58 protein-coding genes, 1 tRNA gene and 1 other RNA gene (2 of these 60 running past the window's edge) are annotated in these 55712 nt (G+C 60.1%); 42 read left to right on the forward strand and 18 right to left on the reverse strand.

What is annotated here, in order from left to right; genetic code table 11:
* Both pyk and BM174_RS14140 read left to right on the forward strand, forming a co-directional pair.
* Positions 1-1060, forward strand: partial view of a pyruvate kinase gene (gene pyk / locus BM174_RS14135; RefSeq protein WP_093924505.1) — the 3' portion only. It extends 386 nt beyond the left edge of the window; only the last 1060 of its 1446 coding nucleotides appear in the window; the start codon falls outside the window, past its left edge; the stop codon is at positions 1058-1060.
* 30 nt (positions 1061-1090) lie between these two features.
* On the forward strand, positions 1091-1315 hold the full coding sequence (locus BM174_RS14140; RefSeq protein ID WP_093924506.1) for a hypothetical protein: 225 nt from the start codon (positions 1091-1093) through the stop codon (positions 1313-1315).
* A 3-nt stretch (positions 1316-1318) separates the two neighbouring features.
* On the opposite strand, the gene BM174_RS14145 is transcribed toward BM174_RS14140, so the two are convergent.
* Positions 1319-1690: a nuclear transport factor 2 family protein gene (locus BM174_RS14145; RefSeq protein WP_093924507.1), complete on the reverse strand. Its 372-nt coding sequence runs from the start codon at positions 1688-1690 to the stop codon at positions 1319-1321.
* Positions 1691-1873: 183 nt separating this feature from the next.
* Between BM174_RS14145 and rpmI the strand changes: the two genes are divergently transcribed.
* The 6 genes from rpmI to BM174_RS14175 all read left to right on the forward strand — a co-directional run bounded on the left by rpmI (position 1874) and on the right by BM174_RS14175 (position 7128).
* Complete coding sequence (rpmI, locus tag BM174_RS14150; protein ID WP_093924508.1) at positions 1874-2074, forward strand: 50S ribosomal protein L35; 201 nt, start codon at positions 1874-1876, stop codon at positions 2072-2074.
* Between the two features lie 15 nt (positions 2075-2089).
* The gene (gene rplT / locus BM174_RS14155) at positions 2090-2455 is read left to right on the forward strand and encodes a 50S ribosomal protein L20 (protein ID WP_093924509.1); all 366 of its coding nucleotides are present in this window, start codon (positions 2090-2092) and stop codon (positions 2453-2455) included.
* 201 nt (positions 2456-2656) lie between these two features.
* Entirely contained in the window at positions 2657-3730 is a 1074-nt protein-coding gene (gene pheS / locus BM174_RS14160; RefSeq protein ID WP_093924510.1) for a phenylalanine--tRNA ligase subunit alpha, read from the forward strand.
* A complete protein-coding gene (locus tag BM174_RS14165; protein ID WP_093924511.1) occupies positions 3731-4261 on the forward strand; it encodes a hypothetical protein in 531 nt (176 codons plus the stop codon). It begins immediately after the preceding gene.
* Positions 4258-6657 (forward strand): phenylalanine--tRNA ligase subunit beta, encoded by a 2400-nt coding sequence (pheT, locus tag BM174_RS14170; RefSeq protein WP_093924512.1) that lies wholly within the window; start codon positions 4258-4260, stop codon positions 6655-6657. The genes BM174_RS14165 and pheT overlap by 4 nt, the downstream gene beginning before the upstream one ends.
* Positions 6658-6678: 21 nt before the next feature.
* A complete protein-coding gene (locus tag BM174_RS14175) occupies positions 6679-7128 on the forward strand; it encodes a YtoQ family protein (RefSeq protein WP_093924513.1) in 450 nt (149 codons plus the stop codon).
* 21 nt (positions 7129-7149) lie between these two features.
* Here the strand turns inward: BM174_RS14175 and BM174_RS14180 are convergent, their stop codons facing one another.
* Entirely contained in the window at positions 7150-7848 is a 699-nt protein-coding gene (locus BM174_RS14180) for a glutathione S-transferase family protein (protein ID WP_093924514.1), read from the reverse strand.
* A 150-nt stretch (positions 7849-7998) separates the two neighbouring features.
* On the opposite strand from BM174_RS14180, the gene mscL reads away from it, so the two are divergent.
* On the forward strand, positions 7999-8430 hold the full coding sequence (mscL, locus tag BM174_RS14185) for a large conductance mechanosensitive channel protein MscL (protein WP_093924515.1): 432 nt from the start codon (positions 7999-8001) through the stop codon (positions 8428-8430).
* Positions 8431-8504: 74 nt separating this feature from the next.
* On the opposite strand, the gene ald is transcribed toward mscL, so the two are convergent.
* Positions 8505-9623, reverse strand: a complete 1119-nt coding sequence (ald, locus tag BM174_RS14190) for an alanine dehydrogenase (RefSeq protein ID WP_093924516.1) — start codon at positions 9621-9623, stop codon at positions 8505-8507.
* A 138-nt stretch (positions 9624-9761) separates the two neighbouring features.
* Between ald and BM174_RS14195 the strand changes: the two genes are divergently transcribed.
* From BM174_RS14195 to BM174_RS14215, 5 genes are all read left to right on the forward strand, one after another.
* On the forward strand, positions 9762-10223 hold the full coding sequence (locus BM174_RS14195; RefSeq protein WP_093924517.1) for an Lrp/AsnC family transcriptional regulator: 462 nt from the start codon (positions 9762-9764) through the stop codon (positions 10221-10223).
* A gap of 172 nt (positions 10224-10395) precedes the next feature.
* Positions 10396-11094 (forward strand): COQ9 family protein, encoded by a 699-nt coding sequence (locus BM174_RS14200; protein WP_093924518.1) that lies wholly within the window; start codon positions 10396-10398, stop codon positions 11092-11094.
* An 82-nt stretch (positions 11095-11176) separates the two neighbouring features.
* Positions 11177-11899: an energy-coupling factor ABC transporter ATP-binding protein gene (locus BM174_RS14205; RefSeq protein ID WP_093924642.1), complete on the forward strand. Its 723-nt coding sequence runs from the start codon at positions 11177-11179 to the stop codon at positions 11897-11899.
* Entirely contained in the window at positions 11874-12473 is a 600-nt protein-coding gene (locus BM174_RS14210; RefSeq protein WP_093924643.1) for an energy-coupling factor transporter transmembrane component T family protein, read from the forward strand. The genes BM174_RS14205 and BM174_RS14210 overlap by 26 nt, the downstream gene beginning before the upstream one ends.
* A gap of 82 nt (positions 12474-12555) precedes the next feature.
* Positions 12556-13101 (forward strand): biotin transporter BioY, encoded by a 546-nt coding sequence (locus tag BM174_RS14215; RefSeq protein WP_093924519.1) that lies wholly within the window; start codon positions 12556-12558, stop codon positions 13099-13101.
* Here BM174_RS14215 and BM174_RS14220 read toward each other — a convergent pair.
* Together BM174_RS14220 and BM174_RS14225 are read right to left on the reverse strand one after the other, a co-directional pair.
* On the reverse strand, positions 13090-14190 hold the full coding sequence (locus BM174_RS14220) for a thiolase family protein (RefSeq protein ID WP_093924520.1): 1101 nt from the start codon (positions 14188-14190) through the stop codon (positions 13090-13092). The two genes, BM174_RS14215 and BM174_RS14220, sit on opposite strands and share 12 nt — an antisense overlap.
* Entirely contained in the window at positions 14187-15425 is a 1239-nt protein-coding gene (locus BM174_RS14225) for an AMP-binding protein (protein ID WP_093924521.1), read from the reverse strand. The genes BM174_RS14220 and BM174_RS14225 overlap by 4 nt, the downstream gene beginning before the upstream one ends.
* A gap of 135 nt (positions 15426-15560) precedes the next feature.
* Between BM174_RS14225 and BM174_RS14230 the strand changes: the two genes are divergently transcribed.
* A complete protein-coding gene (locus BM174_RS14230) occupies positions 15561-16547 on the forward strand; it encodes an NAD(P)H-quinone oxidoreductase (protein ID WP_093924522.1) in 987 nt (328 codons plus the stop codon).
* A gap of 160 nt (positions 16548-16707) precedes the next feature.
* On the opposite strand, the gene BM174_RS14235 is transcribed toward BM174_RS14230, so the two are convergent.
* The 3 genes from BM174_RS14235 to BM174_RS14245 form a co-directional block, all read right to left on the reverse strand.
* Positions 16708-17961, reverse strand: coding sequence for a multidrug effflux MFS transporter (locus BM174_RS14235; RefSeq protein ID WP_093924523.1), 1254 nt, complete (start codon positions 17959-17961; stop codon positions 16708-16710).
* Positions 17958-18425 (reverse strand): MarR family winged helix-turn-helix transcriptional regulator, encoded by a 468-nt coding sequence (locus BM174_RS14240; RefSeq protein ID WP_093924524.1) that lies wholly within the window; start codon positions 18423-18425, stop codon positions 17958-17960. The genes BM174_RS14235 and BM174_RS14240 overlap by 4 nt, the downstream gene beginning before the upstream one ends.
* Before the next feature lie 114 nt (positions 18426-18539).
* Positions 18540-19184, reverse strand: coding sequence for a ribonuclease T2 family protein (locus BM174_RS14245; protein ID WP_093924525.1), 645 nt, complete (start codon positions 19182-19184; stop codon positions 18540-18542).
* A gap of 125 nt (positions 19185-19309) precedes the next feature.
* Between BM174_RS14245 and BM174_RS14250 the strand changes: the two genes are divergently transcribed.
* Positions 19310-20086, forward strand: a complete 777-nt coding sequence (locus tag BM174_RS14250) for a DUF1013 domain-containing protein (RefSeq protein WP_093924526.1) — start codon at positions 19310-19312, stop codon at positions 20084-20086.
* Positions 20087-20222: 136 nt separating this feature from the next.
* Here the strand turns inward: BM174_RS14250 and recR are convergent, their stop codons facing one another.
* From recR to BM174_RS14270, 4 genes are all read right to left on the reverse strand, one after another.
* The gene (recR, locus tag BM174_RS14255; protein WP_093924527.1) at positions 20223-20816 is read right to left on the reverse strand and encodes a recombination mediator RecR; all 594 of its coding nucleotides are present in this window, start codon (positions 20814-20816) and stop codon (positions 20223-20225) included.
* 75 nt (positions 20817-20891) lie between these two features.
* Positions 20892-21236: a YbaB/EbfC family nucleoid-associated protein gene (locus BM174_RS14260; protein ID WP_093924528.1), complete on the reverse strand. Its 345-nt coding sequence runs from the start codon at positions 21234-21236 to the stop codon at positions 20892-20894.
* A gap of 54 nt (positions 21237-21290) precedes the next feature.
* Complete coding sequence (locus BM174_RS14265) at positions 21291-23039, reverse strand: DNA polymerase III subunit gamma/tau (RefSeq protein WP_093924529.1); 1749 nt, start codon at positions 23037-23039, stop codon at positions 21291-21293.
* A 123-nt stretch (positions 23040-23162) separates the two neighbouring features.
* Positions 23163-23468, reverse strand: coding sequence for a DUF202 domain-containing protein (locus BM174_RS14270; RefSeq protein WP_245766386.1), 306 nt, complete (start codon positions 23466-23468; stop codon positions 23163-23165).
* Positions 23469-23588: 120 nt separating this feature from the next.
* Between BM174_RS14270 and ypfJ the strand changes: the two genes are divergently transcribed.
* A complete protein-coding gene (ypfJ, locus tag BM174_RS14275) occupies positions 23589-24431 on the forward strand; it encodes a KPN_02809 family neutral zinc metallopeptidase (protein ID WP_093924530.1) in 843 nt (280 codons plus the stop codon).
* Positions 24432-24519: 88 nt separating this feature from the next.
* Here the strand turns inward: ypfJ and ffs are convergent.
* Positions 24520-24617: signal recognition particle sRNA small type (gene ffs, locus BM174_RS14280), an RNA gene on the reverse strand.
* Between the two features lie 229 nt (positions 24618-24846).
* Here ffs and nudC point away from each other — a divergent pair.
* Both nudC and BM174_RS14290 read left to right on the forward strand, forming a co-directional pair.
* Entirely contained in the window at positions 24847-25815 is a 969-nt protein-coding gene (nudC, locus tag BM174_RS14285; protein WP_093924531.1) for an NAD(+) diphosphatase, read from the forward strand.
* 63 nt (positions 25816-25878) lie between these two features.
* Positions 25879-26346 (forward strand): SRPBCC family protein, encoded by a 468-nt coding sequence (locus BM174_RS14290; protein WP_093924532.1) that lies wholly within the window; start codon positions 25879-25881, stop codon positions 26344-26346.
* A 41-nt stretch (positions 26347-26387) separates the two neighbouring features.
* Here the strand turns inward: BM174_RS14290 and BM174_RS14295 are convergent, their stop codons facing one another.
* The gene (locus BM174_RS14295; RefSeq protein WP_093924533.1) at positions 26388-27230 is read right to left on the reverse strand and encodes a prephenate dehydratase; all 843 of its coding nucleotides are present in this window, start codon (positions 27228-27230) and stop codon (positions 26388-26390) included.
* Between the two features lie 144 nt (positions 27231-27374).
* On the opposite strand from BM174_RS14295, the gene BM174_RS14300 reads away from it, so the two are divergent.
* The 5 genes from BM174_RS14300 to BM174_RS14320 all read left to right on the forward strand — a co-directional run bounded on the left by BM174_RS14300 (position 27375) and on the right by BM174_RS14320 (position 33849).
* Entirely contained in the window at positions 27375-27878 is a 504-nt protein-coding gene (locus BM174_RS14300; protein ID WP_093924534.1) for a c-type cytochrome, read from the forward strand.
* A 174-nt stretch (positions 27879-28052) separates the two neighbouring features.
* Complete coding sequence (locus tag BM174_RS14305; protein WP_093924535.1) at positions 28053-30005, forward strand: extracellular solute-binding protein; 1953 nt, start codon at positions 28053-28055, stop codon at positions 30003-30005.
* Between the two features lie 9 nt (positions 30006-30014).
* The gene (locus BM174_RS14310) at positions 30015-31097 is read left to right on the forward strand and encodes a microcin C ABC transporter permease YejB (RefSeq protein WP_093924536.1); all 1083 of its coding nucleotides are present in this window, start codon (positions 30015-30017) and stop codon (positions 31095-31097) included.
* Positions 31097-32275, forward strand: coding sequence for an ABC transporter permease (locus BM174_RS14315; RefSeq protein WP_245766380.1), 1179 nt, complete (start codon positions 31097-31099; stop codon positions 32273-32275). The genes BM174_RS14310 and BM174_RS14315 overlap by 1 nt, the downstream gene beginning before the upstream one ends.
* Entirely contained in the window at positions 32272-33849 is a 1578-nt protein-coding gene (locus BM174_RS14320) for an ABC transporter ATP-binding protein (RefSeq protein ID WP_093924537.1), read from the forward strand. The genes BM174_RS14315 and BM174_RS14320 overlap by 4 nt, the downstream gene beginning before the upstream one ends.
* Positions 33850-33983: 134 nt before the next feature.
* On the opposite strand, the gene BM174_RS14325 is transcribed toward BM174_RS14320, so the two are convergent.
* Entirely contained in the window at positions 33984-35486 is a 1503-nt protein-coding gene (locus BM174_RS14325) for a D-alanyl-D-alanine carboxypeptidase family protein (protein WP_093924538.1), read from the reverse strand.
* Between the two features lie 285 nt (positions 35487-35771).
* Complete coding sequence (locus tag BM174_RS14330; RefSeq protein ID WP_093924539.1) at positions 35772-36476, reverse strand: HAD family hydrolase; 705 nt, start codon at positions 36474-36476, stop codon at positions 35772-35774.
* 89 nt (positions 36477-36565) lie between these two features.
* Here BM174_RS14330 and clpS point away from each other — a divergent pair, with 89 nt between their 5' ends.
* Genes clpS through BM174_RS14345 form a run of 3 tightly spaced genes read left to right on the forward strand, consistent with a single transcriptional unit; the run spans position 36566 to position 38728 of the window.
* Positions 36566-36907, forward strand: a complete 342-nt coding sequence (clpS, locus tag BM174_RS14335; RefSeq protein WP_093924540.1) for an ATP-dependent Clp protease adapter ClpS — start codon at positions 36566-36568, stop codon at positions 36905-36907.
* Between the two features lie 3 nt (positions 36908-36910).
* A complete protein-coding gene (locus BM174_RS14340; RefSeq protein ID WP_093924541.1) occupies positions 36911-37906 on the forward strand; it encodes a class I SAM-dependent methyltransferase in 996 nt (331 codons plus the stop codon).
* Positions 37907-37927: 21 nt separating this feature from the next.
* Positions 37928-38728 carry an SDR family NAD(P)-dependent oxidoreductase gene (locus BM174_RS14345; protein ID WP_093924542.1) on the forward strand — a complete coding sequence of 267 codons (801 nt, stop codon included), beginning with the start codon at positions 37928-37930 and terminating at the stop codon, positions 38726-38728.
* A gap of 162 nt (positions 38729-38890) precedes the next feature.
* Here the strand turns inward: BM174_RS14345 and BM174_RS14350 are convergent, their stop codons facing one another.
* The gene (locus tag BM174_RS14350; RefSeq protein ID WP_245766381.1) at positions 38891-39448 is read right to left on the reverse strand and encodes a fasciclin domain-containing protein; all 558 of its coding nucleotides are present in this window, start codon (positions 39446-39448) and stop codon (positions 38891-38893) included.
* A 218-nt stretch (positions 39449-39666) separates the two neighbouring features.
* Here BM174_RS14350 and BM174_RS14355 point away from each other — a divergent pair.
* From BM174_RS14355 to BM174_RS14425, 15 genes are all read left to right on the forward strand, one after another.
* Positions 39667-39743: transfer RNA gene (locus BM174_RS14355), tRNA-Met, on the forward strand.
* A 321-nt stretch (positions 39744-40064) separates the two neighbouring features.
* Entirely contained in the window at positions 40065-41099 is a 1035-nt protein-coding gene (locus BM174_RS14360; protein ID WP_093924543.1) for a TRAP transporter substrate-binding protein, read from the forward strand.
* Between the two features lie 57 nt (positions 41100-41156).
* Positions 41157-42182: a TRAP transporter substrate-binding protein gene (locus BM174_RS14365; protein WP_093924544.1), complete on the forward strand. Its 1026-nt coding sequence runs from the start codon at positions 41157-41159 to the stop codon at positions 42180-42182.
* 79 nt (positions 42183-42261) lie between these two features.
* Positions 42262-42843, forward strand: a complete 582-nt coding sequence (locus BM174_RS14370) for a TRAP transporter small permease (protein WP_093924545.1) — start codon at positions 42262-42264, stop codon at positions 42841-42843.
* Position 42844: 1 nt separating this feature from the next.
* Positions 42845-44164, forward strand: coding sequence for a TRAP transporter large permease (locus BM174_RS14375; RefSeq protein WP_093924546.1), 1320 nt, complete (start codon positions 42845-42847; stop codon positions 44162-44164).
* Between the two features lie 21 nt (positions 44165-44185).
* Positions 44186-46006 carry a feruloyl-CoA synthase gene (locus BM174_RS14380; protein WP_143092461.1) on the forward strand — a complete coding sequence of 607 codons (1821 nt, stop codon included), beginning with the start codon at positions 44186-44188 and terminating at the stop codon, positions 46004-46006.
* Between the two features lie 75 nt (positions 46007-46081).
* A complete protein-coding gene (locus BM174_RS14385) occupies positions 46082-47620 on the forward strand; it encodes a benzoate-CoA ligase family protein (RefSeq protein WP_093924547.1) in 1539 nt (512 codons plus the stop codon).
* Positions 47620-48435: an alpha/beta fold hydrolase gene (locus BM174_RS14390; protein ID WP_093924548.1), complete on the forward strand. Its 816-nt coding sequence runs from the start codon at positions 47620-47622 to the stop codon at positions 48433-48435. Before BM174_RS14385 ends, BM174_RS14390 begins: the two co-directional genes overlap by 1 nt.
* Positions 48428-48892 (forward strand): DUF309 domain-containing protein, encoded by a 465-nt coding sequence (locus BM174_RS14395; RefSeq protein WP_245766382.1) that lies wholly within the window; start codon positions 48428-48430, stop codon positions 48890-48892. Before BM174_RS14390 ends, BM174_RS14395 begins: the two co-directional genes overlap by 8 nt.
* A 114-nt stretch (positions 48893-49006) precedes the next feature.
* Positions 49007-50665: a 2,3-epoxybenzoyl-CoA dihydrolase gene (gene boxC / locus BM174_RS14400; protein ID WP_093924549.1), complete on the forward strand. Its 1659-nt coding sequence runs from the start codon at positions 49007-49009 to the stop codon at positions 50663-50665.
* A 78-nt stretch (positions 50666-50743) separates the two neighbouring features.
* Complete coding sequence (gene boxB, locus BM174_RS14405) at positions 50744-52195, forward strand: benzoyl-CoA 2,3-epoxidase subunit BoxB (RefSeq protein WP_093924550.1); 1452 nt, start codon at positions 50744-50746, stop codon at positions 52193-52195.
* A gap of 104 nt (positions 52196-52299) precedes the next feature.
* Positions 52300-53472, forward strand: a complete 1173-nt coding sequence (boxA, locus tag BM174_RS14410; protein ID WP_093924551.1) for a benzoyl-CoA 2,3-epoxidase subunit BoxA — start codon at positions 52300-52302, stop codon at positions 53470-53472.
* A complete protein-coding gene (locus BM174_RS14415) occupies positions 53473-53898 on the forward strand; it encodes an acyl-CoA thioesterase (protein ID WP_093924552.1) in 426 nt (141 codons plus the stop codon). It abuts the gene before it with no gap.
* A 78-nt stretch (positions 53899-53976) separates the two neighbouring features.
* Positions 53977-54879 carry a helix-turn-helix transcriptional regulator gene (locus BM174_RS14420; RefSeq protein ID WP_093924553.1) on the forward strand — a complete coding sequence of 301 codons (903 nt, stop codon included), beginning with the start codon at positions 53977-53979 and terminating at the stop codon, positions 54877-54879.
* Positions 54876-55379 (forward strand): 3-hydroxyacyl-CoA dehydrogenase family protein, encoded by a 504-nt coding sequence (locus BM174_RS14425; RefSeq protein WP_093924554.1) that lies wholly within the window; start codon positions 54876-54878, stop codon positions 55377-55379. Before BM174_RS14420 ends, BM174_RS14425 begins: the two co-directional genes overlap by 4 nt.
* Positions 55380-55449: 70 nt before the next feature.
* Here the strand turns inward: BM174_RS14425 and BM174_RS14430 are convergent, their stop codons facing one another.
* Positions 55450-55712 carry the final stretch of an ABC transporter substrate-binding protein gene (locus BM174_RS14430; protein WP_093924555.1) on the reverse strand. It continues 1411 nt past the right edge of the window, so only the last 263 of its 1674 coding nucleotides appear in the window; the start codon falls outside the window, past its right edge; the stop codon is at positions 55450-55452.

Raw genomic sequence — 55712 nt, forward strand, 5'->3', positions numbered from 1 at the left:
CAAGATCAGGCTTAAAGTCAAGGAATGTGGTTCCGATTTCGCCAATTGTGAGGTAATCACTGGCGGCACTATCTCCAACCGCAAGGGCGTGAACGTACCGGATGTCGAGCTGCCTTTGGCCGCGCTGTCGGAAAAGGACCGCGCCGATCTGGAGTTTGCCTGTGAGCTGGGTGTCGATTGGCTGGCCCTGTCTTTCGTCCAGCGCCCCGCAGATGTGTTGGAAGCGCGTGATCTGGTCCGCGGGCGTGCGGCGATCATGTCCAAAATTGAAAAACCAAATGCCGTTGAGCGGTTCGAGGAGATCCTCGCTGTGAGTGATGGCATCATGGTCGCGCGTGGCGATCTGGGGGTGGAACTGCCGGTGCAGAATGTGCCGCCGATCCAGAAGCGTCTGGTGCGCCGCTGCCGTGCCGCTGCCAAGCCGGTGATCGTCGCGACACAGATGCTCGAATCGATGATCGAAAGCCCGATGCCGACCCGCGCTGAGGTCAGCGATGTGGCCACAGCGATCTATGAAGGGGCTGATGCAGTGATGCTCAGCGCCGAGTCCGCTGCGGGCGATTACCCGATCGAGGCCGTGACCACGATGGACAAGGTCGCCACCGAGGTCGAGCTGGACCCGACCTATACGGAAATTATTGAATCCTCCCGTAAGGCCGACCGTGAAACCGTGGCCGATGGCATCGTCGCCGCCGCGCGAGAAATTGCGGAAACCACCGACATCAAGGCGATCTGTTGTTTCACCCAAAGTGGCACAACCGCCCTTTTAACCGCGCGGGAGCGGCCTCGTGTGCCGATCATTGCGCTGACCCCGCTGGTGGGCACCGCGCGGCGTCTCGCGCTGAGCTGGGGCTGCAACTGCGTGATCACCGATCCACATGATCGCTTCAAGCTCGCCGTGGTCAGCGCCGTGCTCGCCGCCCGCTCCGAAGGCTTCGCAAGCGAGGACGATCATATTGTTGTCACCGCAGGCGTGCCCTTCAATGTGCCGGGCAGTACCAATATTTTGCGGGTTGCCCCCTGCGACGAACGTTTGATTTACGCTTCTGATCCAGAGTAGGCTGCACTTGCACCTACGAAGGAGGGCCCTATGGACCCTGATCTGGCATTGGTACTCGGGGTCGTGATCGCGGCTTTCTCGATCCCGTCCATCATGTCCGCCCTGTCGGACAAACGCGCGCCACGGGCGTCGGCCCTGACAGTTTTGATCGCTGGCGGGCTGATCCTATACGCTGCGCAGTCCAAGCCGGGCGGCATTCAACTTGATGAGGTGCCTGACGTGTTTGTCAGTGTGGTCGCACGGTATATGCCTTGAGGGTCAGTCCTTGGGCGAGTCCTGGCTAAAGATATTGAGCCACCCCGTCGCGGTCTGCTCCCAGATCGAGCTGACGTACATGGTCTCGGTGCCGGTCTCGTCGGGGCGCCGGAAATCGGCACGGTAGCTGATCAACGCATGATCCGTGCCGAGGCGGCGCACCTGAACGCTTTCAAATTCATACCACGCGACCGAGGGGCCATCAGCCAACTGGCTGGTGTGATCTTGCTTGGTGGCAAAACCATCTGAATGCACGCCAAGAAAATCCGAGGCCAGCAGGGCATGATCGGCTTTTGTATTGGCCTCAACCAGCGCATTCCAAACGGCGCGCTCAAGGGCGGTGATGGTTTCTTTGGTATCGTTGGTGTCATTCATGGTGTAGATCCTTGGCAAAGGCAGTGTCACATTAGCGCTTAACCAGACAGATAGCACGGCACCGCGTATTTCACCCCCTTGTCAAACCACCATAACACCCATATACGGCGCATCTTAACCGCGCGTCCGGCCAATGTGGCATGCCGAGTCGCGCGTAAACCGAACCAAAAGTAGGAGACGGAAATGCCCAAGATGAAGACGAAATCGAGCGCCAAAAAGCGCTTCAAGATCTCGGCGACCGGCAAAGTCATCGGCAGCCAGGCTGGCAAACAGCACGGCATGATCAAGCGGAGCAACAAATTCATCCGTAACGCACGCGGCACGACAACACTGTCAGCGCCCGATGCAAAGATCATCAAGGGCTTTATGCCCTACGACCGCTGATAGAGGAGAGCTGATATGTCCCGAGTAAAAGGTGGTACAGTCACCCACGCCCGCCACAAGAAGATCATCAAAGCCGCAAAAGGCTATTATGGTCGTCGTTCCAATGTATTCAAGGTCGCCACTCAGGCGGTCGACAAGGCCAACCAGTACGCCACGCGCGACCGGAAGAACCGCAAGCGGAATTTCCGCGCTCTGTGGATCCAGCGGATCAACGCGGCTGTGCGTAGCCACGATGCCGAGCTGACATACAGCCGTTTCATCAATGGTCTGTCGCTGGCTGGCATCGAAGTGGACCGTAAGGTTCTGGCCGATCTCGCCGTACACGAGCCCGATGCTTTCGGTGCGATCGTGAAGCAGGCACAGGACGCGCTGGCCGCGTAAACCGCGCCACGACGTTTGACATTCGATCAAGCCGCTCCGGTCTCGGGGCGGCTTTTTCTTTGGGCGGGGCGGATCGCAGGCACGGCCCCCCGTGCAGGGCGCAAACGACCCCCCGCGCAGGGCGCAAACGACCCCCTGTGCCCTTGTATTTAACAAGTTTTCTGGTAGCACCGCAGCGACACCAGCAAGGACGACGTGACTATGGATGATCTCAAGCAAAAATACCTCAGCCAGATTGCCGATGCGCGTGACGAATCCGCGCTGGAGGACATCCGCCTCGCTGCTGTTGGCAAAAAGGGTGAGGTGGCGCTGAAAATGCGTGAGTTGGGCAAGATGAGCCCCGAGGAACGGCAGACTGCTGGCCCCGCGCTCAATGCCCTCAAGGACGAAATCAACTCGGCGTTGGGCGCGAAAAAGGCCGCCCTTGGCGATGCCGCACTCGACGAGCGTCTGCGTACCGAATGGCTCGACGTGACCCTGCCCAATCGCAGCCGCCGCCAAGGCACCATTCATCCGGTAAGCCAGGTCACCGAAGAGCTGACCGCGATCTTTGCCGAAATGGGTTTTTCGGTTGCCGAAGGCCCGCGCATCGACACCGATTGGTATAACTTCGACGCGCTTAACATCCCCGGCCACCACCCCGCCCGCGCCGAGATGGACACCTTCTATATGGCCCGCGCCGAGGGCGACGAGCGCCCGCCGCATGTGCTGCGCACCCATACGTCACCAGTGCAGATCCGCACGATGGAGGCCGAAGGCGCGCCGCTGCGCATCATCTGCCCCGGCGGTGTGTACCGCGCCGACTACGACCAGACGCACACGCCGATGTTCCATCAGGTCGAAGGGCTGGCGATCGACAAGGATATCTCCATGGCGAACCTCAAGTGGACGCTTGAGGAATTCTTCGCCGCGTTCTTCGAGATCGACGGAATCAAAACCCGTTTCCGCGCGTCGCACTTTCCCTTCACCGAGCCTTCGGCTGAGGTCGATATCCAGTGTTCATGGGTCGACGGCCAGCTGCGCATCGGCGAGGGCGACGGCTGGATGGAAGTGCTCGGCTCCGGCATGGTGCACCCCAAGGTGTTGCAGGCAGGCGGCGTGGACCCCGACAAATGGCAGGGCTTCGCCTTTGGCATGGGCATCGACCGCATCGCGATGTTGAAATACGGCATCCCTGATTTGCGGGCGTTCTTTGATTCAGACCTGCGTTGGTTGCGGCACTACGGGTTCGCGAGCTTGGATCAGCCGAATTTGCATGGTGGGTTGAGTAGGTAGATGTGGTGGACACTTGCTGCTGCGTCAATCGCATCCGCGACGGCGCTGCTCGTTGCTTTTGTGGCCTATCCGTATCAAAAAAAGAAAGATCGGAATTTAAAGGAGCACAGTGAAAAGCTAGCCGCTTATCAGCGGTTCGTGACATCCATTACCGCTCACCACTCTTTACTCGCCAGCAGCCTCTATGAAGGAGAGGACGCCGGTATTTTGGATGCATACCCGAAAGTAGTAGCGTCAAGTTACGAGGTCATCTTCTACGGACCGCCATATGTTATTTCTGCATGCCAACAATACCTTAAATCGTTGTTGGAATATCAGAACTTCGTATTGGGCAAACTTGGTTCCAAGAAACACGCATCGGCAAGTGTAGGCCACCCAGAAGGTCGCGACGCTTTCAAACCCTCTCAAAAGGCAAGACGTGCAGCCATTCTGTCTATACGCAAAGATATTACTAATGAGACTGAACAGGCGGCTCAAGAAGCGATAAACGCCTTTTTCACAATGACTCCAGTGGAGGAGAAACCACAATGAAATTCACTCTCTCCTGGCTCAAGGACCATCTCGACACCACGGCGTCGATTGATGAAATCACCTATGCCCTCACCGACCTCGGTCTCGAAGTCGAAGGCGTCGAGAACCCCGGCGCCAAGCTGGCGGATTTTACCCTCGGCTATGTCAAATCGGCGGAAAAGCACCCCGACGCCGACCGTCTGCGCGTCTGCCAAGTGGACACCGACGAAGGCGTGCAGCAGATCATCTGTGGCGCACCAAATGCCCGCGAAGGCATCACCGTCGTGGTCGCCAAGCCGGGCGTTTACGTGCCGGGGATCGACACCACCATTGGCGTCGGAACTATCCGTGGCATCGAAAGCTTCGGCATGATGGCCTCTGAGCGCGAGTTGGAGCTTTCCGAAGAGCACGACGGCATCATCGAACTGCCCTCGGGCGAGGTTGGCGAGCGCTTCATCGACTGGCTGGCCAAGAACGACCCTGCCAAGGTCGATCCGGTGATCGAGATCGCCATCACCCCCAACCGCCCCGATGCGCTTGGCGTGCGCGGCATTGCCCGCGATCTGGCGGCACGCGGTTTGGGCAAGCTGAAAAACCGCGATACGGCAGCGGTGGAGGGGGCCTTTGCCTCTCCGATCAAGGTCACCATCGACGACGACACACTTGAGCAGTGTCCGGTGTTTTATGGCCGTCTGATCCGAGGCGTGAAAAACGCCCCGTCGCCGGTGTGGTTGCAGGATGTGCTGCGCGCCATCGGGCTGCGTCCGATCTCCTTCCTCGTCGATGTAACCAACTTCTTCACCTATGACCGCAACCGCCCGCTGCATGTGTTCGACGCGGATAAAATCGCGGGTGATACCTTGCGCGTGCACCGCGCCAAGGGTGGCGAGGAAATGATGGGTCTCGACGACAAGAGCTATACGTTTCAGGCCGACATGACCGTAATCTCTGACGCGAATGGCGTGCAGAGTATTGGCGGCGTGATGGGCGGGCTGGAGACTGGCGTGACCGAAGAGACCACCAACGTCTTCATCGAGGCGGCTTATTTCGACACGATCCGCACCGCCTATACCGGCCGCGCGCTCAAGATCAACTCCGACGCGCGTTACCGTTTCGAGCGCGGGATTGACCCTGAGTGGACGCCTTACGGCATCGAGCACGCGACGCGGATGATCCTTGATCACGCGGGCGGCGAGGCTTCCGAGGTGGTGATCGCGGGCAAGGTGCCGGATACGTCGCGGGCCTATAAACTTGACGTCGCGCGGGTGCAGTCGCTGGTCGGCATGACCATCCCCGAGAATGAACAACGCCAGACGCTGACCGCGCTCGGCTTCCGGCTGGAGGGCAATATGGCCCATGTGCCCAGCTGGCGCCCCGATGTTCAGGGCGAGGCCGATCTGGTCGAAGAAGTCGCACGGATTGCGTCCCTCACCAAGCTTGAGGGGCGTCCTTTGCCGCGTCTGTCGGCAGGCGTGCCGCGCCCCGTGCTGTCGCAAATGCAGCGCCGTGAGGTAAATGCACGGCGGACCTGTGCCGCACTCGGCTATAACGAATGCGTTAGCTATAGCTTCATTGATCAAGCCTCGGCAGCGCTGTTCGGGGGGGGCACCGATGCGACGCGGCTGGAAAACCCGATCAGCAGCGACATGAGCCATATGCGGCCCGCCTTGTTGCCCGGTCTGTTGCAGGCAGCGGCCCGCAATCAGGCACGCGGCATCGCCGATATGGCGCTGTTTGAGGTCGGCCCCGCGTTCCACGGCGGTGAGCCGGGGGAGCAGGTGGCGATGGTCAGCGGTTTGCTGGTTGGTCGCACAGGGCCCAAGGATGTGCACGGTGCTGCGCGGGCTGTCGATGTCTATGACGTTAAGGCCGACGCCGAGGCGGTGCTTGCCGCGATGGGTGCGCCTGCCAAGGTGCAGATCCTGCGCGGCGGCGATGCGTGGTGGCATCCGGGCCGTCACGGGCTGATTTGCTTGGGCCCGAAGAAGGTCTTGGGCGTCTTTGGCGAAATTCACCCCAAGGTGCTGGCCGCGATGGATGTCAAAGGTCCGGCAATGGGCTTTACCCTGTGGCCTGCCGAGGTGCCATTGCCGCGCAGCAAGGGCGCAACCCGTCCGGCGCTGAACGTCAGTGATTTACAGGCGGTAGAGCGTGACTTTGCCTTTGTCGTAGATGAAGCTGTCGAGGCGCTGACGCTGGTGAATGCCGCGATGGGGGCCGACAAGGCACTGATCGAAGACGTCCGCGTGTTTGATGAATTTATCGGCGGCAGCCTTGGCGAGGGCAAGAAATCCCTCGCGATCACGGTGCGGATGCAACCTGTCGACAAGACGCTCAAGGATGCCGATATCGAAGCCGTAGGTGCCAAGGTTGTCGAGAAAGTCACCAAGGCGACAGGCGGCGTACTGCGCGGCTGAAACGAAGGCGAAAGGACCGTTATGACCCTCAAGGTATATCTCTCCGGCGAAATCCACACCGATTGGCGCGAACAGATCACGCAAGGCGCGACTGGGCTGGATGTGGTGTTTAGCGGCCCTGTCACCGACCACGCCGCCAGCGATGATTGCGGCGTGGCGATCCTCGGGGCCGAGGACAACAAGTTCTGGCATGACCGCAAAGGCGCGCAGATCAACGCAATCCGTACCCGCAAGGGTATTGCGGAAGCCGATGTGGTCGTGGTGCGCTTTGGCGAGCAGTACAAGCAGTGGAACGCGGCCTTTGACGCGGGCTATGCGGCTGCTCTGGGCAAGTCGTTGATCATTCTGCACGGGGCTGAGCATGCCCATGCTTTGAAAGAGGTGGATGCCGCCGCTCTCGCCGTGGCGACGGAGCCGCGTCAGGTCGTAGAAATCCTGCGCTATGTGCTGTCAGGCAGCCTGCCTGCGTAATGCGGGCTGCCTGTTTGGCGATCAGTCGCGCGACGGTGTGACCAGACCCTTTTGCACTGCTGGGCGCGCCTCGAACCGCTGCACGTAGTCCACCAGATTATTGTGGTCGTCCCAGCCGACTGCTTCTTTCGCGCCATAAAAGTCGAGCCCGCGCAGCCATGGCACGATGGCGATATCGGCGATGGAATAATCGCCCGCGACCCAATCCTTGCCCGCCAGTTCAAGGTTCAGCACCGCCAGCAGGCGCTTGGCTTCGTCGATGTAGCGTTGCTGGGGGCGTTTGTCCTCCCACTGCGATCCAGCGAATTTATAGAAGAAACCAAGCTGCCCCAGCATCGGGCCAAGGCCCCCCATCTGGAACATAAGCCACTGGATCACATGCGCTTTTTCGGTGGCGTTGGTCCCCATCAGCTTGCCTGACTTCTCCGCCAGATAGATCAGGATCGCACCAGATTCGAACAACCCGATGGGCGCGCCGTCCGGCCCGTCGGGGTCAATGATCGCGGGGATTTTGTTGTTGGGATTCAGCGACAGAAACTCGGGGCTTTTCACATCGGCGTCTGACAGGGTGACGCGGTGCGCCTCATAAGGTAGCCCCATTTCCTCCAGCGCGATCGAGGCCTTGACCCCATTCGGGGTAGGAAAGGAATAAAGCTGGATCACGTCCGAATTTTGCGGCGGCCATTTCTTGGTAATCGGAAAGGCGGAAAGGTCTGTCATCTGCGGGCTCCTGTGTTTCAACCCATTATATATAGGATTTCTTCCCTACGGAGACAGTGGCCGATTTGTGCAATCTTGTGCTAATGCCTGTGCAGGCGCGAACCGAGCGGGCCAAATACAACCAGAATAATCGGAACGAGGGACAACCAAATGCTTCAAGAATTTAAGGACTTCATCGCCAAGGGCAATGTCATGGACCTGGCGGTCGGTATCATCATCGGTGCGGCGTTTACCGCCATCGTCAACAGCCTTGTTAGCGACCTGATCAACCCGATCATCGGTCTGGTATTGGGCGGCGTTGATTTTACCAGCATGTATGTCGTGTTGTCGGGCGACGTGCCTTCAGGCGCGGGGCTTGATGCTGCCCGTGAGAGCGGTGCCGCGATCTTTGCTTATGGCGCTTTCATCACCGCCTGTATCAACTTCCTGATCATCGCCTTTGTGGTGTTCATGCTGGTGAAGTTCGTAAATCGGATCAAATCGGCAGCGGAGCGGCCCGATGACGTGGCGCCGGAGGTCCACACCGGACCAAGCCAGCTCGACGTGTTGCTGCAAATCCGCGATCAACTCGCGAAGAGCTGACCTAATCGGCGCTCAATCAAAAGGCCCGCTGGGATCCGCGGGCCTTTTGTCGTTTTACCATTTAGCTTGCGGCTTCAGCCCGCTATCGCCTCGTCTGCGGTAATGCTTTCCATGCCCAGCGCTTCGCCCACGGCGGCATAGGTCAGCTTGCCCGCATGGACGTTCAGACCCGCCTTCAGGTGCGCATCATCCGCGCAGGCCTGACGCCAGCCCTTGTTTGCCAGCGCCAGCATGAACGGCATGGTGGCATTGCCCAGCGCAATGGTTGAGGTGCGCGCAACCGCGCCCGGCATGTTGGCCACGCAGTAATGCATGATGCCGTCGACCTCATAAATCGGGTCTTGGTGGGTGGTGGCCTTGGAGGTCTCGAAACAACCGCCTTGGTCAATCGCCACGTCTACCAGCACCGCACCGGGCTTCAATTCGCTCAACTGTGCGCGGCTGATCAGCTTGGGCGCTGCTGCACCGGGGATCAGCACCGCGCCGATGATCATATCGGCCTCGCGGGCCAGCTCGATGGTATTGGCAGCCGAGGCATAGGAGGTTTTGAAGGTGCCGCCATAAACGTCATCAAGATAGCGCATGCGGGGCAGGGAGCGGTCGAGCACGGTTACATCCGCGCCCATACCGGCCGCGATCCGCGCCGCGTGGGTGCCGACAACACCGCCGCCGATGACCATAACTTTCGCAGGGCCAACACCGGGCACGCCGCCCATCAGCACACCACGCCCGCCATTGGCTTTTTGCAGCGTCCATGCGCCGACTTGCGGTGCCAGACGACCCGCAACTTCGGACATCGGGGCCAGCAGGGGCAACCCGCCCATACGGTCGGTCACGGTTTCATAGGCGATGGCAGTACAGCCCGACGCCAGCAGGTCTTTGGTCTGCTCTGGGTCGGGGGCAAGGTGCAGATAAGTAAACAGCAACTGGCCTTCGCGCAGCATCTTGCGCTCGCCTGCCTGTGGCTCTTTCACTTTGACGATCATATCGGCACTGGCGAAAATCTCTGCGGCGGTGTCGATGATGGTGGCACCTGCCGCCTCATAGTCGGCGTCAGCAAATCCTGCGCCAATACCCGCGCCGGCCTGCACGATCACACCGTGGCCCGCCTGCACTGCTTCCATCGCAGCGCTCGGTGTCATACCAACGCGAAATTCCTGTGGTTTAATCTCTGTCGGGCAACCGATTTTCATAGTGACAACTCCCTGTTTTATTGTTGCCCTAGGGTAATGATAGCGCCCTGCAATTGGTGACGAATTAGGGTCGCCTCGGGTGTGATCTTTCGAATAGTATTGCGCAGAAAGCCACCTCAACGCGAAAGTTTTGCGCTTATGTCTTTGGACGAGATCGACCGCCGTATTTTGCGTGCCTTGCAGCGTAACGGCAGGCTCTCAAATGCCGACCTCTCGGAAGATGTGCATCTGTCCCCGTCGGCCTGTCACCGCCGCGTGCAACGGATGGAGAAAGCCGGCTATATCCGCGACTATGTGGCGCTGCTGGACCCGCGTAAATTGGGCATGCCGACGACGGTTTTTGTTGAGATTACCTTGCAGGGTCAAGCCGACGTAGTGCTTGATGCCTTTGAAAAGGCCGTGGCGCGGATACCTGACGTGTTGGAATGTCATCTGATGGCGGGGGCGGCGGATTACTTGTTGAAGGTCGTGGCCGAAGATACCGAGGATTTTGCCCGCATTCATCGCCAGCATCTCGCCCGCTTGCCAGGTGTCGGACAAATGCAATCGAGCTTTGCCCTGCGGACTGTGTGTAAAACCACCGCTTTGCCAATCACCTGACGCTGCTTCTCCCGAGCCCCAAAGCTGCTTGTGGTTTCCGCCGGATATATAGGGTAAGGTTGCGAGGAATTTCCGGCAATCTGCGCATCGCACCCTATATCAAATTTGCCACCCTATCGCGGGCGCCATTGCTGTCCTCACGCTCCGCTGCCCTCTCGTAAAGGAGACCGACATGACCGAGTCCTTGCCGAATCCCAAAGACAAGCTGCTCGATGCGGCGCTGCCACATGTGCCCTTTGATGGCTGGGCCGAGGCCACATTTACTGCCGCAATCGAAGATGCTGGCATAGATGCGGCAGTGGCGCGGGCGCTGTGCCCGCGCGGCGCGGTCGATCTGGCGGTGGCCTATCACAAACGCGGCGACACGCTGATGCTGGACTGGCTGAAAACCGCAGACTTGACCGAGATGAAATTCCGCGACCGGATCACCGCTGCGCTACGCAAGCGGCTAGAACTGGTGGAGGACCGTGAGTTGGTGCGCCGTGGCACGACGCTTTTTGCACTGCCGCAACATGCGCCCGATGGGGCCAAGCTGATCTGGGGCACGGCGGATGCGATCTGGACCGCGCTGGGCGACACCTCGGACGACGTGAACTGGTACACCAAACGCGCCACGCTGAGCGGGGTGTATTCGGCCACCGTGCTTTATTGGCTGGGCGATAACAGTGCCGATCAGGTTGCGACGTGGGCCTTCCTTGATCGCCGGATTAACGATGTGATGCAGATCGAAAAGTTGAAAGCACAGGTGCGGGAAAGTCCGACGCTCAGCCGTTTGATGGCGGGGCCGAACTGGCTGCTGGGTCAGATCAAGGCACCGTCCCGCTTCTCCCGCTCGGACTATCCCGGGTCATGGACACCACCACGGCCCTGAGGCACGCCCAGCCTTTTCCCCACCCGCCGCGCCTGTTAGAGCAGGCGCATCCAGATAAACGGCAACTAAGGTGGCAGGCAGGGTGGCGGAACTGATCGAGATTTCGGGCGCGTCCTATGCGCCCTCCGGCGTGCCTGTGCTGGACGACATCACCTTTAGCAGTTCCGCGCGGCGTATCGGCATCGTCGGGCGCAACGGCTCGGGCAAGACCAGTTTCGCGCGGCTGCTTGCGGGGCTGATCGCTGCGGACCGTGGCAGCGTTCGGGTCGCGAGCGCCGATGTGGCGCGCGACCGCAAAGCCGCGCTGGGGGCGGTCGGTATTCTGTTTCAAAACCCTGACCACCAGATCATCTTTCCGACCGTACAAGAGGAAATCGCTTTCGGTCTGCTCCAGATGGGCCAATCGAAATTCGATGCGGCGAAGGGCGTCGCAGGTATTCTGACCCGCTTTGGCAAAACCCACTGGGCCGGGGCCGCCATCTACCGTTTGTCACAGGGCCAGCGGCAGTTGGTCTGCCTGATGTCTGTGCTGGCGATGCAGCCGAAGGTGATTGTGCTTGATGAACCCTTTGCCGGATTGGACATTCCGACGGCGGCGCATCTGACGCGTGTTTTGGCGGGGGTTGATGCGACCCTCGTGCAGATCACCCATGATCCGGCCAGCTTGCAAGGCTATGACCGTGTCCTCTGGCTCGAAGCGGGGCGGGTGGCGCAGGACGGCGTGGCGGCGGACGTGCTGGCGGAATTCAGTCAAGCGATGCAGCAGTTGGGGGAAGATGATGATCTCTCTGACCTCGCCCGTTAAAACCCGCGCCCATAGCTGGCCAGCGGGTCTCAAGCTGGGCGCGCTCTGCCTTGCCACAATGGCGTTGTTTGCTGCGGGTGACATTGCTTGGCATCTCGGGTTTGCCGCCTTTGCAGTGTTGCTCTACGCGTTGCCCGGATCGCTGTTTATGCGCGAGGGACTGCGGCGGCTTTGGGCGCTTTGGCCGTTTGTGGTGCTTGTCGTCGGGTGGCACTTGTTGACGGATGACGTGACCAAGGGGGCGGTGATCGCCCTGCGCATGCTAACAGCCGTCGGGCTTGCTAATCTTGTGACCATGACCACAACGCTGCGCGATATGATGGGCGTTGTGCGCTGGTTGCTGACCCCGCTGCGCTGGCTTGGCGTCAATACGGGCGCGATCGAGATTGCGGTGGCGCTGGTGATCCGCTTTACACCCGTATTGGCCGAGAAGGGCCAGATGCTCGCGATGGCATGGCGCGCCCGCTCACCGCGCTCTGTCCGTTGGCACATTATTGCGCCGTTTGCGGTGCTGGCGATTGATGATGCCGATCACGTGGCCGAGGCATTGCGCGCGCGCGGCGGCTTGGCCTAGTTCGCTCCCGTTTGATCTCAGTTGACGGCCCTCGCGGCGCTGTTTACCGATCCGCCACAACACCATTCACAAGGAATTCCCGATGGAACGTTCTGTTACCCTGATTGCCATGTTTGCCGCCCTTATTGCTGCCTTGGGCCTGATCCCGCAGTTCACCCTTGCCTTCGGAGTGCCGATCACCGCGCAGACCCTTGGTGTAATGCTCTGCGGCACCGTGCTCGGCGCGTGGCGCGGCACTCTGGCCGTTTTGCTGTTTTTGGCACTGGTCGCCTTGGGCTTGCCGCTGCTTGCAGGCGGGCGCGGTGGCCTGGGAGTGTTCACCTCTCCGACTGTCGGGTTCCTGATCGGCTGGCCGATCGCTGCCTTCGCCGCAGGTCTCTTTATGCACCTGTTCCGGCAGATACCTGTCGGTCTCGCGGCGGGTATTGCATCTGTGTTGGGCGGTATCGTGGTCCTTTATGTCTTTGGCATAGCAGGCCTGATGGTTGTGCTCGACAAGACCGCTCTTGAAGCCACGGCACTGGTCTCGGCCTTCATTCCGGGTGATCTGATCAAAGCGGTTCTGGCAGGTTTCATCACCCAAGGCTTGGCCCGCGCCCGCCCCGACGCGCTGTTGTCACGCGCCTAAGATGACTGCGCTGCCGATCCCTCCGGCAGCTGCAATCGCTGCAAGCCCTGTTCCGCCCGTTTGCGAAAGCGTGTGGAACAGGCGCACTGCGTTGATTGCGCCCGACGCGCCGATCGGGTGGCCCCGCGCCAAGGCTCCGCCGCCGCGATTAATGATCGTGGGGTCAAGGCCCGCAAGTCGGACACAGGCGATGGCTTGCACCGCATAAGCCTCCATAATCTCCGCAGCATCCAGGGCGTCGACTGACCGCTCCGCTTTTTCCAACGCGGCTTTGATTGCCGCCACTGGCGCCAAACCGGGCACTGTGGGGTCGCCCCCCAGTGTCGCGCCGGCCAAAATCTTGACCTTGAAGCTGCTAAACCGCGCCGCAATTTTCTCGGAAACGACCACGCAAAAGGCTGCGCCATCTGCGGCCACAGCCGCATTTGCTGCTGTGATACAGCCCGTCACTACCGGCGCACGTACGCAGAGCCGCGCGGTCATGCGCCGCGCAAAGGGGTCCCGGTCAAGCGCAAGAAGCGGGACCATCTCCGCTCTGTTAAATTGTGTCGCCAACGCCCGCTCATGACTGGTGATCACCCAATCATCCTGCGTTTGCCGTGAGATGCCGAGCGCTTCGGCCAAGTCTGCGGCCGCCTCGGCCATATCAGGGTCGCGGTCCGGCCAAGGCGTAAAGGGAGCCTGATCATAGGGTTCGGGTGCGCGCCCGTCCGCAAAGGTTTGTAGGCGCAGCGGACGGCGCGAATAGCTTTCGGCGCCGCCCGCCACGACAACATCTGCAGCGCCGCTCTCCACCATTTGCTGCGCCAGCAGTACGGCATCCAGCCCACCCGCGCATTGGCGATCAATGCTCAGACCCGCGACCCGTGTCGGCAGGCCCGCCGCAAGTGCCGCAATACGGGCGGGATTGCCCCCCATGCCTAGCGCATTGCTTAAGATCACCTCATCCACCACGTCGGTCGGCAACCCCGCAAGGTTGAGAGCCTGTGAGATCACCGGCGCGGCCAACTCATGGAGCGCCAGTTTGGCCAAGGCGCCGCCTCGCGGTGCCACAGGGCTGCGACAAGCGCTGAGAATAAATGCAGTCATTCCGAAGCCTCCAACCAACGGGCGAGTGCGGCGAGATCGGGTTTGCCAGACGGCAGGACCGGAAACGGGTCGACATGGCGCAATCGTTGCGGCGAGATGAGCGCACCATGGCGGCGACGGCAGGCATCGAGAATTGCCGCGTCGCGCAAGGGGTCTGCTGCGCCTGCAATTACCGCGACCAACCGATGCCCGCGCAGACGATCCGGCACCGGTAGAACCGCGCAATCAGTAACATCGGGGAATGCTGCGATGGTGGCTTCAATGGCTTCGGGAAACACGTTTTGGTCGGAAATCGTGACCATGCGCGACCGCCTGCCAGTCAGCCAAAGAAAGCCTGTGTCGTCGAGCCGCCCGATCTCCCCGACGCTGAGCGCATCCCCGTCCCAGCGGGTATCGAGGCTGCTGCCAAGCGCATAGCCTTTAAACAGATAAGGGCTGCGCACCCAAACTTCGCCGGTGTCACGGGACAGGTTCCCAGCACTGTCCCTGATCTCAATCTCGACTAGCGGATAAGCGCGCCCGACCGAGCCAGACGGGGTGGCGCTGTCGGCAAGTGTGATAAAGCTGGTCTCCGCTGAGCCGTAAAACTCATGGAGCACGGCGTTCGGGCATAGCGCTTGCGTCGCCGTACGGGTCGCAGCGTCGAGATGGCCACCGCCGCAGAGGACCAGCCGCATCGCGGCCAAGGGCCGCAGTCCCGCCCCCTGGGCAAGCACCCGCAACTGGGTCGGCGTGGCATAGAGAATGCTCACGCCAGCGTCTCGCAATGCGGCGCGCTGTTTGGCGGCCGCCAGCCCCGCAAGCAGATGGACATCAAGGCCCAAGTGCAGCCCCTCAAGCACCGCATAAAGCGACAGCGAGTGGGTCAGCCGCCCTAGCACCGCCGTGCTGTCCTCGGCGTTTAACCCAAAGCGAGCGGCGTTGATCTGAAAACTCGCGATCCACGATGCCTGGCTGCGCCGAATTGCCTTGGGCGCCCCTGTAGACCCCCCCGAAAGCGTCAGAAAATCGCCCCTCTGAGCTTGCAGATCTGACGCCAATGCGCCCTCGGCCACACAAAAAGCCGTGCCGTCCCCCAGCAACGCCCCGAGGGCCGTCATTGCGGCAAGGTCATCCTGCGCGTCGATCGCATGGAGCCGATCCGCAGCAGGCTGCTGGGCAGGTCGCGCCAACGGCACCCCGCCGACAAATGCAGCAGCCCTCTGGTGCCAGTGAAAACATCCGGTGGCTGTCATGCAATATTCCCGTGCTGCGCTGCGCTTAACCCTATCAAACTTTGCACGCCGTGACCAAGGTCGCTGATTCGGGGTGTCGGTCGGCGTAGCAGGTCGTATGTTGCGGACAAATGTAGAAAAACCGGAGGAACGAAAATGGCCGAAATGATGCGCGTGATCGAGATCAGCGAAAGCGGCGGGCCAGAGGTGCTGAAGCCCGCCCAGCGCCCGATGCCCGAGCCCAAACAAGGGCAGGTGGTGATCAAGGTCGCCTATGCGGGCGTGAACCGCCCTGACGCGCTGCAACGCGCGGGCATGTACGCGCCGCCCCCCACTGCCAGCGATTTGCCAGGGTTGGAGGCTTCGGGCGAGGTCGTAGCAATTGGCTCCGGCGTTACTGGCGTCGCGGTGGGCGATCAGGTCTGTGCTTTATTGCCAGGCGGTGGCTATGCCGAATACGTCGCCACAGCGGCTGCACATTGTTTGCCAGTCCCTGCGGGCATGGGCATGAAGGAAGCCGCCTGCCTGCCCGAAACGTTCTTTACGGTTTGGTCCAACGTCTTCATGCGCGGTGGCCTGAAAGCAGGCGAGCGGTTCTTGGTTCACGGGGGGTCGTCCGGCATCGGTACGACTGCAATCCAGCTTGCCCATGCTTTCGGCGCACGGGTTTTTGCCACAGCCGGGACAGACTCCAAATGCGCTGCATGCATGTCACTAGGGGCCGAAGCCGCGATTAACTACCGCGACACTGACTTTGTCGAAGTGCTCAAAGCCGAGGGCGGGGCGGATCTGATTCTGGACATGGTGGGCGGATCGTACATTCCGCGCAATATCGCGTCGCTGGCTGAAGATGGCCGTTTGGTACAGATCGCGTTCCTACAGGGGCCGAAGGTCGAGATGAACTTTGCCACCCTGATGACGCGTCGGTTGACGATGACAGGCTCTACGCTGCGCCCACAAAGCGATCTGGCGAAGGCCCGCATTGCGCAAGAATTGCGTGAAGCTGTCTGGCCGTTGCTGGCCTCGGGGCGCGTCGCGCCAGTGATGGACAGCGAGTATGATCTGGATGCGGCCCATGAGGCGCATGCCCGCATGGAAACTAGCGGGCACATCGGCAAGATCGTCCTGAAAGTGGCTGGCTGAGATACGGGCTCTCGGTACTGAGTTCAACGCCGCTCCGGTGGTTTGGCATGGCGCGGCGGGGCATTAGGCCCCCGCCGCGCGACATCTGTAAAATTGCCCCGAAACCGCCTGACAACGCCGCTGTACGATGGTCACGTAACTCCAAGGACAGTTCGGGCCCCTATTCCGCTGGGGTAGGAAGCTTGGCCGCCGGGGCTTGTGCCCCGTCCGGTGTTGCAGCGTCGGGAGCCACCTCCCTGACGCGCAGGTGGATGAGGTAGGACAGACAGGCCGCGACCCCCATTAGCGGGATGAATATGCCCATGGCGACCAATGTATCGCCAAGCAACGCGCCAAGGCTACCCATTAGCAAGCCCGCGCCCATCTGGAAAAATCCCATCAAGGCTGCGGCGGCGCCTGCGGTGCGCGTGAAGGGCGCAAGCGCGGCGGTCGACATCGCCGGCATCACCAGCGCGATGCCACAGGCATAGATCGCCACCGGTACCATGACGTGCAGAAAGCTCGGTGGCCACAATAGCAAGGTCGCGGTGCCAGCGGAGCCTGCAAGGATGAAGACCAGTCCGGGCGCGACCAAACGGTCCGCGCCAATGCGGGCAATAAGCTGGCGGGCGACTAGGGAGGCGACGAAAAAGCTGCCCGATTGCGCCAACATCGCAAGGCCGAATTGCTGGGGGCTTAGCCCGAGATCGTTCATCAGGATGAAGGGCAGGAAGGTTGCTTGGGCATAGATTGCGCCCAAGGCTCCGGCGATAACGCCCGAGGCGGTTACGAAATGCGCGTTGCCGAGCACATTGCGGTAGCTGCCTGCGAGCGTTTTGAAATTAAGACGTTTGCGGTCCGCGACGACGGTCTCAGCCATGCAGAAGTAGACGGTCGCGATGACGCCGAGGCCGATGGCCAGCATCACCACAAACAGCGACCGCCAGCCGAAAACCCAGAGGATCAATCCGCCAAGCGTGGGTGCGAATGCGGGGCCAAGTGCCAGAACAATGCCGATCAAGTTCATGATCCGTGACGACTGATCGCGGGTAAACAAATCGCGCACCAGCGCCCGCGACGTGGCAACCCCGACGGAGGCACCCACGCCTTGGATGAAGCGCGCGAGGATCAGCACAGTCATCGTCGGGGCGAAAAGCGCCAGCAAGCTGCCCGCGCAATAGAGCGCCATGAAGGCAATGGTCACGGGGCGGCGGCCCAGCACATCCGACAGCGGGCCTGCCACGAGTTGCGCAAAGGCAAAGCCGCCGAAATAGAGCGTCAGGGTGAGTTTCACCACCGAGTCGGTCGAGCCGAAGGCGGTCACAAGCTCGGTCATCGCGGGCGTATATAGCGCCATCGAGACAGGGCCGACAGCGACGAGAAGCGCGCCCAAAAGGCTGACGCGGCGTTCTGACATGATGGGCTTGGCGGTCATTTCGAGGATCCTTCAGCGGGCGGCTGGCTGGTGCTGCCGAGATTATCGCGCAGGGCGAGGGCGGCGCGGTGGAACGCATCCTGATCGGAAGGGGCAACGCCAGCCATTGCCGTGGCGCGGACCTTCTGGCCTGCCTGCGCAATTGGCGTGAGCAGGGCGGTGCCAGTATCGGTGAGGGTAACCCGCTTGGCGCGGCGGTCTTGCGGGTCGGGGCCGCGGGTGATCATGCCTGCCGCTTCCAGACTGTCGAGAAAGCTGGTGACGCTCATCGGAGACATGCCCATCCGGTCTGCCAACACGGTCTGGCGGATGCCGTCGCAGCGCGCGATATGGGCCAACACACGGGCCTCGGCCGGGGTCACAGGTACACCAGCGCGCTCAATCTCACGCTCGAAATTCCGGCGCAGCAGACGCGCGATGTCGGTGATTAGAAAACCGAAGGTGTCAGGGCCAAGAGGGGGCATGCAATTTCCAGATTATACTAAGGTAGGCTTAATATATGCCGGGCGTTTTAAATTCAAGGGGGGGCGAGGGCGTGCAAGAGGTCACTTTGAGCCCCCAGCTAGCCGCCAGTGACTTCAGCGTAGCGGCGCAAAGAGCGCATTTTTCATGCGGCAATCGCGTACGACATCTTGCCCACACGGCACGGGGTCAAGGCTGCGCGACAGGCAAATACGGACTTCCTGAATATGTGCATCGCGGCAGGTCACGGTGACGCCGTCAGGCTCCATCGTCGGGTTGGCCTTGAGGAAAGCTTCTTCCACGACCGAGGCGGGCAGTTTGACGAGCTTGTCGAGCTGTCGGAAGACCGCGGGGCGGCTAATTTTATGATAGGCCGCTCGCGAAAGCGCGAAGTAACCCTCGGCTGACAATCCGGTGCAGGTGCCATGTTTTTTCCATTGATGCCATGCGAGGCCACTTGTGCCCATGATATCGGCCATCGCAGATGTCATGCTGCGGGAGGGAGGACGCTCGGCGGTTTGGCAGTAGGATGGATATCCGCGGTTATACTGTGGCCAGAGGCCATGCAGTACCCAGCCGTGGCCGGTGTCTTCGGCGCATTGCGGTGACCTGCGCGCATCGCCTTCAAGGCGGCACCAGTTGGGGGACCAGCTTAGCGAGACGACGAAGTAGTCAAACGCGCCAGCGCGGTTCGATTGGGCCGAAGCAGGGCCTGCACAGAGCAGCGTCAAGGATATGAGCAGGGCGAGCAGCTTGTGCATTGGGGCTTTCCTTATTGGCGTGTAATTAGTATATAGCCCCTAAGTTCCCCGACAATGGAAACCATCCCGGCCCGCCGGGACAGCCTTTCAGGCGACGGGGAAGGTACGTTTCAAGGAGAGATCAAATGGCAAAACCGATCATGGCAAAAGCCACTGCTGTCTGGCTGGTCGATAACACCACCATCAGCTTCGGCCAGATCGCCGATTTTGTAGGGATGCACGAGCTTGAGGTGCAGGGCATCGCGGACGGCGATGTGGCACAGGGTGTGAAAGGGTTCGATCCGCTCACCAACAACCAGCTGACTCAAGAAGAGATCGACGCCGCGCAGAACAATCCGCGCCACAAGATCCAGCTTAAGTTCAATGCTTCTGCACAGGGTGAGGAAAAGCGGCGCGGACCGCGTTATACGCCACTGTCCAAGCGTCAGGACCGTCCGGCATCGATCCTTTGGTTGGTGAAGTTTCACCCCGAATTGTCCGACGGTCAGGTCAGCAAGCTGGTCGGTACGACCAAGCCGACCATTCAAGCGATCCGCGAGCGCACGCATTGGAATATTTCCAACATCCAACCCATCGATCCGGTCGCTTTGGGGCTGTGCAAACAGTCGGAGCTTGACGCTGCTGTGCAAAAAGCTGCTGCCAAGAAGTTGGCTGCTGGCGAGGTCATGACGGATGACGAACGCCGCAAGCTGGTCAGCACCGAGCAGAGCCTCGGGATGGACACAGAGCCGCGCATGCCGACCGCCATCGAAGGGCTGGAGACGTTTACGCTGTCCGGCAACGATGACGACGATGAGGACAAGATCGACAACGGCAACTACAAAGACGCCGACAGCTTCTTCACCTTGCCAGAAGGCAGCGATGATGAAGATGACGACGAGGATGAATCCTCGAAGCGTTAAGCTGTATCGCTGACTTTTCTGTCGGTTTTCATCATTTGATATTGAGGGCGCAGGGCATCAGTCTTGCGCCCTTTTCTATGGCGCCGATGGCTGCTTCCCGCGATCCAGAACGAAAGATATGTCTGATTTGCGGTCTTCAGAGCGCTTTGCGGGCGCGCAATGCGGCAGTGATGGTGCCATCGTCGAGGTAGTCCAGCTCGCCGCCAATCGGCACACCTTGAGCGAGCGAGGTCTTCTTGACCCGCGCGCCAAGTTCGTCGGCGATGTAATGCGCGGTGGTCTGGCCATCGATCGTGGCGTTGAGCGCAAGAATGACTTCAGTGATATTCTCGGTGGCGACACGGTCGATCAAGCGCGGAATGCGCAGCTCATGCGGGCCAACGGCATCAAGCGCCGACAGGGTGCCGCCCAGCACGTGGTAGCGGCCTTTGAAAACGCCCGAACGTTCCATCGCCCAAAGATCGGCGACATCCTCGACCACGCAAATCTCGCCGTTAGCGCGCTTCTCCGAGGCGCAGATATCGCAGAGGTCAGCGGTGCCGATATTGCCGCAGTTGAGGCACTCCCGCGCCGTGGCCGCGACGGTCTGCATCATATCCGCGAGCGGCGACAGCAAAATGCCGCGCTTGCGGATCAGGTGCAGGACCGCGCGGCGTGCCGAGCGCGGCCCTAGGCCCGGCAGTTTTGCCATCATCTCGATCAGGGCGTCAATGTCGCGGGTTGAGCTCAAACGGCTGGTCCTGTCGGAATGTTGGAGGCCTGCGGCGCGAGTTTACCCAGCCAAATGAGCCGGATGCGGTGCCGGTTAGAATGGCAGTTTCATATCTGCGGGCAGGCCGAGACCTTCGGTGATCTTGCGCATCTCTTCTTGGGCACGGTCGGAGGCTTTAGATTGCGCGTCCTTGATGGCCGCAAGGATCAGGTCCTCGACGACTTCTTTGTCATCGCCGTTGAAAATTGAGGGATCGATATCAAGCGCTTTGAGTTCGCCTTTGGCTGTGGCGGTCGCCTTTACAAGGCCCGCACCGGATTCGCCGGTTACGAGGATATTCGACATCTCGTCCTGCATCTGGGCCATCTTGCCCTGCATTTCTTGTGCTTTTTTCATCATTCCGGCCATATCGCCGAGGCCGCCCAGTCCTTTGAACATCGTCTGTCTCCTGATCTTGTGCTTTGGTTTATATGTGGCCGAGGGGGCGGGGGATCAACCGTCTTCGAACGGATCCCATTCATCTTCCACTTCCGGCAGGGCTTGGGTGATCGCTTCGGCGGCGATCTGCTCGGGGGTGCGGATGTTAATAATTTTCGCCCCCGGGAAGGTTGCAAGCACTGCCTGCATCAGCGGATGGGCTTCGGCATCAGCGCGCAGGGCGTTATCATGGGCATCGCGGATTTCGGCGATGGTTTTAGCCGTACTATCGTTGACGATGGTGACGGCCCAGCGGTTGCCAGTCCAGAGTTGCAGGCGGGCGCCCATGCGTTGGGCAAGATCACGCGGGGCGCTGTCGGTCGGGGTGAATTCGATCCGGCCCGGTTGATAGGCCGCGAGGCGCAGGGTGGTTTCGACCTCAACCAAAAGCTTCACATCGCGGTTGGTGCGGATCAGTTCGATCACATGCTCGAAGGTCGGAAAGCGTGCGAGAGCGGCGTCGACATCATGGGCGAGCGCCGTGGTTTGGCCGCTTGCGTTAGGGGCGGAGGCCCGTGGCGCCTGTGATTGTGCCACGGCCTGCGCACCACCGTTCGCTGCCGCAGCGCCACCACTGCCGCCGCCAGGCAGGGGCGCGGGCGGGGTGGCGTTTTGCAGTTTGCGCACCAGTTCTTCGGGGCTGGGCAGATCGGCGACATGGGTCAGGCGAATCACGGCCATTTCCGCGGCCATCATCGCATTGGGCGCGCTTGCGACCTCGTCCAGCGCCTTGAGAAGCATTTGCCACAGCCGCGTCAGCACCCGCATCGGCAGGGCTTCGGCCATGTGCAGGCCACGGGCGCGTTCCTCGGGCGAGACGGTGGGGTCTTCGGCGGCTTCGGGGGTGATCTTTACCACGCTGACCCAATGGGTGATTTCGGCCAGATCGCGCAGCACGGCCATCGGGTCGGCACCGTCAGAATATTGCGCCGAAAGCTCGGTCAGGGCGCTGGCAGCATCGCCACGCAAGATCATGTCGAAGAGATCGAGCACGCGACCACGATCCGCGAGGCCAAGCATCGCGCGGACCTGCATCGCGGTGGTTTCCCCGGCGCCGTGACTGATCGCCTGATCAAGCAAGGAGGTGGCGTCGCGGGCAGAGCCTTCGGCGGCGCGGGTGATCAGCGCCAGCGCGTCATCAGCGATTTCAGCGCCTTCAGACGCGGCGATCTTTTGCAGCAGGGCAATCATTACGTCGGGTTCAATTCGCCGCAGATCGAAACGTTGGCAGCGCGACAGCACGGTGACCGGCACCTTGCGGATTTCGGTCGTCGCCATGATGAATTTGGTATGGGGGGGCGGCTCTTCGAGAGTTTTCAGCAGTGCGTTGAAGGCCGCCGTGGAAAGCATGTGCACTTCGTCGATGATGAAGATCTTGTAGCGGCCTTCGGCGGGGCGTGTGTTCGCCATCGCGTTCAGGTCGCGGATATTGTCCACGCCGGTGGAGGAGGCGGCGTCAATCTCCAGCACATCGAAAAACCGGCCCTCGGCGATGCCGATACAGGGTTTGCACTGACCGCAGGGTGTGGTGGTCGGCCCGCCGTTGCCGTCCAGCCCGATGCAGTTCATGCCCTTTGCGATGATCCGTGCCGTGGTGGTTTTGCCGGTGCCGCGGATGCCTGTCATGATGAAGGCCTGTGCGATGCGGTCCGCCTCGAAGGCGTTCTTAAGGGTGCGCACCATCGCGTCTTGGCCGACCAGATCGGCAAAGGTTTCGGGCCGGTATTTGCGGGCCAGCACGCGGTAGGCAGTTGTATCGGTCATGGGGTTCCGTTCGCGGATTCGCCTGAGGCCCCAACTTAGGCATTCTGCCCTGCCGCGTCCACCGCAGCAGCGGCGTTAACCCTTGATTTGGGAGATGCGATCAAAGTTTACGGGCGCCCCTGCTCAGAGCATCCACAATATGGCACCGACCGCAACGGAGGCGAAGCTGAAAATAACTGCAAGAGCGCGCATTCGGCCATTCGGCTGCGCGTTGGCATTGTGGTCATTCAGCCTGTCGAGTGTTTTTGTCGCGGCATCATGCGCGGCCCAAAAGATATAGATCGCAGCAACCACAAAAATGGTCGCGACTGCCTTGGCGGCCCAAGTCGGGTCAAAATCGCCGAACACGGCCTTAAGCCCGATCGCCACGGCCAGCGACGCCATACCTGTGCGCAGCCAGCCAGCGAAGGTACGCTCGTTGGCGAGGATTGTACGGTCCTCGGCCTAGTTGGTGCGGCTTTCGGCTAGATCATTTTTATCCGTCATTGAACTATTGTGCGGTCTGCGCGTTGGCATGACAATGTTATTTGACACATCGGGGGAAAGTTCATGCGGCTTCGGGGCATTCGGCGGAGTAACAACGTAGAGGTCCGCCGTGGCGGCGGTGGCATGGGCGGCAAGGCTGGCGGGCTTGGGGTTGTGGGCGTGCTTGCGGTTATGGCAATCGGCTATTTCACTGGCATTGATGTGACCCCGTTGCTGACCGGAAGCGGATCGCCGCAAACCCAGCAGAGCACCCCAGTGAGCGAAAGCGATGACCGCGCGACGCAATTTTCCGCTCAGGTTCTTGCGACGACCGAAGATGTCTGGTCGCAGGTTTTCGAACAGCAATTGGGCGAAACCTATGTGCCGCCAAAGCTGGTTATTTTCTCCAACGTCACCAGCAGCCCCTGTGGCGGAGCGTCGGGTGCGACAGGGCCGTTTTACTGCCCAGCAGATAGCAAAGCCTATCTCGACACGTCATTTTTCACTATGTTGAGCGAGCGCATGGGCGCCGAGGGCGACTTCGCCGCCGCCTATGTGATTGCCCATGAGGTTGCGCATCATGTGCAGAACGAAATCGGTGTTCTGCCCAAGGTGAACGCCGCACGGCAGAGCGCCTCGGAGCGGGAGGCTAATGCGCTGACGGTCCGGCTTGAATTGATGGCCGATTGTTTTGCGGGCATCTGGGGCGCGAATGTGAAGGGGCTGTTGGAAAAAGGCGACGTTGACGAGGCGCTGAATGCGGCGCGCAAAATCGGTGATGATTACCTGCAAAAACAGGCCGGTCGGGTGCCGAACCCGCATACTTTCACCCACGGCACCTCCGAGCAGCGCTCGCGTTGGTTTGCCAAGGGGTTTGACAGCGGCCAGATGGATTCCTGCGATACTTTTGCGACGAATAATCTGTAAGCGGATGGTGTTGAGAGGGCTTTGCCCTTTCGGCAGCATCCTGCGGATGCGCCTGTCGGGTTCTTCCACTTGCACTGCAAACGGGTTTAGGTGAGAGATTGATAACGACCCAAGCGGGACCCGTTACGGCTGCTTCCTTCCGGATCTGACCGGGTTGGCGAGGCGCCTGCCCGCACCAACCTCTCAAGGCCCATATAGGACGCTGAACTCGCGAGTGCAAGCCTCGGAGGTTCAGGGGAAATGCCAAGCTTGCATGGCCTAAGTGCAGGCGCTTTGGCCGCCGCCGGTTAGGTCTCCGTCAATAGATTGTCGCTATACCGCACGCAGCTAGAGCATTGCTTTTGCGGCTCCGATCATGCCAGTGCTATAGGCAGTGCGCCACCAGAGCGGCAGAAATCTGTTGAGGACTAGAAACATGCAGCACGCCGAGCAGGTGACATTCGGAGGGTCGGCGCTTGATCGTGCGGGCGAAATACGCAGCAATCCGGACGCAGTAACCGCGGCTTTGGCCCACCCCGATAGCAAGGCAATCCTGTTTTGGCGTGGCAAGCCGCTGCTTTCAATGGCGCGGCCTGCGGGGCTGGTGCGTCTTGCGATGGATCATCCGGTGCTACAACAAGCCTCGGCCGATATGATCTTGCTCGGGCGCGAAGACGGTGCCGCACGCTTTGCCTGCGATATTTCCGGTTGGACCCCCGAAGACCTTGATGGCGCGACGCTCGACAGCTTTCTGGACGCGAGCGAACAGCGCCACCCCTTGTTGGAAGACGACACGGCATTTGCTGAGTTGCGGCGGGTGATGACATGGCTCACTCCGCGCGATGCGGAGCTTGCCGCCACCGGCAAAGCCATTCTGGATTGGCATGAAAGTCACGGGTTCTGTGCGCGCTGCGGCGGTAAATCCGACGTCGCACAGGCGGGCTGGCAGCGGGTATGTACGGTTTGCAATGCCAGCCATTTCCCCCGCACCGATCCTGTTGTGATCATGTTGATCACGACCGGAAACTCGGTGCTTATGGGGCGGTCGCCGTTCTGGCCGGAAGGGATGTTTTCGCTGCTTGCTGGATTCGTCGAGCCGGGCGAGACCTTGGAGGCTGCGGTGCGCCGCGAGGTTTTTGAAGAAGCGGGCGTGCGGGTCGGGGCGGTTAGTTATTTGGCGAGCCAGCCTTGGCCGTTTCCGGCCTCGCTGATGTTTGGTTGTCGTGGCGAGGCGCTGAGCACCGAGATCACTATTGACCCCGTCGAGATTGAAGACGCGATGTGGGTCAGCCGTGAAGAGATGATGCAGGTTTTCGCAGGCGAGCACCCGCGGATTTTGCCAGCCCGAAAGGGTGCCATTGCACATTTTTTATTAGAGAACTGGCTTGCAGATACGCTTGATTGACGCAACAATATATTAACAACTGTGCTGGCAGCCTGCGCTAGCGATTAGGCGAGAGGCCCCCGCATGATCTTTTCCACCAAAGAAGATATCGAAGCCCCCATTGGGGCGGTCTTTGCCATGTTGTGCGACTTTGAAGGTTTTGAGCGGTCTGCCATGCGGCGCGGCGCCGAGGTCCAGCGGGTGGACCGGCTCAGCTCGCCCGGTGTCGGGATGACATGGAACGCGGCCTTTAAAATGCGCGGTAAAAAGCGCGAGATGCAGGTCGAGATGGTGACTTTTGACAAACCCAACGAGATGGTGCTGGAAAGCACTTCGCCGGGGCTAATCGGCCAGATGCGCTTTGATTTGATCGCCCTGTCGCGCAGCCGCACCCGCATCAGTGTCGAGCTTGAGGTCAAGCCTTTGAACCTTTCGGCCCGATTGTTGGTGCAATCGCTGAAGCTGGGTAAAACCAAGCTAGCGCAAAAGTACAAGCTACGCGTTGCTGAATATGCGAAAACCATGGAAGAGCGTCATGCCAAGTCTGCTTAAAGGCGCAGCCTTAAGCTGAAAAAGGCACGGCCCCGGTCCCGCTAGCCCCGGCCCGCGCTGGCCGGATAGACCCCGAGAATTTCCAGCATATTGGTGAAATACCCCAACTCCTCAAGCGCGCGGGCAACAGGCGGGTCTTCGGGGTGGCCTTCGATATCGGCGTAAAACTGGGTCGCGGTGAACGACCCGCCCACCATATAGCTTTCAAGCTTGGTCATGTTGACGCCGTTGGTCGCGAAACCGCCCATCGCTTTGTAGAGCGCGGCAGGGATGTTGCGCACTTCAAAGACGAAAGTTGTCAGCATCTTGCCACCGCGCCGCGCCAGATCAATTTCTGGCGACATCAGCAAAAAGCGGGTGGTGTTGTGATCCATATCCTCGATATCGCGCGCCAGCACCTCCAGCCCGTGGATATCGGCGGCAACCTCACTGGCCAGCACGCCTTCGCGAGACCCCTCAGCCTCGGCCAGCTCGGCAGCCGCACCTGCACTATCGGCAGCAGCCTCCGAGGTGATGCCATGCGCATCGAGAAAGCTGCGCGCCTGCGGCAGCAGTACCAGATGGGCGCGGACGTGTTTGACGTCGCTCAGCGCCACACCGGGGCGGGCCATCAGCGCAATGCGGACCCGGACAAAGGCTTCGCCAATGATGTGCAGTCCGCTTTCGGGCAGCAAACGGTGGATATCGGCTACACGGCCGTAGGTGGTGTTTTCGACGGGCAGCATCGCCAGATCGGCGCGGCCTTCACGTACGGCGCGGAACACGCCTTCGAACGTGGTGCAGGGCACGGGGATCGCATCGGGGGATGCCTGCATGCAGGCCTCGTGGCTATAGGCGCCAAGCGCGCCCTGAAAGGCAATGCGCGGGGTGTTTTGTGCTGGCATGGGCGCGGTCCTTCAAGCTGCGGGGCAGGGCAGGGCAATTGGTCGCGGTAACTACACCTTGCCTGCGCGGAGGGAAAGCAATAGATACGCCGCTGACACCGCTCGATTATCAAGCCCAGATTACCAAACAATGGACCATGCCCCATGTTCGACACGATGACCGTCACCAAAGTTGCCGCCGGCCTTTTCGGAGCCTGGCTTATCCTTCTTCTGGGCAAATGGGCCGGAGAAGAGCTGTACGCTGCCGAAGCCCACGGCGAACCATCCTATGTGATTGAAGTCGCAGATGCAGGTGGTGACGCAGGTGGAGAAGAGGTCGATTTTGCAGCGATCCTTGCTAGCGCAGACGTTGAGAGCGGCGCAAAGATCTTCAAGAAATGCTCGGCCTGCCACAAAGCGGTTGAAGGCGAAAATGCTGTTGGCCCTTACCTTTATGGTGTGGTTGGCCGCCCCGCCGACAGCGCCGATGGCTTTGGCTATTCCGGTGCGTTGGAAAAAGTGGTCGACGTCTGGACGCCTGAGCACCTGAACGGCTTCCTCGCCAGCCCCAAAGGCTATGCACCGGGCACGTCGATGGGTTTCGCCGGTTTGAAAAAGGTCGAAGACCGTGCCGACGTCATTGCCTATCTCGACAGCCTCGACGGCTGATCCGAATAGAATTTATGGAAAAGGCCGCGCATGTCGCGGCCTTTTTTCGTATCCGCCCCCTGCGCCGTGGGCGGATCGCCTCCAGATAACATATTCGCAACTTGTATCTTGGCCCCCAGCACCATTAGCCTAGATTTCGACGCAGTGCGTATTGCGAACCTAAGGATGTGCCTGATGACAAGTGCCCAGAGCCGGACCCAGACCCAGACCCGTACCGCCACCCGTGCCAAGCCGCCGTTCGGGGCGCTTCATCTAGGGGCGCTGATCGTGGCGGGAACCGCGCTGGTTTGGGGCGCTGCCGCCCTTGCGCAAGACGAGAAGATCGTCAAAAGCCACGGCTACTCGTTCTATGGCAATCTGACCTATCCCGCGGATTACACCCATTTCGATTACGTGAACCCCGATGCCCCAAAGGGCGGCGAGATTTCCTTTTCCGCGCTGGGCACCTTTGATTCGATGAACCCCTACAGCCGTAAGGGCCGTGGCGGGGCGCTGTCCTATATGATGTACGAAAGCTTGCTCGGTGAAGGCACCGGCAACGAATCTGCCCCTGCGGATGTCTATGGCGAGCAGTATTGCCTGCTTTGCGAAAGCCTCGAATACCCCGAGAGCAAGGCGTGGGTGATCTTTCACATGCGCAAGGACGCCAAGTTCTCGACCGGCGATCCCGTGACCGCGCATGACATTGAGTTCAGCCATAATTTGCTGCTGGATCAGGGTCTGCAATCCTATGCCGATGCGGTGCGCAAGCGCATCCCCAAGGTCGAAGTGATCGACGATTACACCATCAAGTTCTACTTTGCCGAAGACATCTCGCGCCGCAGCCTGATTGATCAGGTCGGTGGTGTGCCTGCGTGGTCGAAAAAGTGGTTTGATGAAACCGGCGCGCGGTTGGATGAAAGCCGCCTGACGACCTCGCCCGGTTCTGGCCCTTATGTGGTGGACAAGGTCGATGTGAATCGCCGCATCACCTATAAACGCAACCCTGAATATTGGGGCAATGACCTGCCGTTCAATGTGGGCCGCAACAACTTCGACACCATACGCGTTGAATATTTCGGTGACGATACGGCCGCATTCGAGTCGTTCAAGGCGGGGGAATACACCTTCCGGTCTGAGGGAGATTCGCGGCAATGGGCGACGGGCTATGACTTCCCCAAGGTCGACGAGGGCTATGTTGTAAAAGAGGAAATCGCTGACGGTGCACCGCCGACGGCCAGCGGGATCGTGTTCAACCTTGCGTCCGAGCCGTTCAAAGACGTGCGGGTGCGCCAAGCTGTGGCGCTGGCGTTCAACTTTGAATGGACTAACGAGTCGCTGCAATACGGGCTTTTCGCGCCGCGTGCTTCTTTCAGTCAGGACACGCCGCTGATGGCCAAAGGCGCGCCTGAGGGGGCCGAACTGACGTTCCTGCAAGAGCTCGGTGATCTGGTGCCGCCTGAGATGATGAGTGAAGAGGCGGTCGTGCCCCATACCTCCGATGCGTCGCGTCTACAGGACCGCCGCAATCTGCGCCGCGCAATGGGGCTGTTGGATGAAGCGGGCTATGCCGTGGGCGACACCGGCAAGCGCGTCGGGCCGGATGGCAAACCGCTGCGGCTGACCTTTTTGCTGAACTCGTCCGGCTCGCCAACCCTGCGGGCGGTGGTTGAAAACATCATGGCGAATGTGGATGCGATGGGCATCGAAGCTGTGCTCGAAAACGTTGATAGCGCGCAATATACCTCGCGTGAACGCGACCGCGATTACGACATGGTGTTTGATTCCTATCCGTCGCTCTTGGGCACCGGCACCGGCCTTGCCCAGCGTTTCGGCTCCGAGGCGGCGACCTATTCGCTTTTCAACCCTGCTGGCCTTGCCAGCCCGCTGGTCGATGCGATCATCGAAAAGTCGCTCGCCGCCCAAACGCAGGAGGAGGAAGACGCCTCCATCATGGCGCTGGACCGCGCGCTACGGCACGAGTTTTTCATGATCCCCGTCTGGTACAAGCCGACTTTCTGGGTCGCCTACTATGACCAGTACGAACACCCCAAGGAGCAACCTGCCTATGCGCTGGGGTATCTCGATTTCTGGTGGTACAATGCCGAAAAAGCAGAAAAATTGCGTGCCGCTGGCGCGCTGCGGTAGATCGGAAACATGGGCGCCTATATTCTTCGACGGCTATTGCTGATTATTCCCACGCTTGTCGGGATCATGATCATCAATTTCGCACTTGTGCAGTTTGTTCCCGGTGGTCCGGTGGAGCAGGCCATCGCCCGTATTCAGGGCGGTGGTGACGTGTTCTCCGGCTTTGCAGGGGGCGATGAAGGCGGCGGCAATGCCGCACTCGCCAATGAAAACTACGTTGGTGCGCGGGGCCTGCCGCCGGAATTCATCGCCGAGCTTGAACGCGAATACGGCTTTGACAAGCCACCCGTTCAGCGGTTTTTCAACATGATGTGGAACTACGCCCGATTTGATTTTGGCGAGAGCTATTTCCGGTCAATCAGCGTCATTGATCTGGTTAAAGAAAAGCTGCCGGTCTCGATTACGCTGGGGCTTTGGTCAACGCTGATCGCCTATATCGTGTCGATCCCGCTGGGCATCGCCAAGGCGGTGCGCGATGGCAGCAGCTTTGACACCTGGACCAGTGGCGCAATCATCGCGGCCTATGCGATCCCCGGCTTCTTGTTCGCGATCCTGCTGCTGGTGCTCTTTGCGGGCGGCTCCTATTGGCAGCTCTTCCCCCTGCGTGGGCTGACCAGCGACAATTGGCAAACCCTGTCGCCCTTGGGCAAGGTGTTGGACTATTTCTGGCACATCGCGCTGCCGGTGCTGGCTTCGACCATTTCGGCCTTTGCGACGCTGACACTGCTGACGAAAAACAGCTTTCTCGACGAGATCAAAAAGCACTATGTGATGACCGCCCGCGCCAAGGGCCTGTCCGAGAGCAAGGTGCTGTATGGTCATGTGTTCCGCAACGCGATGCTGATTGTGATCGCAGGCTTTCCGGCAGTGTTTATCGGGGTGTTCTTTGGTGGTTCGCTGATTATCGAAACGATCTTCTCGCTGGATGGCTTGGGGCGCTTGGGCTTCGAGGCCGCGGTGGCGCGGGACTACCCGATTGTCTTTGGCACGCTGTTCATCTTTGGCCTGATCGGGCTGGTGGTCGGCATCCTGTCGGACCTCATGTATGTGCTGGTCGATCCACGCATTGATTTCGAGCGGCGGGAAGGCTGATGAGCACAGTATCAAACGATGACCGCGTACCTGGTCAGGACGCGCCGCCTCCCGTTACGCCTACGCGGCGCAGGTGGCTGTCACCGCTGAACCAGCGGCGCTGGCGCAACTTTACCCGCAACCGCCGTGCCTTTTGGTCGCTGTGGATATTCGCGGTGCTGTTTGGCGTCTCGCTGTTTGCCGAGTTCGTGGCCAACGACAAGCCGATCCTCGTGAGCTATCGCGGCGAATACTATACGCCGATCTTCAACTTTTACCCTGAAACTGCTTTTGGCGGCGATTTCCAGACCGAGGCCGCCTACCGCGACCCCGAGGTGCGCTGCCTGATTGCGACGGGCGGGCTGGAGCAATGTTTTGACGACCCTGACGCTTTTCTGGCCGATGCACAGGACGGGGTGATTGACGGCACGGAGATTGACCAAGGCTGGGCGCTTTGGCCGCCGATCCCCTATTCGTTCAACACCTCCGTGGACCGCCCCGGTGCCGCGCCGCTGCCGCCCAATGCGCAGAACTGGCTGGGCACCGACGGCACCAAACGTGATGTGCTGGCGCGGGTGATCCACGGCTTCCGTCTGTCGATCCTGTTCACGCTAATCGTCACCGGCCTCGCCAGTTTGATCGGGATTATCGCAGGCGCGGTGCAGGGCTTTTTCGGCGGCTGGACCGATCTGATTTTCCAACGGATTATCGAGATCTGGTCCTCCACCCCGTCGCTTTACGTGATCATCATCATGTTCGCGATATTGGGCCGCTCGTTTTGGTTGTTGGTGTTTCTGCTGGTGCTGTTCTCATGGACCTCGCTGGTGGGCGTGGTGCGCGCCGAATTCCTGCGCGCCCGTAACCTTGAGTATGTTCGCGCCGCCCGCGCATTAGGGGTCGGCAACGTGACGATCATGTTCCGCCACATGCTGCCCAACGCCATGGTTGCGACGCTGACAATGCTGCCGTTCATCATCACCGGCACAATCTCGACCCTCGCGATCCTCGACTTCCTCGGCTTCGGCTTGCCGTCCTCGGCCCCCTCGCTGGGGGAGTTGACCTTGCAAGCAAAGCAAAACCTGCAAGCGCCGTGGCTGGCCTTTACCGCCTTCTTCACCTTTGCGATCATGCTGTCGTTGCTGGTGTTCATCTTCGAAGGCATCCGCGACGCATTCGACCCCAGAAAGACATTCTCGTGAGCCTGTTGGAAGTCAAAGATCTTTGCGTGTCATTCCGGCAGGACGGGCAGCTCACGCAGGCCGTCAAGGGCGTGTCCTTTGCGCTAGAGCGTGGCGAGACCGTGGCGCTGGTCGGCGAAAGCGGCTCGGGGAAGTCGGTCTCGGCGCTGTCGACCGTGTCACTGCTGGGCGATAGTGCGACCGTGACCGGTTCGGTCACCTATGACGGCCAGCAGATGATTGGTGCCAGCGACAAGCTGCTGCGCAAGGTGCGCGGCAATGACATCAGCTTTATCTTTCAAGAACCGATGACCTCGCTCAACCCGCTGCACACCATCGAAAAGCAGTTGGCCGAGAGCCTTGCTTTGCATCAGGGGCTGGCAGGCGATGCTGCGCGGGTGCGTATTCTTGAACTGATGGAAAAGGTTGGCATTCAGGACGCCGAGAGCCGTCTTGGTGCCTATCCGCACCAGCTTTCGGGTGGCCAGCGCCAGCGCGTCATGATCGCGATGGCTCTCGCCAACAAGCCGGACGTGCTGATCGCGGACGAGCCGACAACGGCGCTGGACGTGACCATTCAAGCGCAAATCCTTGATCTGTTGAAGGACCTGAAAGACAGCGAAGGCATGGGCCTGCTGTTCATCACCCACGACCTTGGCATCGTGCGCCGCATCGCTGATCGTGTCTGCGTGATGCAAAAAGGCAAGATCGTCGAGCAGGGGCCAACGCGCGAGATTTTCGATAACCCCCAGCACCCCTACACCAAAAAGCTGCTCAGCGCCGAGCCTGCGGGTCAGCCCGCGCCCATACAGCCCGACGCGCCCGAGATTGTGCGCACCGATCATCTCAAGGTCTGGTTCCCGATCCAGACGGGTCTGCTGCGTCGCACGACGGGTCACGTCAAAGCCGTCAACGACGCAACGCTATCTGTGAGGGCAGGGGAGACTTTGGGCATCGTAGGCGAGTCCGGTTCGGGCAAGACCACGCTCGCGCTGGCGATTATGCGACTGATCTCCTCTGGGGGGGGGATGACCTTTAAGGGCCGCGACCTGCGTAAGCTTTCAACCAAGGAGCTGCGCCGTCTGCGGTCGCAAATGCAGATTGTGTTTCAAGATCCCTTTGGCTCGCTGTCGCCGCGGATGACCTGCTTCCAGATCATCGCGGAGGGACTGGATATTCATAAGGTCGACACCCAGCGGGACCAGCGTGAGTTGGTCAGTGAAGTGATGGTCGAGGTCGGGCTCGACCCCGCCACGATGGACCGCTATCCACATGAGTTTTCCGGCGGCCAGCGTCAGCGTATCGCCATTGCCCGCGCCATGGTGCTACGTCCCAGCCTGTTGGTGCTCGACGAGCCGACCAGCGCGCTCGATATGACCGTGCAGGTGCAGATCGTTGATCTGCTGCGGAATTTGCAGGTTAAATACGGGCTGGCTTATCTATTCATCTCGCATGACCTCAAGGTGGTACGCGCGATGTCGCATAAAGTGATGGTGATGAAGCGCGGCGACGTGGTGGAATACGGCGATGCCGATGATCTCTATAACAACCCGCAGTCCGACTATACGCGGACGCTGCTGCAGGCGACGACCTGAACGTTGGCCCTGCGTGATATGCGCCCTTAAGGCGCAGTTCCACACCCCAACGACACACCCCGAAATAGCGGCGGCCACTGCCCCTTTATGGAGCAGTGGCCGCAATTTAAGCCGCTATGGGTCTGGGTCGGGTTTTAGCTGGGGCCAACCATAAAGCACTGGATGTTGCGCGCAGCTAGGCGGCGGCAGGCCAAATCCGCACCTTCTCGGGTCATGCCGAGGAAGTTTGCGTCATATCCCTGTGGGCGCTTGACGACCTTGCGCAGCGTGCCGTCCAGTGAGGACATCTCTGAAAGGGCGGTTTTCAGCAGAACTTTTTCGGCGGCGTATTGGCTGGGGAAACGGCCTACGTTGACGCCCCAATGTCTGCCACCGGAGGTCGAGACGCGGGTGACGATCTCTTGTTCCACTTGGGCGACCTTCGCAGCTTGATCGACGGGTGCGGCCTGTGGTTCGGTTGTTTCCTGCTGGAGCGCGCGGATCGGCGCGGCGCTTTTAGGTCTCAGGATCGGGGCGATTCCGCTTGCGGTGGCAACACGTACCTCGGCTGGCTGTTCGGGCGCGGGGGTTTTGACGGCTTCGCGCAGGGCGGCGTTGATATCGGCCTTGGACACGGCACTTACGGCAGATTGCTCAGCCGTGGCGACCATAACTTCGGTGATCGGGCGCTGCACGGGGCGCTTGGAGTTGGTGACCGCGCCGACGAGGCGGATGGTCTTGCCTGCGCCCCCAATGGTCGAGCCGGGGACCGCGTCATCGCTGCTTTCGACATCGGCATAGACCGGGGCATCGGGCTTGCGTGTCGGTGCAGAGGCGGGCGCGCGACGGAAGCCGAGGTCCATCAGTTCCGCCACTTTGGCGTTGCGCGATGCGGTGGACTGGCCGCCGAAGACCGTGACGATAATGCGTTCGTTGCCGCGCTCGGCGGAGGCGGTGAGGTTAAAGCCGGCAGCGCGGGTATAGCCGGTTTTGATGCCGTCTGCGCCCTTGTAGGAGCCCAGAAAGCGTCGGTTGGTGTGCGACACCTTGGCGACGCCCGCATCTGCGGTGATCCGCGAGAACAGGTTGTAATACTGCGGATAATCATAAAGCAGGTGCCGCCCCATGATCGTCATGTCATGCGCGGTCGACATATGGCCGTTCTCGGTCAGCCCGTGCGCGTTTTTAAAGGTTGAGCGTGTCATGCCCAGGGCTTGCGCAGTGCGGTTCATCCGGCGGGCGAATTTGGCCTCGGATCCTTCGATGGCTTCGCCGATGGCGGTGGCCGCGTCGTTGGCAGATTTAACGGCTGCGGCGCGAATGAGGTAGCGCAATGCAATGGTCTGGCCGGTGCGCAGGCCGAGCTTGCTTGGCTGCTCTGACGCTGCATTGGCGGAAATCGTGACTTGGCTATCAAGCGAAATCTCGCCCTTCTGGATCGCCTCAAAGGCAATATAGAGAGTCATCATTTTGGTCAGCGAAGCAGGGTGAAGGCGGGTGTTTGCGTTGCTTTCGTGGATCACCTTACCCGTGCGGGCGTCGATGACATAAGCGGCATAGGGGGCCGCGAGGGCCGACATCGGTACGATGACCAATAGCCACAAAGCCGCTAAGAGAAATAGCCCGAAACGGGCCGGCTGAACACGCCGCACCTTCATTGAAAACCTGCCTTATTTACTGCCACAGACCGCCGATTTCTTCGACTGGCCAAATTGTTCTTATACAAACCGTAGCATAGGTTTAAATTCCGATAAAGACTGTGAATTAAGGCAATTGAAAGGAATGGCCGAATGCCGCTGCGCATATCTGGGGGTTGAATTGGGGTGCGGCACTATAGAGGCCAATGTGGCGAGAATGAGGCGACAATTTGCCGTGCACCGCCACATTTCAACCGACTCACTGCGGGTGGTTCAACAGTCGCCAAAAGCGCTCGTTTTGCGCCCTTACAAACCCGATATTTGGCGCGTCAAATCGGGCAATTCCGACAGGTCTCCGATCTCGGCGTAGCGTGTGGATTGCGGGGTTTTGGCGTGCTCGATTTCCCATGTCAGCCCGTACGGAACATAGACGCCCCAGCCGCCCGCATCGATCATCGCTACCACATCCGAACGCATGGAATTGCCCACCATTAGTCCCTGATCCACGCCCGACCCGTGCCCTTCAAAGATGGCGCGATAGGTCTGTGGAGTTTTGTCAGTGACAATCTCGATAGCGTCGAAATGTGCGCGAAGACCTGATTGCGCCAGTTTGCGCTCTTGATCCAACAGGTCGCCTTTGGTGATCAGAACCAGCTTGAACTGGCCTTTAAGCGCCTCCAGCGTCGAGACCACATTCGGCAGCAATTCAACCTCATGAGAGAGCATGTCGCGGCCTGCGGCAAGGATCTCTCCGATCACGGAGGAGGGCACGCGCCCGTCGGTGACCTCGATCGCGGTTTCGATCATCGACAGGGTGAAACCTTTGATCCCGAAACCGTAGTGCGGCAGGTTGCGCTTTTCGGCCTCCAGCAGCCGCGCCATCAGATCGGCCTTCTCGCTATGCTCGGACAGCAGTCCGGCAAAGTGGTCTTGGGTCAGCGCAAAAAAGCGTTCGTTGTGCCAAAGCGTGTCGTCGGCATCAAATCCGATGGTGGTCAGAACGGGGGCCATGGGGTGCTGCCTCTTTTCTAATTGCCTGCAGAGGTTATATAGACGGATACGCGACTCGCAATTCAACCCGCAGGATACCAAACCCAGCAATGCTCTCGCACGAACATATGATGGCAGACCGGCCGCGCGATGATGATCAAACAGATCTTCTGACCAAGTCGAAGCCCAAGACCAAGCGGCCACCGCTCTATAAGGTGTTGCTGCTGAATGATGATTTCACCCCGATGGAGTTTGTCGTTCACATTCTTGAGCGGTTCTTCGGCCTCAATCACGCGCAGGCATTCGAGATCATGCTGACGGTGCATAAAAAGGGGCTGGCCGTCGTGGGTGTTTTCAGCCACGAGATTGCCGAGACAAAGGTGGCGCAGGTGATGGACTTTGCCCGTCGCCACCAGCACCCGCTGCAATGTACAATGGAAAAAGAAGAGTAATCAGTGATAGATGCCCGGCTACAGCTGGCGCTAGACGGGAGCGGGCTTGAAGTGCCCGAAGAGGGGCAGATCGCGATCTTCCGTCCTTCGGTTGATGCCGATTTGGCCGGCCTTCCCGTTGAGCGCTGTAAGATCATTCAGGATTTCAAACCGTTTCACGACGCTTGGGCGGCGCGGGGTTATGACGTGGCACAGGTCACGCAAGAACGCTTTGCCATGGCGATTGTCTGTCTGCCCCGCTCCAAGGTCGAGGCGCGCGCGCTGATCGCCGAAGCCTGCGCCGTGTGCGACGGGCAGGTGGTGATCGACGGGCAAAAGACCGACGGCATTGATTCCATTCTGCGCGAGGTCCGTGGCCGGGTGACCGTGCAGGGCCCGATTTCCAAGGCCCATGGCAAACTCTTTTGGATCGACACGCCCTCGACCGACTTTTTCGAAGATTGGGTTGCTGGACCTGCACTGACCGAAGGTGGGTTCTGGACTGCGCCGGGCGTGTTTTCGGCGGATGGCGTCGATCTGGCGTCGGCTCTGTTGGTCGATGCTTTGCCCGAAAAGCTCGGGGCCGAAGTGGTTGATCTGGGCGCGGGTTGGGGCTTTTTGTCGGCGCATCTGCTGACCCGTCCCGAAGTGAAGACCCTGCATGTCGTTGAAGCGGGGCATATGGCGCTGGAATGCGCGCGGCACAATATCACCGATCCCCGCGCCCGCTTCTTGTGGGAGGATGCCACAACGTGGGCGCCGCCGCATAAAATCGATACCGTGGTGATGAACCCGCCATTTCACACCGGACGCGCCGCAGAGCCGCAGATTGGTCAGGCCTTTGTCGCCGCTGCCGCGCGGATATTGTCGGGCCATGGCAACCTGTGGATGGTCGCCAACCGCCATTTGCCCTACGAGGCCGAGCTTCGGACCCGGTTTGCGCATGTCGAAGAACGCGGCGGCGATGCCCGCTTCAAGCTGTTTCATGCGGCACGGCCCCTACGGCTGAAACGCAGTTAATAAAGAGTAAGGATCGCCCAGATGTCATTTTCGATCACTGGCAAAACGGCCATCATCACCGGATCGGCGACTGGCATCGGCCTCGCACTTGCGCGTCACTTCGCGGATCAGGGCGCCAATGTGATGTGTGCCGATAGCGATGAAAAGAAGCTGGTCGAAGAGTTCGGCAGCGCGCCGGATGACGGCAATGTCCGCCGGTTTGCCGGCGACCTGCGCGAACGGCTGACCCTCGCAAACCTCGTCTCGGCAACGATTGATGCCTTCGATCAGGTCGATATTTTGGTCAATGCGTCGCGCCAGTTGGTGCAGACCGATGCCTTGGATCCGGACGATACATCAGTCAGCACCTTGCTGGAGAGCAATCTGGCGACATCGCTGCATCTGTCGCGCTTGGTGGCAAAGCGGATGATCAAACAGGCCGAGGACCAGACCGAGGGGCAGGTCGGCTCGATCATCAACCTCAGCTCCATCGCGGCGCATCAGGTTCAGCCTGAGCTTATGGGCTATTCCATCGCCGCCGCCGCGGTCGAGCAGATGACGCGGTCGATGGCGGTTGTTTTGGCCGAGCACCGTGTGCGGGTGAACGCGATATCTTTCGGCTCGGTGATGAGCGGCTCTTTGCGGGCGGCGGTCGCTGACAATAAGGAATGGCGTAACAACATCCGCGAGAATACCCCGCTTGGCCGGATCGCCTCGCCCAACGAGCTGTGCGAAGCGGTGCAGTTTCTCGCCGCCGAAAGCTCGGGCTTTATGACTGGCGAAGTCATGGTGATCGACGGGGGCCGCAGCCTGATGGGCGCAGTGAAGGCGCCAGCGCATTAAATACTAGTACAGGCGTTGCGTTGACGGTGGGTTCGCGGCCATTGAGAGGTTCTGCTGGTGCCGCCGCGCTACCATACCCCGCGAACGCAAATCGCCGCCCCCTTTCGGGCGCGGCGATCTTTGTAAGACGCGCTCAGGGTCTGAGCGTGTCCATAACCTGTCTTACTGCTTTGGCAGCATAACGCCGTCGATCACATGGATCACGCCGTTCGACTGTGCGACATCTGCGATCTCGACAAACGCGCCATTGCCGTTCTCATCGGTCAACAGGATGCGACCGTCGTCAGCATAGGTCACGTCAAGCATACAACCGCCCAGTGTCGCCAGAGGGTGGTGTCCTTCGTTGTCGTCCACAAGGCTCTTCAATGCGTCACCCATCACGGTGTCGCTGACCACGTGGCAAGTCAGAACCTGCTGAAGCTGCTCTTTGTTTTCAGGCTTCAGAAGATTGTCGACAGCACCTGCTTCAAGACGGCCGAACGCGTCGTTGGTCGGCGCGAAAACGGTGAAGGGGCCAGCGCCAGACAGCGTTTCAGCCAGACCGGCAGCCTGAACAGCAGCGACCAGCGTGGTGTGATCGGCGGAGTTTACAGCGTTCTCGACGATGTTCTTGATGGCGAACATCTCAGCGCCGCCCACCATCGGATTTTCTGCGGCATGGACAGCGCCTGCGCTGACAGCGATTACGGCGGCGGTCATCATGGATTTAGCAAAATACATTTCAGTCTCCTAAACTTCGGGACGATGAGTGTCCTTATGCAGTTACAACGAACCAGCGGTCGGCATAGTTTCAATCTATTTTAGGGGCAGGGCGCGGCGGGCCGGATTCCGCGCAATATTATTTCGCCCTATTATTAGTGCTGTCAGGAGAAATGAGGCGATGTTGGGGGATTTGGCTCTTGACGGCATCGCAGGGCTGTCCTAATCCACGCGCCGATGGCGTTATAGCTCAGCTGGTTAGAGCGAACGACTCATAATCGTTAGGTCCCTGGTTCAAATCCAGGTAACGCCACCACTTTCCGACCCCTTCGCTCGGAAAACCAGACCCGCCGCGCTTTGTCCAAGCGCGACGCCCCCAACCGGTCCTGCCCAGTTCTTGTGACACACCCTTGCATGGGTCGTTGTGCACTATAATTCCGCGGCCTCGCATTGAGTTTGACGTAACCGTCCTGAGGCGCCTAGCGTAATTGCACGAAAGTGCAAAATGGGGGGAGAAAAACCCGTTTGCACAGGGAGCGAAAGTCGGGTGACAACCGTTTGCGGCTGTCATAGCGTTTCGCGGGGAGCAACGCGTCGGGCCGAGGCCGCACAGGGCCGCCCGAGCTGGGGAGACAACATGCCAATTACACGAAAATCATTTTTGACCACGGCGGGCGCCGCCACACTGGCCGTATTGATGGGCCTGCCCGCCGCGGCGCAGGACGTCACGCTGCGGCTGCACCAGTTTCTGCCCGCACAGGCCAACGTACCAAAGCTGGTTTTGGACGTCTGGGCCGATAAGATCGAGGCCGACAGCGCAGGCCGGATCAAGATCGAGCGCTATCCCGCGATGCAGCTTGGCGGCACCCCGCCCGAGTTGATCGATCAGGCCATCGACGGCGTGGCCGATATCGTCTGGGCCGTAAACGGCTTCACCCCCGGACGTTTCCCGCACACCGAAGTGTTCGAGCTGCCGTTCATGGTGCAAGACGCCCGCGCCGCCAGCCACGCCTATTGGACGATGTTCGACGAACATATGAAGGACACTGATTTCAAGGACGTGCATATCCTTGGTGCTTGGGTCCATGGCCCCGGCATGTTGCACACCAAAGCGCCGGTTAACGTACCTTCGGACCTGCAGGGCATGAAAATCCGTGGCGGTTCGCGGATGGTCAACCAGTTGCTTGAGATCGTCGGCGCGACACCCGTGGGTTTGCCTGTCACCGGCATCCCCGAGGCGCTTTCCAAAGGTGTGATCGACGGCACCACCATCCCTTGGGAGGTCACGACCTCGCTCAAGGTGGCGGAACTGGTTGGCAACCACACCGAATTTGACGGTCCCGCGATCTATGACCTGACCTTCGTACTGGCGATGAACAAAGATAAATACGACAGCATGCCCGACGATCTGAAAAAGATCATCGACGACAACTCCGGTCATGACTTCTCGGTCTTCGCAGGTGGTACGCAGTCCGATGCGGATGGTCCGGCACGCCAGTTGGCAGTGGATGCGGGCAACAACATCATCACCGTCAGCGAAGAAGACGCGAAGAAGTGGGAAGAGATTGCCAAGCCGGTCTATGCCAACTGGATCGCGGACATGGAAAGCAAAGGCATCGACGGTCAGGCCCTGATCGATCAGGCCCGCGCGCTGATGGCCGATTATAAATAAGCCGATGCACGCGCCGCGCAAAAGCGGCGCGGCTTTTATAAAGGGGAGGATCATTCAATGGTCACACGGAAAGCATTTCTGAATTTCGCGGCCGCCGCGGCGCTGTCACTGGCCGCCGGTCAGGCATTCGCGCAGGACGTCACGCTGCGCATGCACCAATTTCTGCCGCCACAGGCCAATGTGCCCAAGCTGGTACTGGATGTTTGGGCCGATAAGGTCGAGGCCGCCAGCGAAGGCCGCATCAAGATCGAGCGCTATGCCTCCATGCAGCTGGGCGGCACCCCGCCCGAGTTGATGGACCAAGCGATTGACGGGGTGGCCGATATTGTCTGGACCGTGGTCGGCTATACGCCTGGCCGCTATCCCAGCACCGAAGTGTTCGAACTGCCGTTCATGGTAACAGACGCGCGTGCGGCATCATCCGCCTATTGGCAGATGTTCGAGACGCACATGAAGGACACCGAGTTCAAAGATGTGCATATTCTGGGCACATGGGTGCATGGCCCCGGCCTTTTGCACACCAACAAAGAAATTCGCACGCCGAGCGACATGCAGGGCATGAAGATCCGCGGCGGCTCGCGCTTGGTGAACCGTCTGCTGGAGATCAACGGCGCGACGCCGGTCGGGATGCCGGTGCCTGCGATCCCGGAAGGGCTTTCCAAAGGTGTGATCGACGGCACCACGATCCCCTGGGAAGTCACCACGGCGCTGCGCGTCTCCGAGCTGGTCAAGAACCACACCGAGTTTGATCCAGCGCTTTATACGCTGACTTTCGTGCTGGCGATGAACCAAGACAAGTACAACGGCCTGCCGGACGATCTGAAGAAGGTTATGGACGATAATTCCGGTCTGGAATTCTCGGTCTTTGCGGGCGGCACGCAGGCCGATGCGGATGGCCCTGCACGTCAGGTCGCTGTCGATGCGGGCAACAATATTGTGACGCTGACTGCTGACGAGACCCAAGAATGGAAAGATGCTTCCCAGCCGATCTATGACGAGTGGATCAAGGAAATGGACGGCAAGGGCATTGACGGTCAAGCGCTGATCGACGAGGCCCGCTCCTTGATGGACGCCTACAAGTAGTCCCACTCTGACCACATGATTTGACCTGCGGCAGCAACAGCTGCCGCAGTTTTTTGTACCCTAATCCGAGCAAATTCCCATGCACCGTCTTGTCCCGTTCCTCGCCCGTTCTACTGCCTTGCTGGGGGGGCTGGTCCTGTTGGGGCTGATCTTATTGACCACAGCATCGATCATCGGGCGTTCGGTAAACAAACTGATGCACGGCGGCTTTTTCCAGGACAGCATGGGCGGGATATCCGAGCTGATTTTGTCCACCGGCGTCGGCGAGATCAACGGCAACTACGAGCTTCTCGAGGCGGGCGTTGCCTTTGCGATCTTTTCCTTCCTGCCGATCTGCCAGCTTTATGGAAGCCATGCCACGGTTGACGTTTTCACCTCTGCGCTGCCGCAGCGGGCCACGCGCTGGATCGTGTTCTTCTGGGAGGCTGTGCTGGCCGCTGTGATCCTACTGATCGTCTGGCAGCTTTTTGGCGGGATGGAGCGGTATATCCGCAATGGGCAAACCACGCTGTTCCTGCAATTTCCGGTCTGGTGGGCCTATGCAGCGAGCTTTGCTGCGGGTGTGGTGGCGGTGATCACCGCCTTCTACTGCGCCGCGATGCGCGCAGCCGAGGCGATGAACAACCGCCAAATCCTTCCTACCGAACACGCGGAGCATTGATGTGACCAACCTAGAACTCGGCTTCTGGTCGTTTCCGATCCTGCTTGTGATGATTTTTCTGCGCGCGCCCATTGGTCTTGCGATGCTGCTGTGTGGATTTGGCGGTTGGTACATGGCGATGGGGGGCAACCCGACGCCACTGCTGGCCAAGCTGAAATCCGAGACCTACACAACTTTTTCGAGCTATTCGCTCAGCATCATTCCAATGTTCCTGCTGATGGGCCAGTTCGCGACGCTGTCGGGCATGTCCAAAGCGCTGTTCAAGGCCGCTGAAAGCTTTCTGGGCCATCGGCGGGGCGGCGTAGCAATGGCCGCTGTCGGGGCCTGTGCGGGCTTTGGTGCAATCTGCGGCTCGTCGCTGGCCACGGCGGCTACCATGTCAAAAGTGGCACTCCCCGAGTTGAAACGTTATGGCTATTCCGGCGGGTTCTCGACGGCGACACTGGCGGCGGGCGGCACGCTGGGCATCCTGATCCCGCCCTCGGTGATCTTGGTAATCTATGCGATCCTGACCGAGCAGAACATCGCCAAACTGTTCCTTGCCGCCTTCATCCCCGGCATCCTCGCCGCCCTTGGCTATATCCTCACCATTTCGATCTATGTGCGGATGAACCCTGACGCGGCGGGCACCCGTCCTGCGGTGCCAATGGCAGACCGTTTCCGCGCGTTGGCCGATACATGGCCGGTGCTGGTGATCTTCTTTATCGTGGTTGGCGGCATCTATCTGGGCTGGTTTACTCCTACCGAAGGCTCGGCCATCGGGGCGGCGGGCACGGGGCTCGTGGCCTTGCTCACAGGCAGTCTCAACTGGTCTGTGCTGCGCGACAGCTTGCTCGGCACCGCCCGCACCACCGCAATGATCTTTTTCATCGTCTTTGGCGCTGCTTTCTACAACGGCTTTCTAGCGCTCAGCGGCGTGCCGCAGTTCATGGCTGATTGGGTAATCACCCAAGGCTTCGGCCCGATTTTCGTGCTCTCGATCATTCTGGTATTCTATCTGATCTTCGGCTGCCTGATGGACAGCCTCTCGATGATCCTGCTGACAGTGCCGATCTTTTTCCCTGTCATCTCGGCAATGGACTTTGGCATGTCGCCTGAACATCTTGCGATCTGGTTCGGTATTCTGGTGCTAATTGTCGTTGAGGTCGGGCTGATTACCCCGCCTGTGGGGATGAACCTGTTCATCATCAACTCGATGGATAACACCACCCCGATCACCCAGACCTACCGCGCGGTGATGTGGTTTGTCGGCTCCGACATCATCCGCGTGATCATTCTGGTCGCCTTTCCCGGCATCACCCTCTTCCTGTTGCCGGGCTGACACCGCACTAAGGAGGCCGCCATGACGTCGCATCTGCACCTTAGCCCCCATAATGTCGGGCGCGAAGATCGTGCAGTTGGGACGATCCTGTTGCACTCGGCCTATGCGCTAGGGCCGGTGGCGCGCTGTAGCGGCGACTGGTTGCACCACTGGGCTGCTACCACGCCAGATCAGGTTTTGCTCGCGGAACGGAGCGGCGCGGGTTGGCGTACCATTACTTACGCGGGTGCGCTGGCGCAGGTGCAGGCGATTGCCGCCAACCTCATGAGCCGCGATCTGGGGCCGGAGCGGCCGATCCTGATCATCTCGGGCAATAGCATTGAACACGCATTGTTGACCCAGGCCGCGCATTACATCGGCGTTCCGGTCGTGCCGGTGGCCGAGCAATACGCGCTGATCCCCGCTGCCCATACGCGGTTGGAGTATGTTGCAAAGCTGGTCACCCCCGGCATGGTTTTCGCACAGGACGCGACTCAATACGGCGCAGCACTGGCGCTGCCGTTCTTTGCAGGGGTTGAGGCTGTCTCGGTCGTGCCTGCGACTAGTGGAGCGACCGATTTCGCCAGTCTGTTGCGACCCGCTGACGCCGATATCGCCAGCGCCTTTGCGGCTGTCGGCCCCGATACGCTGGCCAAGATCCTGCTGACCTCGGGGTCGACCTCAGACCCAAAAGGCGTGCTGACCACCCAGCGGATGATGACCACCAATCAGGCCCAGCTGGCGCAGTGCCTGCCGTTTCTGAAGACCCGCCCGCCGGTGATTGTCGATTGGTTGCCGTGGAACCACGTGTTTGGGGGCTCGCACAACTTCAACCTGATGCTGGCCAATGGCGGCAGCGTTTACATCGACAGCGGCAAGCCCGTCGCAGGGCTGTTTGAGCGCACCGTGGAAAACCTGCGCCTGCAGCCTGCGACGCTCAGCTTCAATGTCCCTGTCGGTTTTGCCCAGCTTGTCGCCGCGCTGGCGCAGGACAGCACTTTGCGTGAGACCTATTTCGCCAATCTCGATATGATCTTTTATGCGGGTGCCTCGTTGCCGCAGGACACATGGCGCGCGTTGGAGGGTATGGCGCTGGAGACCTGCGGCCAGCTGCCGCTGATCACGACCTCATGGGGGCTGACCGAAACCGCGCCTGCCGCCCTGATCAGTCACCAGCCTGCCAAGGGTGCGGGGATCGTTGGCGTTCCGGTGCCGGGCCTGTCGGTCAAGCTGGTACCCGAAGCGGGCAGTGCGCGTTTCGGAGTGCGAGTAAAAGGCGACAGCATCACGCAGGGCTATCTGAAAAACCCCGCCAAAACCGAAGCCGCCTTTGACGACGAAGGCTATTTCCTGACCGACGACGCGATGAGCTTTGCGGATCCGGCAGATATGAACCTCGGCTTGAAGTTCGAAGGCCGCATCAGTGAGGATTTCAAACTGACGACCGGCACGTGGGTGCGGGCGGCGGCCTTGCGGCTCGACCTTTTAACGGCGCTCGCACCATTCGCGCAAGACATCGTAATCGCAGGCGAGGGGCGTGCCTCGATTGGCGTGCTGATGGTGCCAAACCGCGCCGCGATTGTCGCGCAGGGGTGGGAGTTGTCCGAGGATTCGGGCGCGTTGATCTGCGCGCCGTTGTTCGATGCCTTGCGCAGGCGGCTGTCGGATCACGCCGCAGCTGCGACCGGCAGTGCGACGCGGGTGAGTGCCGCGCTGATTCTGTCCGAACCGCCCTCAATGGGTGAGGGTGAGGCGACGGCCAAGGGCAACCTCAACTTTGCGAGGCTCTTGCAGCGCTGTGCAGCGCTTGTGGGGAGGCTATTTGACCCAACGGACCCTGCTTGCATCGAAATTGAGCATTAAAGTGCACTGATCTCGGCGTCCGGTTGCGGATTGTGCTGAAAGGTGCACAATAACGGCACTCTGGAGGGGGGAACAATGCTGTCAGTACATGCTAATGCCGTGACTTGGTTCGTGGACCGTCACTTGGACGAGGGCCGTGGCGACAAGATCGCCTTTACCGAGGCGGAGACGGGTCGCAAGCTCAGCTATGTCGATATGGCAGAAGGTGCAGCGTTGATGGCGGGTGCTTTGGCCCAAGCGGGTGTGCGCCCCGAAGAGCGCGCCGCCCTGCTGGTCCTCGACCAGATCGAATTTCCGCAGATCTTTTGGGGCGCATTGAAGGCCGGGGTGATTCCTGTGCCGCTGAACACCTTGCTGGCGACCGAAGTCTATGATGCCATTCTGCGCGACAGCCGCGCGGCGGTCTTGTTCGTTTCGGCTCCGCTGTGGGATGTGGTGGCGCCCGCGCTTGAGGATAACCCCTATCTGCGCCACGTGGTGGTGATTGGCGACGCGCCCGAAGGCGCAGTGCGGCTTGATGAATTTCTCAAAGACGCGGTGCCGCAGCCGACCCTTCCGGTCAGCAGCGACGAGGTGGCGTTCTGGCTGTATTCCTCTGGGTCCACCGGCCAGCCCAAGGGCGTGGCGCATGTGCATTCCGCATTGCGTGCCACGGCAGATACCTATGGCGCGCAGGTGCTGGGCATAACCGAGGACGATGTCGTGCTGTCAGCGGCCAAGTTCTTCTTTGCCTACGGTCTTGGCAATGCGCTGACCTTTCCGCTTTCGGTCGGGGCGACCACAATCCTGTTTGGCGGGCGGCCCACACCGCAAAGCATGATTGACACGCTGGCCGCACATCAGCCGACCGTATTTTGCGGGGTGCCGACGCTCTATGCCGCGATGGTGGCGCAGATGGACAAAACCGGCGCGCCCAAAGCCCCGCTGCGGCGCTGTATCTCCGCCGGAGAGGCGCTGCCCGAAGATGTGGGCACCCGCTGGGAAAAGCATATTGGTGTCGGTATTCTTGATGGTGTCGGCTCGACCGAGATGCTGCACATCTTTCTCAGCAACACGGCAGACGATATCGTCTATGGCACCTCGGGCCGCGCTGTGCCGGGCTATACGCTGCGGCTGGTTGATGAAAGCGGCGAGGAGGTCGGCGCGGGCGAGGTCGGCGAATTGCTGGTCAACGGCGCCTCGGCGGCCAGTTGCTATTGGAACCAGCGCGACAAAACCCGCAGCACTTTCGAGGGGGTCTGGACCCGCACAGGTGACAAATATGAAATGCGCAGCGACGGGCGGTTGGTCTACTGCGGGCGCACCGATGATATGTTCAAGGTCTCTGGTATCTGGCTATCGCCCTTCGAGGTTGAGGGCGCTCTGGTCAGCCACCCGCAGGTGTTGGAGGCTGCCGTGGTCGCCGCGCAGGACAAAGACGGGCTCGACAAGCCCAAGGCCTATGTGGTGCTGCAATCGGGCGAGGGCGACGATGCGCTAAAGGCCGAATTGAAGGCGCATGTGAAAGAAAAAGTCGGCAAGTGGAAATATCCGCGCTGGATCGAGGTGGTGGAGGAATTGCCGAAAACCGCCACCGGAAAGATCCAGCGCTTCAAATTACGAGAGGATTGTTAATGGCCGATTGGGTAAAGAACGGTCACCTGACCGCAGGTGGTAAATCGTTGGAATATGCGTGTTGGGGGCCAGCTCCGTCGCAGGCGCCGACACTGGTGTTGCTGCACGAGGGCTTAGGCTCGGTCGCGCAGTGGAAGGACGTGCCTGAGCGGCTGGCCGATATGACTGGCTTTGGTGTCGTCGCTTATTCGCGTGCAGGCTATGGCGCGTCCGACCCTGTCGATCTGCCCCGCCCGCTGAGCTATCAGACCGATGAGGCGACAGGGACTCTCGGTGAGGTGCTGGATGCTCTTGGCATCGACCACGCGGTGCTGATGGGCCATTCAGATGGTGCGACCATTGCTGCGATTTATGCTGGATCAGTGTCTGATATGCGGGTGCGCGGGTTGATCCTGATCGCGCCACATTTCTTTACCGAACCTGCCGGACTGGCGGCCATCGCCGAAGCGGGGCGCAGCTATGCCAGCGGCGACCTAAAAGACCGCTTGGGTAAGTACCACAGCAATGTTGATGTGGCGTTTAACGGCTGGCACGACGTCTGGACCGATCCCGCCTATAAGGCGTGGAACGTCGCGGATGTGATCGATCACTGGCGCATCCCCGTGCTGGCGATCCAGGGTACTGACGATCCCTATGGCTCGCTGGCGCAGATCGAGGAGATTGACAGCCGCATCTATGCGCCGCTTGAGACTCTGATTGTTGAGGGTTGCGGCCATGCCCCGCATCATGAAAAGCCCGAGCAGACCTGCAACGCAATTGTCGAGTTCTGCGCCCGCCTGCACCGCCTTGAGGTCGAAGCTGTCAGTCTTGCCTGATCCCGACCCTGATCTCGGCGGCGGCATCCCGATGCCGCCGCATGCCTATGTGCCCGGTGTGAACGCGCGCCATCCCGAAGGGTGGTTTGATAGCATCAAGGCCAGCGTCACGCCTGAAATGCCCGTCAGCGCCCTTGCGACAACGCAGGCGTGGCGGGCAGGGTGGCTTTATTTTGATGCAGGCTTTTATTGGGAGTGCCATGAAGTGCTGGAGGCGGTCTGGATGCAAACCCCCGATGCCTCGGCCGAGCGCGACATGGTGCAGGCAGTGATCCAGCTTGCCAATGCGCGGCTTAAAATCCGCATGCAGCGCCCGCGTGCCGCTTGGCGGCTTTGCGCGATGGTGGAGGCGCATCTGGCCCGCTGCCCCCGTGAGGGCGCGATTCTGGGGGTGCCGGTGGCACGGGTGAGCGGGCTGTTATACCGAACCGTCAAGCAGCTACAAAATGCGAAATAATAACTATAGTGCCTAAAAAGCCGGAAAAATGGCAGTAATACCGGCTTTATCGGCGTAATAAAGTGTATTATAGTACACCAAATGCCCGTTGCGTTCATTGGGAGGAGCCATTGCATGACAAAAGCCATTGATTTTCAGACCGACCCGTCAAAGTACCGCCACTGGAAGGTGAGCTATGATGGTCCGGTTGCGAACCTCTATATGGACGTCGATGAAAAAGGCGGTCTGTTTGAGGGCTATGAGCTGAAGCTGAACAGCTATGACCTTGGCGTTGATATCGAGCTGGCCGATGTGGTGCAGCGGATGCGTTTTGAGCATCCCGAGGTTAAGGTTGTGGTCATGCAATCAGCCAAGGAGAAAGTGTTCTGCGCCGGTGCGAACATCCGTATGCTCGGTGGGGCTGCCCATGCGCATAAGGTCAACTTTTGCAAATTCACTAACGAGACGCGCAATACCTATGAGGCAGCACTTGCCGACAGCGGGCAAAACTATATCTGCGCGATCAAAGGTGCTTGCGCTGGTGGTGGGTATGAGCTGGCGCTGGCCTGCAACTACCTGATGCTGACCGACGATAGCACCTCCTCCGTCGCGCTGCCCGAGGTGCCGTTGCTGGCGGTTCTGCCCGGCACAGGCGGCCTGACCCGTGTGACCGACAAGCGCAAAGTGCGCCGCGATCTGGCCGATGTGTTCTGCTCGATCGAAGAGGGTGTGAAAGGCAAGCGCGCGCTGGATTGGCAGTTGGTCGACGAAGTGGTGCCGAACTCCAAGTTTGACGATGTCGTGGTGGAACGGGCCCGCGAAATGGCCGCGAAAACCGACAAGGCTGATGTGGCCAAAGGCATTGAACTCACCCCGATCAGCCGCACCTTCTCGGACGATGGCGTGACCTATACCTGCGTCGAGGTTACCTTGCACCGCGAAGGCCGCCGCGCGACGGTCACGATCAAAGGTCCGGACGCCGATGCGCTGGGCGACATGGAGGCCTTCACCGCCGAGGGTGCCAACAACTGGATCCTGCGTTGTGCGCGTGAGCTGGACGACGCCATCCTGCACCTGCGCAACAACGAAAAAGAACTTGGCCTGATCGAATTCCAGACCCAAGGCGACCCTGAAAAGCTGATCGCCCATGAGGCGCTGCTGCTGGGCAACAAAGATCACTGGCTGGCCAACGAGGTGCTGCAATACTGGAAGCGTCTGCTCAAGCGGATCGACATGACCTCACGCTCGCTGGTCGCAATTGTCGAGCATGGCTCGTGCTATGCAGGCCCGCTGGCAGAGCTGCTCTGGTCCGCCGACCGCAGCTATATGATGCTGGAAGAATTCGACGGCGACAACCGCCACATGGCGACGGTCACCCTGTCTCAGGGCAACTTTGGCACCTACCCGATGGGCAATGACCTGACCCGTCTGGAGACCCGTTTTCTCGGCGCCCCCGAGCAGGTTGAAAAGCTGAAAGGCTCGATCGGCGACGCGTTGGAGGCTGATGCGGCTGACGAGCTTGGGTTGGTCACCTACATTTACGACGACATCGACTGGGAAGACGAAGTGCGTCTGTTCATGGAAGAGCGCGCCAGCTTTAGCCCTGATGCGATGACGGGGATGGAAGCGAACCTGCGCTTTGCTGGCCCCGAAACGATGGAAACCCGTATTTTCGGACGCCTGACCGCGTGGCAGAACTGGATTTTCCAGCGCCCCAATGCGGTGGGCGAAGAGGGCGCGCTGCAACGCTACGGCAGCGGAGTGCGCGGCAAATACAACATGGAGCGTGTGTAAAGCACGGCAATGGGCCACACCCTCCGGCGCGCAATGCGGCGGAAGGGACAGCGCCCGCGGTTATTGGGAGATTACCAAATGCTCGATCTGATCAACGTAAGCTACGACACTCAAATCCCGAATAATGTCGGGCTGTCCGAGGACAAGAAGGTGCTGAAAGCGCTGGAAAAATGGCACCCCGGCTACATCAACTGGTGGAACGACCTGATCCCGCAGAATTTTCAGGAATCGATGGTTTATCTGCGCACCGCCGTGTCGGTTGACCCCAAAGGTTGGGCCAAATTCGACTATGTGAAGATGCCCGAATACCGGTGGGGTGTTTTGCTGGCCCCCGCTGTCGAAGATCGCAAAATCCCGATGGGCGAGCACCTTGGTGAACCTGCGTGGCAGGAAGTGCCAGGCGAATACCGCAACATGCTCAAGCGTCTGATCGTCATTCAGGGTGACACCGAGCCGGGATCGGTCGAACAACAGCGGTTTTTGGGCCTCACAGCGCCCTCGCTTTACGACATGCGCAACCTGTTTCAGGTCAACGTTGAAGAGGGCCGCCACCTTTGGGCGATGGTCTATCTGCTGCAAAAATACTTTGGCCGCGACGGCCGCGAAGAGGCCGATGATCTGTTGGTCCGGTCCTCGGGGTCCGATGACAGCCCGCGGATGTTGGGTGCGTTCAACGAGGAGACGCCGGATTGGCTGTCGTTCTTCATGTTCACCTACTTCACCGACCGTGACGGCAAGATGCAGCTTGAAAGCCTTGCGCAGTCCGGTTTCGACCCGCTGTCACGCACATGTCGCTTTATGCTGACCGAAGAAGCGCACCACATGTTTGTGGGCGAAACCGGTGTGGGTCGCACCATTCAGGCGACCCTTGAGGCGATGGCAAAGCATGGCATCACCGACCCCTATGACATCAATAAGATCCGCGATCTTGGCGTCATCGACCTGCCGACGATGCAGAAAAAGCTGAACCTGCATTATACGCTGTCGCTTGATCTGTTTGGTCAGGAAGTCTCCACCAACGCCGCCAACGCCTTCAACTCGGGCGTCAAAGGCCGCTATATGGAGCAGCGGATCGACGACGATCACAAGCTGCAAAACGATACCTATGCCGTCACCTCGATCAAGGACGGCAAAATTGTTACCGAAGATGTGCCTGCCCTGACCGCAATCAATATGCGTCTGCGTGATGATTATGTTCGTGATGCTGCGGGTGGTGTAGGCCGCTGGAACAAGCAAATCGAAAAGGCTGGCGTGAACTTCCAGTTCAAGATGCCGCACGAAGGCTTCCACCGTCAGATCGGCGTGTTCAGCGCTGTGGCGGTAGACCCCGACGGGCAGATCATCTCGGCTGAGGAGTTCCAGAAGCGTCAGGATGAATGGCTGCCGACCAAGGCGGATGGCGACTATATCCAGTCGCTGATGAAGCCCTGCTACGAGCCCGGCAAATACGCCAGCTGGATCGCCGCGCCCAAGGTCGGCATCGACAACAAGCCGGGCGATTTCGAGTATGTGAAGCTGCATATGGCCTAAAGCTTTGTGCAAGGCGGCGGGGTTGTTCTCTGCCGCCGTGCGCGCAACACTCAAGGCGGGGCCGACGGTCCGCCTTTTGATTTTGCTGCCGGGGGAGGCCGCTGATGAACGTGCCCATCAAACAACACCTGATTGATCCGGAAATCTGCATCCGTTGCTATACCTGCGAGATGAGCTGTCCGATCAATGCCATCGAGCATGACGATAACAATGTCGTGGTCAACGTGGATATCTGCAACTTCTGCATGGATTGCATCCCCGTCTGCCCAACCGGTTCGATCGACGAGTGGCGCGTGGTCGAAACCCCCTATACCCTCGAAGAGCAATACGCGATGGAAGAGCTGCCCGAGCAGCAGGACATCGAAGCCGCTCCTGAAGAAGAGGCCGGCGCTGACCCGATTGCCGCCCTTCTGGCCGAGGCCCACAAAGGTGCGGGCGGCAAAGCCCGTGCGCCCGTGTCTGCCGCCAAGGCTGCGGTGAATATGTACAATCTTGGCCGCCCCGCCGCGATGAAGGTGCAGGGCAACTACCGCCTGACCGACGACCCCGAACATGACGTGAGGCACATCATTCTTGATCCCGGTGCGCTGCCGTTTCCGGTGCTCGAAGGGCAATCTGTGGGTATTATTCCGCCCGGCACTGATGGCGAGGGCAATGCCCATCTGCCCCGGCTCTACTCTATCTCCAGCCCCCGCGACGGCGAGCGGGCGGGCTACCACAACATCTCGCTCACCGTGAAGCGCGAGGAGGGCGGGCTGGCCTCGAACTACCTGTGCGATCTGGAGCAGGGCGCGAGTGTCAATGTCACCGGCCCGTTCGGCGCAACCTTCCTGATGCCGTCGCGGTCAGAGGCGCATCTGCTGTTGATCTGTACCGGCACCGGCTCTGCCCCGATGCGGGCGTTTACGATGCAGCGCCAGCGTACCGGCGCGACCGGCGGCATGACCATGTTCTTTGGCGCCCGCACGCCTGAAAGCCTGCCGTATTTTGGCCCGCTCAAGAAGGTGCCACAAAATTTGCTGAAGCAACACCTCGTTTTTAGCCGCCAACCCGGTACGCAGAAAGAATATGTGCAGGACCGTATTCTGGCCGAACAGGACAGCGTCGCGGAATTGCTGGGCAACGAGAACACCCATATCTACATCTGCGGGCTGCGCGGCATGGAAGAGGGCGTCGAGCGTGCAATGACCTCGATCGCCGAAAGCATGGGCGAACAATGGATTGCCCTGCGTGATACGATGCGCGAAGAAGGCCGGTATCATGTGGAAACCTATTAAATGACCGACGCACCTTTCGTCCATGAAGTGAACGTGACTTGGGGCGATTGCGACCCTGCGCGCATCGCCTACACCGCCCGTTTGCCCTATTTCGCGCTGGATGCGATCAACGCGTGGTGGGAGCATCATTTTGACGGCGATGGCTGGTTCCAGCTCGAGATCGACCGTAACATTGGCACGCCCTTTGTGAGCCTTGCCATGGAGTTTCGCAGCCCCGTGACCCCGCGCCACAAACTGCTGTGCGAAACCTATCCGACGCGGCTGGGTGACAAGTCGATCAGCTTCGGCATGAAGGCGACGCAGAATGGTGTGCTGTGCTTCGAGGGGGCGTTCACTTGCGTCTTCACCATCGCCGATCAGTTCAAAAGCCAGTCGGCTCCGGCCGAACTACGCAGCGTCATTGAGCCGTTGATCCGCGAGAAATAGTGCATTTTCTTGCCTAAAGGCGTTGATGGCGGGGCATCTTCGGCTAGACTTGCATTATTGTTCCGCAAGTGAGTGTGTATGGCCGCCGAGACATTGCCCCCCGAAGCCTTGAATGCCGATGACGCCGCCACCCGATTGATCGCGCGGCTCGCTGCCCGTGTGGCCGAGGCCCGCAAGGCTCAAGGTCTGCCACGGCGGGTGCTGTCCGAAAAGTCCGGCGTGTCGCCGCGCTATCTGGCGCAGTTGGAGGCGGGCGAGGGCAATATCTCGGTCATGCTGTTGCAGCGGGTCGCCGCCGCTCTTGATCTTAAGGTCGAGGCGCTTTTGGCCGAAGATACTCCGATGGATCATGATGCGCAGCGGGTGGCCGAGCTGTATCGGCAGGCCCCGACCCCATTGCAGCAAAAGGTCCGCGGACTTCTGGCACCGCAAAATCCCGAATTGCTGCGGGCAGGGCGGATTTGTCTGGTCGGGCTGCGCGGGGCGGGTAAATCGACGCTGGGCAAGTTGGCGGGCGAGGCACTGAACATCCCCTTTGTCGAGCTGAACCAAATTATCGAGGAAGCTGCCGATATGCCGCTGGCGGAGGTAATGGCGTTCTACGGGCAGGACGGCTATCGCAAGATGGAGGCCGAAGCGTTGGAGACCGTCAGCGCACGCCATGATCGGGTCATTTTGGCGGTGGGCGGCGGCATCGTCGCCGAGCCTGCGACCTATGCGCAAGTGCTGGAGCAGTTTCACACGGTCTGGATTCGCACCAGCCCGCCCGAGCATATGCAGCGTGTCCGCGCCCAAGGCGATGTGCGCCCGATGCAGGGCAATCCGGCAGCAATGGCGCAGCTCAAGGAACTGCTACGGATGCGCACGCCGCTTTATAATCAGGCCGAGGCGCAGGTGAACACCGCCAATCGCGCTGTGCGGTCCTCACTGAACGATCTGCTCACGGTTGTCGCCAAACTCCGTTTCCTCGACCCCGCATGAGCGATCCGGCGCAATTGGCGGCGGTGCAGGATGCTTTCTGGCTAGCTGGCGAACACTTGATGCTACACCACACCAACCCGTGGGAGCTGGACGAGGCGTTAACCGCTTGGGGCTATGGTGTCGGACCGTGTGAAGCGCAGGATCTCATCGGTCTGGATAAGGTACTGGCGCGGCAACGAGAGCGTCCCGTGCCGGTCCTGCCGCGCATGGTCGCCGAAGGGCGCATGGGCAAAATTGGCGGCGTCGGGTTCTACCGCTATCCCGGAGGCGGCGGTGCGGTGATCGACCCGCTGATCGAAGACCTGATCCGTGAGGAGGCATGGTTTGCCAAGATCACACGGGCGGAGCGCGGAGATGAAGCGCTGGTGGCGGCGATGAACGCTGCTTTGGCGCAGGCCCGTGCGCAAGCAGTGGCAAGTGGCCTGTCGGAGCGGGAGGCGGATGCGTTGTTGGTCAAGGCCGTACATTTCCCCGCAGGTCGTTCATTGACCCCCGCGTAGAAAACCAGCACGCCCCATGAAAAAGGGCCGCGACATGCGCGGCCCTCTCTCATTTTAACTCGTCAGAAGCTTAGGCAGACCACGCCAGACGTGCGGGATGAATCTCGTAGGAGATATGGTGCGCGCCGCCGTTCAATCCGTCTTTGGTGTGGTTATAAAGCGACTGCCAATAGGCCTGAATGGTCACGCCTTCTTCCTTGATCAATTCGGCCATCGGGGCGGCCAGCGCTTTGCGCTTCTCAAGGTTCGGCTCTGCCAGTGCGTTGGTCAGCATCTCGTCAAACTGGGCGTTGGACCAGCCGAACTCGTTCCACGCTTCGCCTGAACGATAGG

The sequence above is a fragment of the Sulfitobacter brevis genome, from assembly GCF_900112755.1.
In the GTDB taxonomy this organism is placed as follows: Bacteria; Pseudomonadota; Alphaproteobacteria; order Rhodobacterales; family Rhodobacteraceae; genus Sulfitobacter; species Sulfitobacter brevis.

Bases quoted from the DNA above. Each gene is read 5' to 3' on its own strand.
- BM174_RS14140 (WP_093924506.1), top strand. From the start codon at position 1,091: ATGGACCCTGATCTGGCATTGGTACTCGGGGTCGTGATCGCGGCTTTC.
- BM174_RS14145 (WP_093924507.1), bottom strand. From the start codon at position 1,690: ATGAATGACACCAACGATACCAAAGAAACCATCACCGCCCTTGAGCGC.
- rpmI (WP_093924508.1), top strand. From the start codon at position 1,874: ATGCCCAAGATGAAGACGAAATCGAGCGCCAAAAAGCGCTTCAAGATC.
- rplT (WP_093924509.1), top strand. From the start codon at position 2,090: ATGTCCCGAGTAAAAGGTGGTACAGTCACCCACGCCCGCCACAAGAAG.
- pheS (WP_093924510.1), top strand. From the start codon at position 2,657: ATGGATGATCTCAAGCAAAAATACCTCAGCCAGATTGCCGATGCGCGT.
- BM174_RS14165 (WP_093924511.1), top strand. From the start codon at position 3,731: ATGTGGTGGACACTTGCTGCTGCGTCAATCGCATCCGCGACGGCGCTG.
- pheT (WP_093924512.1), top strand. From the start codon at position 4,258: ATGAAATTCACTCTCTCCTGGCTCAAGGACCATCTCGACACCACGGCG.
- BM174_RS14175 (WP_093924513.1), top strand. From the start codon at position 6,679: ATGACCCTCAAGGTATATCTCTCCGGCGAAATCCACACCGATTGGCGC.
- BM174_RS14180 (WP_093924514.1), bottom strand. From the start codon at position 7,848: ATGACAGACCTTTCCGCCTTTCCGATTACCAAGAAATGGCCGCCGCAA.
- mscL (WP_093924515.1), top strand. From the start codon at position 7,999: ATGCTTCAAGAATTTAAGGACTTCATCGCCAAGGGCAATGTCATGGAC.
- ald (WP_093924516.1), bottom strand. From the start codon at position 9,623: ATGAAAATCGGTTGCCCGACAGAGATTAAACCACAGGAATTTCGCGTT.
- BM174_RS14195 (WP_093924517.1), top strand. From the start codon at position 9,762: ATGTCTTTGGACGAGATCGACCGCCGTATTTTGCGTGCCTTGCAGCGT.
- BM174_RS14200 (WP_093924518.1), top strand. From the start codon at position 10,396: ATGACCGAGTCCTTGCCGAATCCCAAAGACAAGCTGCTCGATGCGGCG.
- BM174_RS14210 (WP_093924643.1), top strand. From the start codon at position 11,874: ATGATCTCTCTGACCTCGCCCGTTAAAACCCGCGCCCATAGCTGGCCA.
- BM174_RS14215 (WP_093924519.1), top strand. From the start codon at position 12,556: ATGGAACGTTCTGTTACCCTGATTGCCATGTTTGCCGCCCTTATTGCT.
- BM174_RS14220 (WP_093924520.1), bottom strand. From the start codon at position 14,190: ATGACTGCATTTATTCTCAGCGCTTGTCGCAGCCCTGTGGCACCGCGA.
- BM174_RS14225 (WP_093924521.1), bottom strand. From the start codon at position 15,425: ATGACAGCCACCGGATGTTTTCACTGGCACCAGAGGGCTGCTGCATTT.
- BM174_RS14230 (WP_093924522.1), top strand. From the start codon at position 15,561: ATGGCCGAAATGATGCGCGTGATCGAGATCAGCGAAAGCGGCGGGCCA.
- BM174_RS14235 (WP_093924523.1), bottom strand. From the start codon at position 17,961: ATGACCGCCAAGCCCATCATGTCAGAACGCCGCGTCAGCCTTTTGGGC.
- BM174_RS14240 (WP_093924524.1), bottom strand. From the start codon at position 18,425: ATGCCCCCTCTTGGCCCTGACACCTTCGGTTTTCTAATCACCGACATC.
- BM174_RS14245 (WP_093924525.1), bottom strand. From the start codon at position 19,184: ATGCACAAGCTGCTCGCCCTGCTCATATCCTTGACGCTGCTCTGTGCA.
- BM174_RS14250 (WP_093924526.1), top strand. From the start codon at position 19,310: ATGGCAAAACCGATCATGGCAAAAGCCACTGCTGTCTGGCTGGTCGAT.
- BM174_RS14260 (WP_093924528.1), bottom strand. From the start codon at position 21,236: ATGTTCAAAGGACTGGGCGGCCTCGGCGATATGGCCGGAATGATGAAA.
- BM174_RS14265 (WP_093924529.1), bottom strand. From the start codon at position 23,039: ATGACCGATACAACTGCCTACCGCGTGCTGGCCCGCAAATACCGGCCC.
- ypfJ (WP_093924530.1), top strand. From the start codon at position 23,589: ATGCGGCTTCGGGGCATTCGGCGGAGTAACAACGTAGAGGTCCGCCGT.
- nudC (WP_093924531.1), top strand. From the start codon at position 24,847: ATGCAGCACGCCGAGCAGGTGACATTCGGAGGGTCGGCGCTTGATCGT.
- BM174_RS14290 (WP_093924532.1), top strand. From the start codon at position 25,879: ATGATCTTTTCCACCAAAGAAGATATCGAAGCCCCCATTGGGGCGGTC.
- BM174_RS14295 (WP_093924533.1), bottom strand. From the start codon at position 27,230: ATGCCAGCACAAAACACCCCGCGCATTGCCTTTCAGGGCGCGCTTGGC.
- BM174_RS14300 (WP_093924534.1), top strand. From the start codon at position 27,375: ATGTTCGACACGATGACCGTCACCAAAGTTGCCGCCGGCCTTTTCGGA.
- BM174_RS14305 (WP_093924535.1), top strand. From the start codon at position 28,053: ATGACAAGTGCCCAGAGCCGGACCCAGACCCAGACCCGTACCGCCACC.
- BM174_RS14310 (WP_093924536.1), top strand. From the start codon at position 30,015: ATGGGCGCCTATATTCTTCGACGGCTATTGCTGATTATTCCCACGCTT.
- BM174_RS14315 (WP_245766380.1), top strand. From the start codon at position 31,097: ATGAGCACAGTATCAAACGATGACCGCGTACCTGGTCAGGACGCGCCG.
- BM174_RS14325 (WP_093924538.1), bottom strand. From the start codon at position 35,486: ATGAAGGTGCGGCGTGTTCAGCCGGCCCGTTTCGGGCTATTTCTCTTA.
- BM174_RS14330 (WP_093924539.1), bottom strand. From the start codon at position 36,476: ATGGCCCCCGTTCTGACCACCATCGGATTTGATGCCGACGACACGCTT.
- clpS (WP_093924540.1), top strand. From the start codon at position 36,566: ATGCTCTCGCACGAACATATGATGGCAGACCGGCCGCGCGATGATGAT.
- BM174_RS14345 (WP_093924542.1), top strand. From the start codon at position 37,928: ATGTCATTTTCGATCACTGGCAAAACGGCCATCATCACCGGATCGGCG.
- BM174_RS14350 (WP_245766381.1), bottom strand. From the start codon at position 39,448: ATGTATTTTGCTAAATCCATGATGACCGCCGCCGTAATCGCTGTCAGC.
- BM174_RS14360 (WP_093924543.1), top strand. From the start codon at position 40,065: ATGCCAATTACACGAAAATCATTTTTGACCACGGCGGGCGCCGCCACA.
- BM174_RS14365 (WP_093924544.1), top strand. From the start codon at position 41,157: ATGGTCACACGGAAAGCATTTCTGAATTTCGCGGCCGCCGCGGCGCTG.
- BM174_RS14370 (WP_093924545.1), top strand. From the start codon at position 42,262: ATGCACCGTCTTGTCCCGTTCCTCGCCCGTTCTACTGCCTTGCTGGGG.
- BM174_RS14380 (WP_143092461.1), top strand. From the start codon at position 44,186: ATGACGTCGCATCTGCACCTTAGCCCCCATAATGTCGGGCGCGAAGAT.
- BM174_RS14385 (WP_093924547.1), top strand. From the start codon at position 46,082: ATGCTGTCAGTACATGCTAATGCCGTGACTTGGTTCGTGGACCGTCAC.
- BM174_RS14390 (WP_093924548.1), top strand. From the start codon at position 47,620: ATGGCCGATTGGGTAAAGAACGGTCACCTGACCGCAGGTGGTAAATCG.
- boxC (WP_093924549.1), top strand. From the start codon at position 49,007: ATGACAAAAGCCATTGATTTTCAGACCGACCCGTCAAAGTACCGCCAC.
- boxB (WP_093924550.1), top strand. From the start codon at position 50,744: ATGCTCGATCTGATCAACGTAAGCTACGACACTCAAATCCCGAATAAT.
- boxA (WP_093924551.1), top strand. From the start codon at position 52,300: ATGAACGTGCCCATCAAACAACACCTGATTGATCCGGAAATCTGCATC.
- BM174_RS14415 (WP_093924552.1), top strand. From the start codon at position 53,473: ATGACCGACGCACCTTTCGTCCATGAAGTGAACGTGACTTGGGGCGAT.
- BM174_RS14420 (WP_093924553.1), top strand. From the start codon at position 53,977: ATGGCCGCCGAGACATTGCCCCCCGAAGCCTTGAATGCCGATGACGCC.
- BM174_RS14425 (WP_093924554.1), top strand. From the start codon at position 54,876: ATGAGCGATCCGGCGCAATTGGCGGCGGTGCAGGATGCTTTCTGGCTA.